Origin of the sequence: Streptomyces sp. NPDC085937 (assembly GCF_044540535.1) — a bacterium.
Lineage (GTDB): Bacteria > Actinomycetota > Actinomycetes > Streptomycetales > Streptomycetaceae > Streptomyces.
This window is the reverse complement of the sequence record NZ_JBITSH010000008.1, coordinates 182,333-239,432: the sequence shown is the minus strand read 5'-3', so window position 1 is coordinate 239,432 and position 57,100 is coordinate 182,333. Positions and strand designations below refer to the sequence as shown.

The window sequence follows — 57,100 nt, the reverse complement described above, 5'->3', positions numbered from 1 at the left end:
CGAGCTGATGAAGGAGACCATGGAGCGGCTCCACCCCGAGGCCGCCTACTTCGGTCCGCTCGGCGGCCGCCGGACCTGCCTGCTCGTCCTCGACCTCGAGGACAGCTCTCAGATCCCGCCCACCGGCGAGCCGTTCTTCTCACTGTTCGACGCCGAGGTCGAGATGACCCCGGTGATGAACGCCGAGGACCTGCGGAAGGGGCTCTCCGAACTGCGGTGACGCTCAGCTGAAGACGATCATCGAGCCCTGGGCGAGGCTCCGCGTCGCCGCCGCGTGCAGACCCAGCCACACGTGCCGCTCGCGGGCGAAGGGGCTGGGGTCGTACGGCGCGGGCACGGCCGGCTCCTCCAGTTCGGTCGGGGCTCCCGGCGGCTCGGGCGCGGCCGGCGGGTTGGCCGGGTCGATGCCGATGGACGGGGCGACCAGCTCCAGTTCCCGCAGCAGCGTGTGCGAGGACCCCAAGGGGCCGCCGCCCGCGAGAAGTTCGTCGCTGGACAGAGGGCTCGGGAAGTCGACGGGCACATAGGCGCCGGCGTGGTCGTAGTGCCAGACCAGGTGCGACTGCTGGGCCGTGGACTCGAACATCTCCAGCAACTGCTCGTAGTCGCCGCCCAGTTCGTCCACCGGGGTGACCGGGAGGCCGCAGACCTGGAGCAGGTACACGCGCCGCAGGAAGTGCAGGGCGTCGTAGTCGAATCCGGCGACGGGGGCCACCTCGCCGGTCAGCCCCGGCATGTACTGGTACACCGGCACCGGCGGGAGCCCCGCGTCGGCGAGCACCGTGTTGTACTGCGCGAGTTCGTCGGCGAAGGGGTTGTCGGGCGTGTGGCACAACACGTCGACGAGCGGTACCAGCCACAGGTCACAGGCCAAAAGAGGACTCCTCGCATCGCGCGGTCGTCGGGTGGGACGTCCGGGTCGGGACGGGGGCGGGACGGGGTCGGGACGTGGTCAGGGAAGCGTATCGGCGTCCCGTGCGGGCGGATCCTCCTGTGCGGGCCGTCGTACGGGTCCCTTACCCGCCGCGTCGGCCGTCAGCCCCTCGACGAGGGAGAGGGAGTACGCGGTGTACGCCTCCAGGATCACCCGGGCGGCGTCGACGTCGCGGCGGGACAGGGCGTCGACCAGTTCGGTGTGCTCGGCCCACAGCCGCCCCCGCGGGTCGGGCAGCTTCCGCAGGTGCTGCACCACGTACACCCACATCTGCACGCGCAGCCGGTGCAGGAAGTCGGTGAGGTACGGATTGCCGAAGGCGGACGCCAGTTCGCGCCAGAACCGCAGGTCGTAGCCGATCAGCACGGTGACCTCGCCGGCCTGGGCCGCGCGCCGGGCCTCCTCGCCGCGCCTGCGCACCCCGGCGAGCAGCGCGGCCAGCCGGGGCTCCCCCGGCCTGAGATGCGGCAGGTCGTCGTGGACCAGGGCGTGGAACATCCCCTCGGTCACCAGGCTGCGCGCCTCGATCATGCCGCGGAAGTCGTCGGCGGAGTACTCGTGCACCCGGAAACCCCGGTGCTGGTCGGCGTCGAGCAGGCCCTGCGCCGACAGGTCGACCAGTGCCTCCCGCACGGGCGTCGCGGACACGCCGTACTGGTCGGCGATCTCCTTGACGGTGAACTCCTGCCCCGGCTGGAGCCGCCCGGCCAGCACCTCGTCACGGAGCGCGTCGGCGATCTGCTGCCGCAGGGTGCTGCGGGTCACGGCGACGTTGCCGCTGAGGCGGGGCATGGTCGGGGCGTCTCCCTCATCGCGTTCGAGTGGCGTGCTCGCAAAAGTCCACGGGCAGGCCACCTTACGCGGTTCAGGCGCGGCGCCGGATGTTCGAACGGGCGCGAGGGGAGACCCCCTCGCGCCCGCCGGAGGACCGGTGACTCAGCCGGTCACCTCACGTGTTCGTCGGCCACCGCGAGAGCCGTGTCCAGGGCCGCCAGCCCCTCCTTCAGCTCCGCCTCGCTCGTGTTGAGCGGCGGCACCACATGGGTGCGGTTCATGTTCACGAACGGCCAGAGGCCGGCCTTCTTCGCGGCGGCGGCGAAGGCCGCCATCGGGGCGTTGGCCTCGCCGGACGCGTTGTACGGCACCAGCGGCTCCCGGGTCTCCCGGTCGCGCACCAACTCCACCGCCCAGAACATGCCGGTGCCGCGCACCTCGCCCACGCTCGGGTGGCGTTCGGCCAGCTCCCGCAGGGCGGGGCCGACGACGGACGCGCCGAGGGAGGCGGCGTTCTCGACGACGCCCTCCTCCTCCATCACGTTGATCGTCGCGACGGCGGCGGCGCAGGCCAGCGGGTGCCCGGAGTAGGTCAGGCCGCCCGGGTAGGGGCGGGTGGCGAAGGTGGCGGCGATCTCCGCGGAGATGGCGACACCGCCCAGCGGGACGTAGCCGGAGTTCACGCCCTTGGCGAAGGTCATCAGGTCGGGCACGACGTCGTACAGGTCCGCCGCGAACCACGTGCCGGTGCGGCCGAACCCGGCCATCACCTCGTCCAGCACCATGACGATGCCGTACTTGTCGCACAGTTCGCGGACCCCGGCGAGGTAGCCGGGCGGGGGCGGCATGATGCCGGCGGTGCCCGGGACGGTCTCCAGGATGATCGCCGCGATCGTCGAGGGCCCCTCGAAGGCGATCGTCGTCTCCAGGTGCTCCAGCGCCCGCGCGCACTCCTGCTCCTCGGTCTCGGCGTAGAAGCGCGAGCGGTAAAGGAACGGCGCCCAGAAGTGCACGACCCCGGCGGTGCCGCTGTCGGAGGGCCACCGGCGCGGGTCGCCGGTGACGTTCACGGCCTGCTGGGTGCCGCCGTGGTACGAGCGGTACGCGGAGAGGACCTTGGGCCGGCCGGTGTGCAGCCGGGCCATGCGCAGGGCGTGCTCCACGGCGTCGGCGCCGCCGTTGGTGAAGAAAATCTTGTCCAGGTCGCCCGGGGTGCGCTCCGCGATCAGCCGGGCCGCCTCCGAACGCGCCTCGATCGCGAACGCGGGCGCGAACGTCGTCATCCTCGCCGCCTGCTCCTGGATCGCGGCGACGACCTTGGGGTGCTGGTAGCCGATGTTCGTGTAGACGAGGCCGCTGGTGAAGTCGAGGTAGCGGCGGCCGTCGTAGTCCCAGAAGTACGACCCCTCCGCCCCGGCGACGGCGAGCGGGTCGATGAGCTCCTGCGCGGACCAGGAGTGGAACACGTGCGCACGGTCGGCGGCCTTGACGGCCGCACCGGTCTCGGGGTTGGGCTGAGGGGTCATGCGCCCGAGGGTAGGGGGGACCGGCGGGGGAGCGACATCGGCGGCCTGTCTGCGGTCGGCGGCTTTCCGCGACAGGTTGTCGACACGGGGGCGGGTGACCCCGAGGGCATGTGTTGACAGCCTCCTGTCATCATGACAGGCTGTTGTCATAGATCGGCAGAGGTCAACAAGAGACGTCGACTCCAGGGAGCGGTCATGACCCGCAAGCCCGTGCATCTCGCCCTCTACGACACCTGGGCCGACTGGGAGACCGGTCACGCCACCGCGCACCTCGCCCTCGCGGGCCACGAGGTCCGCACCGCCACCCCCGGCGGACGGCCCGTCACCAGCATGGGCGGCCTCCGCGCCCTGCCCGACATCCCGCTGGAGGAGCTGCGTCCCGAGGACAGCTCCCTGCTGATCCTCCCCGGTGCCGCCGCCTGGGACGAGGGCGACGACCTCGCCCCCGTCGCCCGCACCGCCCGCGCCTTCCTCGACGCGGGCGTCCCGGTCGCCGCGATCTGCGGAGCCACCGCCGGACTCGCCCGCGCGGGCCTGCTCGACGACCGCGCCCACACCAGCGCCGCCGCCCCCTACCTCGCGGCGACCGGCTACGCGGGCGCCGACCGGTACGTCGAGGCGGACGCCGTCACCGACGGCGGCCTCGTCACCGCGGGACCGACCGAACCGGTCGCCTTCGCCCGCGAGATCCTCACGCTGCTCGGCGCCTACGACGACAAGGCCGTCGACGCCTGGTACCGGCTGTTCCACGACTCCGACCCGGCCGCGTTCGCCGAGTGGACGCAGGCGGCGGGGCGGTGAGCCGGGAGGAACAGGACCTGCTCAGCCGGGGCGCGCTCGGCGCCTTCCGGCTGAACGGCCAGTTCCTCGCGGTCGCCGAGGAACTGGCCCGCCCCGCCGGGCTCACCGCCGCCTGGTGGCAGGTGCTGGGCGCGGTCCTCGGCGAACCGCTGCCGGTGTCTGGGATCGCCCGGGCCATGGGTATCACCCGGCAGAGCGTGCAGCGCGTCGCCGACCTGCTGGTGGAGCGCGGCCTTGCCGAGTACCGGCCCAACCCCGCCCACCGCCGCGCCAAACTCCTCGCCCCGACCGGGGAGGGCCGCGCGGCCGTCCGCCGGATCGACCCCGGGCACGCGGCCTACGCGGGGCGGCTCGCGCGCGCCTTCGGAGAGGCGTACGGACCGGAGGGGCTCGCGGAGGCGGTGCGCGCGCTGGAACGCCTGTCCGAGGTGCTCGACACCCTCGGCCCGCCTGTTACGGAACCGTAGAGGTCGCCCAGCTCACCGGGCACCGCGCCGCCACTATCCTCGATCCGTTGCTCACTGCGGGGGGAAGGCGGCGCAGCGATGGACAAGCTCGGGATCGGGGACCCGCAGAGGATCGGGGCCTACCGGCTGCTCGCACGGCTGGGCGCCGGCGGCATGGGCCAGGTCTATCTCGCCCGGTCCGACCGGGGACGCACGGTCGCCGTGAAACTGGTCCGCGAGGAGCTGGCCCGGCAGGAGGAGTTCCGCGCCCGCTTCCGCCAGGAGGTGCGGGCCGCCCGGCAGGTCGGCGGCTACTGGACGGCACCGGTGCTGGACGCCGACACCGAGGCGGCCGTGCCGTGGGTCGCCACCGGGTACGTCGCCGGGCCGAGCCTCCAGCAGGTGGTGGGCCACGACCACGGGGCGCTGCCCGAGCGGTCGGTGCGCATCCTCGCCGCCGGACTCGCGTACGCCCTGAAGGACATCCACGCGGCGGGGATCGTCCACCGCGACCTCAAGCCGTCCAACGTGCTGGTCACCATCGACGGGCCGCGGGTCATCGACTTCGGCATCGCCCGGGCGCTGGAGACCGTGACGGACGGCGGGCTCACCCGCACCGGGGCGCTCGTCGGCTCGCCCGGCTTCATGGCGCCCGAGCAGGTGCGCGGCGACCGCGTCACCTCCGCCTGCGACGTCTTCTGCCTCGGCTCGGTCCTCGCCTACGCGGCGACCGGCGTGCTTCCCTTCGGCACCGCCAACAGCGGGGTGCACGCCCTGATGTTCCGCATCGCGCAGGAGGAACCGGACCTGGAGCAGGTGCCCGGGGGGCTCGCCGAACTGGTACGGGCGTGCCTGCGCAAGGACCCGGCCGCGCGGCCCACGCTCGACGAGGTGCTGGCCCGCACGGGCGCGGAGGACACCGTCGCCGACGGCCGCTCCCGCGACCCGTGGCTGCCCAGCGCCCTCGTCGCCCAGCTCGGCCGCCACGCGGTACGGCTGCTCGACGCGGAGGACCCGGAGGCGCCGGCCGGTGCGGGGCCGGGGGAGCCGGGGGGTGTGGGGGCGCCCGCTCCTTCCGGGACGCCCGGTGCCACGCCCGAGCACGCCCGCGCCGCCGACGACTCCGCCGTGCCGCCGCCCGACGCCTCCGCCCCGCCCCCGCCGGGACAGCCCGGCGTGAACCACCTGCCCACGGTCGTGGTCGGCCCGGGCCACCCCGCCCCGCCCCCGGGACCGGCGCCGGGCGGCGCGTACGGCCACCCGCAGCCGCACCCCCAGCCGCCCCCGTACGGCCATCCGTACGGCGGCCACGGCCCGGGCGGGACCCCGCCGTACGGGCCGCCGCCCTTCACCGGGCACCCGCAGCCGTACGGTCCGCCGCACGATCCCCGCCGGGACGGCCGGTCCACCGCGCTCCTGGTGGTGATCGCGCTGGTCGTGGCGCTCGCCGCGGGCGGCACCGTGTACGCGCTGATGAGCGGTACCGAGGGCGGCCACCGCGCGGGCGGCGACCCGACGACGCCGTCCGCACCGGACAGCGAGCGACGGAACACCGGGGGCCCGGCGACCACCGACGACGGCCGGCCGTCCGAGGGCGGGGAGCCGAGCGGTGACGACCCGGCGGACGGGACGGTCCCCACGGAGTTCCTGGGCAGCTGGTCCACCGCCATCGACAACGACAGCGGGCACCACAGCCGCCGGCTCACCGTCCAGCAGGGCGAGGTCGGCGACACGGTGATGTCCCTGGTGGCCGACGGGCCCACCGGCAGCGGCTCCTACCACTGCGTCTTCGAGGCGCCTCTCACCGGCGCCTCCGACGGCCGGCTGCGGATCGGCCCGTCCACCGTCACCGTCGGCGAGCCGGGCGCCTGCACGCCCGGCTCCTCCAGCGAGATCACCCTGCTGCCCGACGGCTCCCTGCGCCGCGTGAGCAGCGGCACGGGCGAGCAGCTGACGTACACCCGCGACTGACCGTCGCGAGCGCCCGGGCCGCGGCGCACCGCACGGTCAGCCGATGTCGAAGGCCATGTCGGTCACGTACCACCCGTCGTCGAGCTTCGACGACTGGATACCGACCTTGAGCTGCCCCTTCTCCAAGCCCGTGGAGTTGGACAGGATGACGTCCTCCAGGGTCCGGCCGTCGATCGTGATCTCGTCGGCGGCGTAGCGCGCCTTGTCACCGTCGGCCGGTGCCCCGGTGACCTCCACGCTCGGGTTCTCCGTCCCGGAGGCGGGGGTGAACGATTCCTGGAACGCGCCGATGCTCTTCTGGATGCGCTTGCCCTGCGCCGAGTCGTCGGCGCAGGTCTCCTCGGAACCGGTGGTGGGCGGCGGGCCCTCCTCGCCCATCAGCAGGCACGCCTGCTTCACCTCGCCCTTGACGACAGCGGTGACCCACGCGGCGACCGTCGCCTCCGGCGAGGAGCGGTCCGGGTCGGACGAGGACGCCGGGGCGGACGCGGAGGGGGACTGCGGGGACGCCGAACTGCTCGTCGTCGCCTTGGCGTCGGCCGCGGGGCCGTCCTCGCCCGAACAGCCCGTGAGACCCGCGGCCGCCGCCAGCAGTCCCGCGGCCACCCAGCCCACATGCTTCGTTCTGTCGCTCACGCACACCGTCCCGGTCGTCACGTCGTCGTGTACGGCACCCCCTGTCACGGACGCACAGGGGGCACCGGTCAGATCTCGAAGACGCGTTCGAGGACGGGGTGGTTCCCCCGGGCTCAGGCCTGCTTGCGGCGGCGTATCAGCAGGAGGGCACCGGCCCCCACCACGAGCATCCCCGCTCCGCCCACGGCCAGCGGGAGGGTGCCGGAGTCACCGCCGGTCGCGGCGAGGTCCCCGGCGTCCTCGGTCCCGGCCGCGTCCTTCCCCCGGCCGCCGCCCTGGACCTCGGTGCCGTCGGGGAGCCCGTCACCCGCGTCGGTGTCCGTCCCCGTGTGCTCCGGAGCGGGGGCGGAGGTCTTCTCCGGGGTCTCCCCGGCCGTGGACAGCTCCTCGCCGTCGAGAGCGACCTCGACCTCGGCCCGGCCGTCACCGGACGAGACGACGGCCACCGACACCTCGCTCGCCCTGTCGGTGAGGGAGGTGAGGGCGTCCGCGTCGGCCGGGGCGTCGTTGCCGGCCGTCTTGTTCGCCTCGGTCGTGTCGATCAGCGTCGAGGCCCCGTAGTTGCCCTCGGGGACCCGGTAGGCGTGCACTCCCTCGATGTCCTGGTCGAAGGAGCCGGCCGTGTGGCGGTACTCGACGACGAGTCGGTCCTCGCCCATCGGGATGTCCAGGGCGCGGACGCCGTCGCCCTCGCCGTGCAGTGAACGCAGCGTGTACGTACCCGACTTGGTGACCTTCACCGTCTCGCCGTCGGAGAGCCAGCCGGCCCGGATCATCTCGGGCGCCGAGATGCCGGCCGCCGGACCGCCGCCGCCCATCATGGACTTGGCGCTCGTCCCGTCGGTCTCACAGGCGACCAGGTCCCCGTCGGTGCACCGGGAGCGGGTCTGGTGGCCGAGGCCCAGGTTGTGGCCGAACTCGTGCCCGACGACGCCGAGTCCGCTCGCGGTGCCGTAGAGATTGATCCAGGTGTAGGGGCCGGGCACGGAGCCGAGGCCCGCCCAGTCGCAGCCGGTCTTCTGCGCGGGGAAGACCATCGAGAGACTGTCGTAGTCCTCGCCGCGCACGAGCCCCTGCCCGGCCAGGGCCTCCTGCGTCAGGGTGTTGATCCTCAAGGCGTCGCAGCTCGCGGCCATCGGCAGCGTGACCGGCCCCGCGTACCGGCCGTCGACGGCCGGCACCACGCGGTACCGCCCGCGGGACAGCTCGGTGAAGAACGAGGCGAGCGAGTCCTTCTTCGCGCCGAAGTAGGTGTCCGGCGTGCTCTCCTCCACCGCGTCGGGGTGCTGGAAGGAACTGTCGGTGAACTCCACCAGGACCGGCAGCGTCCTGCGTTCCACCACGGCGTCGTCCGCGTGCGCCGGGGCGGGGAAGAGACCGGCGGTCAGCGCGGTGATGCCGGTGGCCAGGGCGATACGGCCCAGGGCGGTTGTCCTCATGGTCCTTGTCCTCTTCGGAAGTGGTTCGGGAAGTGCTTCCGGGAGGGAGGAGCCGGCCGTCCGACGGGCATCCCGCGACTTTGCGTGGTCTTTACCCGCCGAGCATGCGGGGTTCGAAGAGGAACCTCATGGAGGCGGAGCCGTAGTAGTAGCGCGTGGTCCCGATCGTCGGGGCGTGCCGCTGGTCCTTGTCCGCGCGAGCCCATTCGACGAGACCCAGGTAGCGGGTTCCGTCGGCGTCCCGCAGAGCGGCCTCGCCCTTCGTGGTGTCCGTCCACAGGTTCCACAACTGGCCGGCCTGTCCGGCGTCGCAGGGCCGCTGGTCCACCGGCGCGTGGTCCTGCGTACCGCCCGACCGCGTCAGGCACATCCCGGTCGCCTCGTTGAGGACCTGTGCGCGGGCGAGGTCTCCCGCGAACGGCTCCGCGAGCCGCCATTGCTGAGCCGCGGAACCGTCGCAGGCCGCCTCCACGGGCCGGACGCCGGAACGCGCCGCGCCCCCGGGGATCTCCATGCAGCCGCCGGTCGACACGAAACGCAGGGTGCTCGGCCCGCCCAGGACGGCCGGCCGGGGACCGGCGGACCCCACGGGCGACGACGACGCCGACGCGGGAGCGGACGGTGAGGGGGACGCGGTCGCCGACGGCGTCGGCGGCACCGGGAGAGCCTCGGACGACCGAGGAGCCGGGGCGGAGGACGGGGCGGTGCTCACCGTCGGCGCGGCCCCGCCTGGTTCCTCACCACCGCCGGGCCACAACGCCCAGCCGCCCAGCAGCACGGCCACCGCGCCGGCGGCCAGCACGCCGGCCTTCGCCCCGGTCGCCCCGCCGCCCGGGGCGGGCCCGGATGCCGTCGCCGCGGTCGCGCGTGCCTCCAGATAGGCGGGCCCGCCGAACAGCAGCACCGCCGCCGGCAGCACCGACCGCAACCGCCGGTCGATGTCGGTCAGTTCACGGACGGCCACGCGGCACCGACCGCACTGCTCCAGATGCCGCTCCAGGCGGACGTCCCGGCGCGGTCGGCGGGAGCGGCGCACCGCCGCGGCGAGACGCGCGCTGCACCTGCGGCACTCCTCGCTCGCCGCGCCCTGCTCGGCGTGCGCGGCGAGATAGGCCTCCCGCAGTCCCTCACGGGCCCGCGCCGTCAGGGAGGCCACGCCGCTGGGAGTCAGTCCCAGCAACGCCGCCACCTTCGCCGCGGGTTCGTCCTCCACGACGGCGTGCCAGAGCACCGCCTGCCACCGCTCGGGCAACGCCCGGAACGCCGCCGCGACCAGCCCGCCCTCCTCGGCGCGCACCGCCTGGCTCTCCCCGCTCCGCTCCTCACCGGCCGGGTCCCGGCTCAGCTGCCGCGCCGTGTCCTGCAGCCAGTCACCGAACTCGGGGGTGAGCTCGACCTGCCGCGCCCGGTCCGCCCACCGAGCCGCGGTGTGCCGGACCACGGCCAGCAGATACGGGCGCCACGCGTGGACGGGGCCTTTGCCGGCGCGTACCGCCTGCACCGTGCGCGTGAACGCCTCCGACGCGAGGTCCTCCGCGGTGTGCGGGTCACGGCAGCAGGTACGGGCGTAGGCGAGCACGGCATCGGCGTGACGGCGGTAGAGCTCCTCGATCGCATCCGCGTCGCCGCCGTCGCGCACGGCCGCCGTCAACAGCGCGTCCGTCCGCCCGCTCTGCTCCCGGTCGGTCATGGCCCCGCACCCGCTTCACATCCACACGAAGATCAAGCCGCAGTCTGACAGACCACCTTCCCTACCCCACCCGCCGGCGGGGCGCTGCCCTGCCCCCCGCCGCCTGCGGGCAGTCGTGCCGCTGGGGGCTGGTCGCGCAGTTCCCCGCGCCCCCGCCGCCTGCGGGCAGTCGTGCCGCTGGGGCGGCACGGGTGGGCGCGGGCGGCATCCCGGAAGCGCCGGGCCGCGCGAACACCCCCCGCCCCGCACCCGCACCGGCGCTAATCCACGCACCGTACGAACACCCCCGGCCGGCGCCGATCAACGCACCGTGTGCCCCGCCCCCCCGGCGGAGCCCTCAGCGGGTCTCCGGCGGCCGCTGCCGCGGCATGTTCGGCCGGGCGCCGTTCGGCGGCGACGGGAAACGCCCGGCCGGAACGGCACCCTCCGGCCGCCCCGCCCCGGCCAGCGCCGTCCGCACCCCCAGCGGCGCGCCCCCGCTGCGGAACTCCATCATCCAGTCGGCGGTCTCGACCCGGACCAGCTCCGTCACGTCCTCCGTGAAGCGCCGCAGCACCGTCAGACAGCGCTCCGCCGCCTCACCGGCCGTGCCCTCCGCGGGGCCCAGCACCTCGCGGACGCACTCCGACGCCCAGTCGAACTGGAACGCCTGCAGCCGTCGATGCACGGCCTGCACGGTCGCCACGTCCCGCATCCAGCCGGACGTCATCCCGAAGAACCGGTCGCCCGCCACACACGCCACGGCGAGCAGCAGCGCCAGGTACCCCCAGGGTGTGACACCGTCCGCCGCCCCGGTCAGATCCAGCAGCGGCAGCGCGGCCCCGGTCAGCGCGCCCACCGCGGTGCCGGCCCGCAGTGCCCACGCACAGCGCCGCTTCCACGCCCGGTCCGCCAGGTACCAGGCGGCCGTGTCCAGCGCCCCGCGCTCCACCCACCGGTACAGCTCGTCCAGCCGCACGGCCGGCTCACCCCAGTCCCCGAGCGGGAACGCCCGCCCGCCGGGGTCGCCGGACCACGGTCCGGCCGCGCCGTCGCCCCGCCCGTCGTGTGGCCGACCCTCGGGCTGCATCTCCGGCTGAACCACCCGGTATCTCCCCTCCTGAACCGACCTGGCCGGCCCCGCGCCCACGCACCGTGCGCGCTCGGCCGGTCACGCGTGGTGCTCGCGCGCCGGGCCTTTCCTACCGCCCAACGGGTGGGCGCGTCGGGGGTTCGCGTCCTTTTACGCCCGGAAGGGGGCCGTGATCAGGTATAGGGCCCCCGAAGGGACTCACCCGAAAGAGTGCCGGGGCGACGGCTGTCCCGACCACGTAGGCTCGTGCCGAGCGGTGCGTCCCCTCGCACCCGGACCGACGGACCGACCTAGGAGCTGAATCGTGATCCCCGGTGGTGGCCAGCCCAACATGCAGCAGCTGCTCCAGCAGGCCCAGAAGATGCAGCAGGACCTGGCCAAGGCCCAGGAGGAACTGGCCAGGACGGAGGTCGAGGGCCAGGCCGGCGGCGGTCTGGTCAAGGCGACCGTCACCGGATCCGGCGAACTGCGGTCGCTTCGGATCGACCCGAAGGCGGTGGACCCGGAGGACACCGAGACCCTCGCGGACCTGGTCGTCGCGGCGGTCCAGGCGGCCAACGAGAACGCCCAGACGCTGCAGCAGCAGAAGCTCGGCCCGCTCGCCCAGGGGCTCGGCGGGGGCGGCATCCCCGGCCTCCCCTTCTGAGCGAGGTCACCGGCCGGGGCCCCGCGGGCCTTCGGGGCTTCTAAGCGGGGCCGCAGGCCTCTACCGTACGTAGTGAAGGAACACCAGGAAGGACGGCAGTCCGTTGTACGAAGGCGTGGTCCAGGACCTCATCGACGAGCTGGGGCGGCTGCCCGGCGTCGGTCCCAAGAGCGCGCAGCGGATCGCCTTCCACATCCTGCAGGCGGAGCCCACGGACGTACGGCGTCTGGCGCACGCGCTGATGGAGGTCAAGGCGAAGGTCCGCTTCTGCGCGACCTGCGGGAACGTCGCGCAGGAGGAGCAGTGCAACATCTGCCGCGACACCCGCCGCGACCCCGCGGTCATCTGCGTCGTGGAGGAGCCCAAGGACGTCGTGGCGATCGAGCGCACCCGTGAGTTCCGGGGCCGCTACCACGTGCTGGGCGGCGCGATCAGCCCGATCGACGGGGTCGGCCCCGACGATCTGCGTATACGAGAACTGCTGGCCCGGCTGGCGGACGGCACCGTGACCGAGCTGATCCTCGCCACGGACCCCAATCTCGAAGGCGAGGCCACGGCCACGTACCTCGCCCGCATGATCAAGCCCATGGGCCTGAAGGTCACCCGCCTGGCCAGCGGCCTCCCGGTGGGCGGCGACCTGGAATACGCGGACGAGGTGACCCTCGGCCGCGCCTTCGAGGGGAGACGACTCCTAGATGTCTGACGCCACGCTGCACGCGACGCACCAGAACCCGGACGACTTCGCGGTACAGATCGCCGATCAGATCGAGAGTTTCCTGGTCGCCGTCGCCGAGGTCGCGAAGGGCGACGAGCCGGACTCGGCCGTGCCGTTCCTCCTCCTGGAGGTCTCCCAGCTGCTCCTGGCCGGCGGCCGCCTGGGCGCCCACGAGGACATCGTCCCCGACGAGCGCTACGAGCCCGACATGGGCCCCGAGGCCGACGTCGACGAACTCCGCGAGAACCTCGCCCGGCTCCTGGAGCCGATCGACGTCTACTCCGAGGTCTTCGACCCCTACGAGCCCCGCAAGGCCCCGGTCCCGGCCCGCATCTCCGACGACCTCACCGACGTCATCACCGACCTGCGCCACGGCATGGCCCACTACCGCGCCGGCCGTACGTCGGAGGCGCTGTGGTGGTGGCAGTTCTCCTACTTCTCCAACTGGGGCTCCACGGCGTCGGCGACGCTGCGCGCCCTGCAGTCGGTCGTCGCGCACGTCCGCCTGAACCAGCCCCTTGCCGAGCTCGACGGCCTCGACACCGACCAGGGCATCGGCGACGACACCCTCGAGTTCGAGGCGGGCAAGGTCATGGCCGAGGAGATCGGCACCCCCCTGGGCGTGCGTCCGGTCACCTGAGGGGCCTTCGAGTCACCTGCGAGGCCTTCGAGCCGGCGGTGCTCGACGTCCCGCCGCGCCCGTCAGCCCCAGGGCGGCCCCTCGTTGATCCCGAACAGCACGGACATCAGCACCAGCAGCCCCAGCGGGACGACGACGAACGCCGTCTCCGGCCGTTCCCTGCGTAGCGCCTGCCACCCGAGCGCGACGAGCGGTCCCGACAGCCCCCCGGCCATCAGCGCCCACCCCGCCCCACGGCTGCCGGCCACGTTGAACGCGACGAACGCCGCCAGGACGAACAGCGCGGGAGAGGCCCACAGGTGCCGCAGCGCCTGCGGAGCTTCGACGTTGCTCATCGATGTGTCTCCTTCCGCCCCGCGGGGCGGTGCGCCGTCCCCCCGGCACGGCGCACCACCCCCACGCGACGAGTCCCGGTGTCTCAGACGAGGCCGCGGATGTACGTGTACAGCTGGTACTGGGCCTCGGCGCCGGCCGCGACCCAGGCGATGCGCACCGGGTGGTACCAGGGCAGGCCGTCCATGTAGGAGCGGAACTTGCCCCAGTTCGACTTGGCGGCCTTGACCGCGCCGCTGTACACCTTGCCGCCGTGCTTCTTCAGCAGGTTGAACAGGGCCTTGGCGGCACCGCCGACGGCCCCGCGGGCCTGGACCTCGGTGGCAGTTCCGTCGGCCACGGCACGCAGGGACGTGGTGTCCCGGGCGTTCAGTCCGGCGGAGACGGCCGGGTCGGCGAGGAGCGCCCGGGCCTGGGCCGCGGTGAGGGCCGGCGCGGACGAGACCGCCGCGGGGGCCGAGGCGGTGGCTTCCGCGGCCTGCGCCAGGCTCGCGCCCGCCCCGACCGCCAGGACGGCAACGGCCGAAACAGCGGCCAGACGCGGAGTAGTGCGGGTCATGTACGATCTCCCTTGTGTTCAATCACAAGGGGAGGAAGCCCAAAAGGGCGACCTGGACTGGCGTGGAAACCGAAATGGTCCCCCCGCGGACTTCTTCCCCCGATTAATGTCCCCTCCGACCGCCACGTCACTTCGTGACGGCGGTTCCGGCGTCCAACCCGGCTGGTCAGGCCAGGTGTTCGACGCGGCAGGAATGTAACACGGGGGGTGATCATTTCGCCAATGGCTGTTTTCTGTCCGCCTGTTCGCGGAATCATGTATTTCAGTTTTGAATTCAACGTCCGGGGTTTGTCGGCAGCCCCCTCGATTTCCCCGCGCTTCCGCAGGTCGCCCTCCCTGAGCCCGTGGGTGTCGGCCTCGACACCGTCCCCGGAGGATCTTGCCGACCGAAAACGGTCGCACCGCAGTGTGACGCGGGGCACTTTTCGAGTGGCTGGGCTGCGGCTGGGCATGAGCCCCTGGCGAGCGTCCGATGTCTCACCATGCGATATCGCGAAGGGGGGATTTTCGGACGTCGATAGACTGAGCGGACCGCAGCGCACACATATGTGGGCGGACTGCGGACAACGACGGACTGAGCGAGGAGCGCACGTGGGCCTTGTCGTGCAGAAGTACGGAGGCTCCTCCGTAGCCGATGCCGAAGGCATCAAGCGCGTCGCCAAGCGGATCGTGGAAGCCAAGAAGAACGGCCACCAGGTGGTCGCCGTGGTTTCCGCGATGGGCGACACGACGGACGAGCTGATCGATCTCGCCGAGCAGGTATCCCCGATCCCTGCCGGCCGCGAGCTCGACATGCTGCTGACCGCCGGAGAGCGGATCTCCATGGCCCTGCTGGCCATGGCGATCAAGAACCTGGGCCACAACGCCCAGAGCTTCACCGGCAGCCAGGCAGGTGTCATCACCGACTCGGTCCACAACAAGGCCCGCATCATCGATGTCACACCGGGCCGGATCAAGGCCTCGGTGGACGAGGGCAACATCGCCATCGTCGCCGGGTTCCAGGGCGTCAGCCAGGACACCAAGGACATCACCACGCTCGGCCGCGGCGGCTCCGACACCACCGCCGTCGCCCTCGCCGCCGCGCTCGAGGCCGAGGTGTGCGAGATCTACACGGACGTCGACGGTGTGTTCACCGCCGACCCGCGCGTGGTGAAGAAGGCCAAGAAGATCGACTGGATCTCGTTCGAGGACATGCTCGAACTGGCCGCCTCCGGCTCCAAGGTGCTGCTCCACCGCTGCGTGGAGTACGCCCGCCGGTACAACATCCCGATCCACGTCCGCTCGTCCTTCAGCGGACTGCAGGGCACGTGGGTCAGCAGCGAGCCGATCGAGCAAGGGGACAAGCAGGTGGAGCAGGCTCTCATCTCCGGTGTCGCGCACGACACCTCCGAGGCCAAGGTCACGGTCGTCGGCGTGCCCGACAAGCCCGGCGAGGCCGCGTCGATCTTCCGCACGATCGCGGACGCCGAGATCAACATCGACATGGTCGTGCAGAACGTGTCCGCCGCGTCCACGGGCCTGACGGACATCTCCTTCACCCTGCCGAAGACCGAGGGCCGCAAGGCCATCGACGCCCTGGAGAAGAACAAGGGCACCATCGGCTTCGACTCCCTGCGCTACGACGACCAGATCGGCAAGATCTCCCTCGTCGGCGCGGGCATGAAGACCAACCCCGGTGTCACCGCCGACTTCTTCACGGCGCTCAGCGACGCCGGCGTGAACATCGAGCTGATCTCGACCTCCGAGATCCGCATCTCGGTCGTCACCCGCAAGGACGACGTGCCGGAGGCCGTGCGCGCCGTGCACAGCGCCTTCGGCCTGGACTCCGACAGTGACGAGGCCGTGGTCTACGGAGGCACCGGCCGCTGATGACCGGCACCGCAGGACCCGGACGTTCCGGGCGGCCGACGCTCGCGGTCGTGGGAGCGACCGGGGCCGTCGGCACGGTCATGCTCCAGATCCTGTCCCAGCGCGCGGACGTCTGGGGCGAGATCAGGCTCATCGCCTCCCCGCGCTCGGCCGGCCGCAAGCTGGCCGTGCGCGGCGAGGAGGTCGAGGTGGTGGCGCTCACCGAGGACGCCTTCGACGGGGTCGACGTCGCGATGTTCGACGTGCCCGACGAGGTCTCCGCCGAGCGGGCGCCCGTCGCCGCCGCCCGCGGCGCCGTGGTCGTCGACAACTCCGGCGCCTTCCGCATGGACCCGGACGTGCCGCTGGTCGTCCCCGAGGTCAACCCGCACGCGGTGCGGAGCCGCCCGCGCGGCATCGTCGCCAACCCCAACTGCACCACCCTGTCGATGATCGTCGCGATGGGCGCGCTGCACGCCGAGTTCGGCCTGCGCGAGCTGGTCGTCTCCTCGTACCAGGCGGTCAGCGGGGCCGGTCAGGCCGGCGTGCGGACCCTGCGCGAACAGCTGTCCCTGGTGGCCGGCACCGACCTGGGCACCCACCCGGGTGACGTACGGCGGGCCGTGGGGGACAACACCGGGCCGTTCCCGGAGCCCGTCGCGCTGAACGTCGTGCCGTGGGCCGGTTCGCTGCGGGAGGACGGCTGGTCGTCCGAGGAGATGAAGGTGCGGGACGAGTCCCGCAAGATCCTCGGTCTGCCTTCCCTCCCCGTCGCGGTCACCTGCGTGCGCGTCCCCGTGGTCACCGTGCACTCCCTCACCGTGCACGCCCGCTTCGAGAGCGAGGTCACCGTCGACAAGGCCCGCGAGATCCTCGCGACCGCCCCCGGCGTGGTCCTCTTCGACAACCCGGCCGCCGGCGAGTTCCCCACCCCCGCCGACGTCGTCGGCACCGACCCGACCTGGGTCGGCCGGGTCCGCCGGACCCTGGACGACCCGACGGCGCTGGAGCTGTTCGTGTGCGGGGACAACCTGCGCAAGGGCGCCGCGCTCAACACCGCGCAGATCGCCGAACTCGTGGCCGCCGAGCGGTCGGCGCCCTAGCCCCTAGCCCCTGGTGTATACCCCCCGCCGGTAAAAGTTCTGGATCACAGAGGATTCATTTGTAGGATCTGTGAGGAACTTGTGGACCGGTTCCTCGGTCCGGACCACTTGAACATGCAACTTCCTGGGCCGAGGATTGCAGACGAGGATTCACCTCCCCGCCACCCGCAACCGAGCGGAGGGCGGGGAGCGTCTTTGCGGTCACCCTTATCCGGGGCGTGGGGACGCTGCTTCCCAGGCGTGGGGACGTCTGGAACCGGGCGTGGGGACGTCCGTTCATATGAAACACAGGGGAAGAGCGGGTCGCATGAGGGCATTCGATGTGCTGTCGGTGGTGCTGCCTGACGCGGGTGGGCGGTGGACGGCACCGGTCGGCGCACACGTGACGCCCGGCACGTACAACCCTTACGGGGGGAAGCGTGTCCAACTGGCGTGGCAGAGGTACTCGACTTCACAGCGCCGCGCGGCACGGCCCTCCGGCCGCCCCGCGCCACGCTCCGGCCCCGCGCGGCCGGCGCGTCCGGTGGCATGCCGGTGATCGCGCCCATGCCCGCAGCGCGCCCCGCCCGCATCCCCGGTCAGCGCGACGGCGCCGACGACACCGTGGCGGCCGGTACCACGGTCGACCACCTCACCGAGACCTATCGCACCCACTACCGCTCCCTGCTGGGACTCGCGGCGCTCCTCCTCGACGACACCGCCTCCTGCGAGGACGTCGTGCAGGAGGCGTTCATCCGCGTCCACTCCGCCCGCAAACGGGTCAGGGATCCCGAGAAGACGCTGGCCTACCTGCGGCAGACGGTCGTCAACCTCTCCCGTTCCGCGCTGCGCCGCCGCATCCTCGGCCTGAAGCTGCTGTCCAAGCCGATGCCGGACATGGCGAGCGCGGAGGAAGGGGCGTACGACCAGCTCGAACGCGACTCCCTGATCAAGGCGATGAAGAATCTGCAGCGCCGCCAGCGCGAGGTGCTGGTGCTGCGCTACTTCGCCGACATGACGGAGGCCCAGGTCGCCGAGACCCTCGGCATATCGCTGGGCTCGGTGAAGGCGTACGGCTCACGGGGCATCGCGGCGCTGCGGGTGGCCATGGAGGCACCGGCATGAGCGAGGGCCAGGACATGCGGGACCCACGGCACGAGGAGCGTGAGCCGGAGGGTTCGCGCGGCACGTCCGCCGGCGCGGGGGGACCCGCGGCCGGTCAGGAGCCAGCAGACGGCCGGGACTCCGCCGGGTCCGGGGACGGCCGGGAGCCCGCTGACGGTCCGGACTCCGCCGGGTCCGGGGACGGCCGGGAGCCCGCTGACGGTCCGGACTCCGCCGAGTCCCGGGATTGCCGGGAGCCCGCTGACCGGCAGGAGCCTGAGGACGGGCAGGAGCCCGCTGACCGGCAGGAGCCCGCTGAGTCGGAGGCCGGTCGGGAGTCCGCTGACCGGTGGGAGCCTGTTCAGGCCGGGGACAGCCGGGACTCCGCTGGCCGGCGGGACTCCGCCGAGTCCCGGGACGGTCGGGAGTCCGTTGACGGTCCGGAGTCCGCAAGCGGCCGGGTGTCGGATGTCGTCGAGGACTCCGGCGACGCCGCCGGCGACGGTGCCGGGCGTGCAGAGGCCGGCGAGGTCCCGCCCGTGTCGGGGCCCGCGCCCGGACACGGACCCGCGCGCGGCCCGGAACACGAGGGCGTGCCCCTGGCGGACGGGCTCGCGCGGCTGCGCGCGCTCGTGACACCGCCCGGGCAGCACCCGACACACACGCACGCTGGGAACGGAACTGTGAACGACGGCCGGGACGAACGGAGCCCCGAAGGGCTCGACTCGGACGAGCTGCAACTGCGCGCCCTGCTGCACCAGGCCGTCCAGGACGTGGAGCCCAGCGACGGCACCCTGGACTACCTGCGCCGGGCCGTCCCCGCCCGCCGCGCGCGCAAACGCCAGGCCCTCGTCGGCGCGGCCGCCGCCGCGCTGTTCCTCGGCACCGCCGTCCCCGCGCTGGTCCACGTCTCAGGCGCCGTCGGCTCGGACGCCAGCCCGTCCGCCGTCGGCCACGCCTCGCAGGCCCAGGGCGGCACCGGCCAGGGCAAGGACCCGGGCCAGGGCGAGACCACCGCCGGCGGCGCCTCCGACGAGGTCGAGGGCGACGACGAGGGCGGCAAGAAGGAGGGGGACAAGGCCGGCACCGACGCCGGTACCGGCACGGGCGCGACCGAGGGCACCGACCCGTCGGCCGGCACCACGGCGGCCGCCCCCGCCTGCACCGGCGCCCAGCTCGGCCCGGCGACCGCGACCAGCGCCGCCCCCGACTCCGCGGGCGCGGTCTACGGCTCGTTCCGGGTCGCCAACGTCTCCGAGGCGAGCTGCACCGTGGAGGGCGCGGGCTCCGTGGGCGCGGCCCCGCAGGGCGCGGCCGACGCGGCGAAGATCGGGACGGCCCGGCATGTCGCGGGTGACGCGGCGGCCGGACTGCCCGACCCGTCCCTGGAGGCGGCGACCCTGGTGCTCAAGCCGGGCGACGCGTACGAGGTGCGGTTCGCCTGGGTGCCCTCCGAGACCTGTCCGGCGCCCGGTGACACCACGGGAGGCGGCACCGGCGGTCCGACGGCGGATCCGACGCCGTCCGAGAACCCGACGAACACGGCCGGCGCGACGACCGGCACCGGCAGCGGCACGGCGACGCAGCTGCTCCGGGAGGACGGCGGCACCGAAGGCAGCGTGACGGTGACCTACACGGCGGTGACGGGCTCCGGCCCGGCCGCCGCGACCGTCGCCAACGCCTGCGCCGGCACGGTCTACTGGACGGGGCTGCTCACGCCGGTCGGCTGACGGGGGGCCTCGTCGCCGTCGGTCCCGCCGGCGGCCTGCGGCTTCCCGCCGTCGCCGCCGTCCCCGTCGGTGTCCCGCCGCTCACCGCCGTCGCCGTCCGTGTCCGGGCCGAGGCCCAGCTCCGCGTCGCGGGCGAGCTCCACCTCGCGGCGCAGCAGCCGGAACCACATGAAGATCACGAAGCCGACGAAGGCGAACCACTCGGCGGTGTAGCCGAGGTTCTGGAACGCCTTCAGGTCCAGCCCCGTGCCGCCGGGCGCGGCCGCGGGCACCGCGCTCATCCCCGAGTCCCCGCGGTTGAGCGTGACCCAGGCGTCGTACACGTCGTACGGCACGAGGTTGACTAGGGTGGCCGCGCTGATCGCGGCGGTCTGGCCCTCGGGCAGGCCGCTGCGGCTGCTGACGCCGTTGCTGCCGGGGGTCTCGGACGCCTGGAGCGCGCCCGTGACGGTGACCTGGCCGGCGGGCGGCGCGGGCACCTTCGCCGGGTCCGGCTCGCCGGGCAGCCAGCCGCGGACGACGGGCAGCGCGCGGCCGGTGTCGGTGCGCAGCAGAGTCAGGACGTAGTAGCCGTGCTTGTCGTCCAGCGTGCGGTCGGGCACGAGGAGCTGGGTGTCGTACCGGCCGGTCACGGTGGCCTGCTTGCCGGAGGTGGCCTTGGTGACGGGCAGCAGGTCGTCCAGGGGCCGGGCCGCCTCCTGCTGGGCCGAGGTGACGCGCTCCTCCGCCTCGCGGTGGTTGTCCACCCGGTCCTCGAACCGGCCCAGCTGCCAGGACCCCATGAAGATGCAGAAGGGGATGGAGAGCAGCAGGAAGACGTTGATCGCCCACCAGCGGGGGGTCAGCAGAAACCGGTACACGCCCTCAACGGTACGGGCCCGCGGACGGTTCCCGTCCCGCGGGGTCGGCTGCGGCGTGGCCTCCGGGCGGCCTCGGGTGAGAGGTCCGGTGGAAGTTCCGGAGGAAGTTGTCCACAGGCTGGGGACCTCGGACGCACGAGGGGCGTCCGGACGGGCAGTATGGGGTCATGACTGAGAGCAACGGGTCCGACGCGCCGGACCGGGCGGACCACCAGACCGAGCGAGTGCAGCAGACCGGGGAGATGCCCGACTGGGAGAAGCGCTTCAGGGCGCCCCGGGTGTCCCTTCCCGACTGGGCGGAGGACGCCCCCGACCGCTCCCTGTTCGTGTCGAACGCGACGGGGACGTACGAGCTGTACGCCTGGGACCGGGCGACCGGCGAGCAGCGCCAGGTGACCGACCGGCCCAACGGCACGACGGACGGCGTGCTCTCGCCCGACGGCGAGTGGATCTGGTGGTTCGACGACAAGGACGGCGACGAGTTCGGCGTCTGGCGCCGTCAGCGGTTCACGGGCGGCGAGGACGAGCTCGCCGCCCCGGGCCTGGACCCCTCGTACCCGGCGGGCCTGGCGCTCGGCCGCGACGGGCGTACGGCGGTCGTCGGCCGTTCCACCGACGAGGACGGTACGACGATCCACCTGGTGCGCGGCGGCGAGGCGCCGGTCGAGCTGTACCGCCACCGTGAGTCGGCGGGCGTGGGCGACCTCTCCTACGACGGTTCGCTGATCTCCGTGGAGCACACCGAACACGGGGACGCGATGCACTCCGCGCTGCGCGTGATGCGCCCCGACGGCACGACGGTCGCCGAGCTGGACGACACCCGGGGCGGCACCGAGGAGCTGGGTCTGGAGGTGCTCGGCTTCGCCCCGGTCGAGGGCGACACCCGGCTGCTCATCGGCCATCAGCGGCGGGGCCGCTGGGAGCCCCTGGTGTGGGACGTGGCGACGGGCGAGGAGACGGACCTGGCGCTGGACCTGCCCGGTGACGTGAGCGCCGAGTGGTTCCCGGACGGCTCGGCCCTGCTCATCGCGCACGGCTTCGAGGCGCGCGGCGAGCTCTTCCGCTACGACCTGGCGGAGCGCCGGCTGGAGAAGATCTCCACCCCGCGCGGCGCGGTCTCGGGCGCGACGGCCCGTCCCGACGGCAGCGTCGAGTACCTGTGGTCCTCGGCGGCCCAGCCCCCGGCGGTGCGCTCCACGTCCGGTGGCGTGGTCCTCGACCCGCCCGGCATGAAGTCGCCCGGCTCGGTGCCGGTGGAGGACGTGTGGGTGGAGGGGCCGGGCGGCCGTATCCACGCGCTGGTGCAGAAGCCGGCCGGTGCGACCGGCCCGCTGCCGACGGTCTTCGACATCCACGGCGGCCCCACCTGGCACGACAGCGACTCCTTCGCGGCCGGCCCGGCGGCCTGGGTCGACCACGGCTACGCGGTGGTCCGCGTCAACTACCGGGGCTCCACGGGGTACGGCCGGGCGTGGACGGACGCCCTGAAGCACCGGGTGGGCCTGATCGAGCTGGAGGACATCGAGGCGGTCCGCGCGTGGGCGGTCTCCTCAGGGCTGGCTGACCCCGCCCGGCTGATCCTCACCGGCGGCTCCTGGGGCGGCTACCTCACCCTGCTCGGTCTCGGCACGCAGCCGGACGCGTGGGCGCTGGGCATCGCGGCGGTCCCGGTCGCCGACTACGTCACGGCGTACCACGACGAGATGGAGGCGCTGAAGGCGATGGACCGCACGCTGCTCGGCGGCACCCCGGAGGAGGTCCCCGAGCGCTTCGAGGCGTCGTCCCCGATCACCTACGTCGACCGGGTGAAGGCCCCCGTCTACATCTCGGCCGGGGTGAACGACCCGCGCTGCCCCATCCAGCAGATCGAGAACTACGTCAAGCGCCTGGAGTCCCGCAACGCGGTCCACGAGGTGTACCGCTACGACGCCGGTCACGGCTCGCTGGTGGTCGACGAGCGCATCAAGCAGATCCGCCTGGAGCTCGATTTCGCGGCCCGCCACCTACCGTCCTGACCCACGGCTCCGCACGCCGGAAGCGGCCCCGCCCCGGCCCTGGGCCGGGAGGGGCCGTCCCATCAGCGGACCCGCCCCATCGTGGCTCCAGGCCGGGCGCGGACCGCCCGATCGCGGCTCTGGGCCGGCAGCGCGCCGCCCATCCCGGCTTCCCTATGCCGGGGCGGGTTCGGTCCGCCCCCGGCACACGGTCCGCCGTGTCACGTCGTGCTGCGGGTCCGGCGCCCCAGCAGCTCCGCGAGTCCCCTGCGGGTCGCGGCCAGCACGATCCGGTCGCCGGCCCGCAGGACGTAGGTGGCCGGCAGGTCCCACACCAGCCCGGACCCCGGCGCGTCGGCCGCGGCAGCGCCGCCCCGGGCCGCCGTGTCCAGCGCCAGCACCCGCCAGGCCCCGGGCCGGAACGCCTCGGCGACCGTGCGCCCCTCCAGCTGCGGATGCCCGTTGACGACGAGCGCCGCGAACAGCAGCACCCGCCGTTCCACGGGGATCGCGCCGAGGATCTGCCGCCCCATCATGGCCCCGGCGAAGGCGGGCGCCGCCAGGTGCGACACGCTCCGGCTGCGGGTCAGCGCGGCGGGGTGCGCCATACGCAGCGTCCGGTAGACGGCCTTGGCGAAGTCGTCGTCGTACAGCCGCAGCACCGCGCGCAGGTCGGGGCGCACCGAGCGGGCGTACAGCACGGACTCCAGGTTCGTGGTGTCGATGCTGGTCAGGGCGAGCAGCGCGTCCGCGCGGTGGATCTTCGCCGACTCCAGGACGCCCTCCTGCGTGACGTCCCCGACGACCACCGGCACCCGCAACCGCCGTGCGACGGCCACGCCGCGTGCCTCCGGGTCGGCCTCCACGCACACCACGGGGATGTCCAGCTCACGCAGCCGGGTCAGCACCCGGGTGCCGATCTTGCCCAGCCCGAGCAGCACCACGTGTCCGCCGAGCCCGCGCGGCGGCTTGCGCAGCGCCGACGCCGTACGGAACGTGCCGAGCGCCTCCAGGACCGCGGCCAGCAGCACCGGCAGCAGCAGCAACCCGACCAGCCCCGACAGCAGTTGGAGCACCTGCTGTCCGGTCGGTGCGTCGAGCGCGGGCTCGTTGATGGCGAACAGGTCCAGCAGCGTGACGTAGATGGCGTGCAGCGGGTGGTCGTCGGTCACCAGGATCAACGCCACCGCGAGCGCGACGACCGCGGCGACCAGTCCCGCCAGCGACCAGCGCAGCCGCGCCGAGAACAGCGAGGCGAACGGCGGGACGACGCCGCGTCGGGAGGGCAGCGGGGGACCGGAGTACGACAGCTGCTCCAGCACCACCGTGCCGCGTCCGGTCGCCGCCGCCACCGCCTCGGCGTCGGGCAGCAGTTGGGGCCCCTGGTCGCCGCTGTCCTCCGAACCCTCGGCGCCGGCCGGGTCGTTGCTCGTCGCGGACAGCAGTGCCAGTGTGCACAGCCCGGGGTCGGCCACCTCGCCGGGGCCGGGCGGGCGTCGTTCCACCGCGCGCAGCAGCAGTCCCTCGGCGTCGACGACCTTGCTGGTGCCGACGAGGGCGGTGGCGACCAGCGCGGGCGCGGCCGTGTCGGCGTCGGACAGCACGGTCGTCGCGTTGTCGTGTCCGTGGCCGGCGCGTCCGGGGGAGGTGCCGCCCGCCAGTTCGGCGGCCTGGTCGAGGAGTGCCTCGATGTGCTGGCCGAGGCGCCGGTTGTAGAGCCGGAGCACCAGGCGGAGCCGGGGGTTGAGCCGGCGGGCGGTGAGCGCGGCGCGGATGTTGGTCTCGTCGTCGTCGTACACCAGCGCCAGCGCGGCGGCCCGGTCCACGCCCGCGTCGGCGAGCGCGGCCTCGGTGGGTTCGGCGGCTTCCAGCACCCGCTCGCCGGGGACCAGGGTGTCGTCGGAGCCGCCGTTGCCCCGGTTGACGGCGGTCACGACCCGGTCGAGCAGCGCGGCGGAGGCCGCACGGGCCCGTCCGGCCATCGGCTGGGGCGCGCGCCCGGCGGAGGGCACCACGAGGACGACCTGTTCGCGGTACACACCGCGCAGTTCGGCGGCGAGGCGGTGCGCCAGCCCGTCGTCGCCGCACACCACCATGTGTGCCGAAGGGTCGCTGGGCGGGGCGGGGTTGGGAAGGAGGCTCACCACAGGGCAGAAGACTGCCTGATGACGGCGCGTGGTTCCAGGGAGCATGGCGTGCGCACACCGGTCGAGCGGGGCCACGCCCGCGGCAGGGCGCTGCTCACCGTGGGGTGAGCGGGGTGCCGGGGGAGGCGTCGGCGACGCCGTGACCGTTGGCGTGAGGGGTGCCCGCGCGGCCGGAGGGTTTACGCAGGTCGTACGCATAAGCGACAAAGATGTAATTTGTCGTACGGTAAACTTTACTCGGTCTTGGCGCTCCGTTGAGCCGTCGGACGCTCAGTCCGCAGGCAATCGACCTGGATGCGAGGGGGGACGTGACATGAACCGACGCGCAGTACGGCGCGACCCGAACCGGCCCGTACGCATCGACATCACCCCCCGCGACAGCGTTCCCGAACCGGACGCCACTCACTTCGGCGCCTGACCGCCCGGCCGCCGCCCCTCCGTCAAGGGTGCGGCAGCCGCCCGTACGCACGCCACCCGCCCGCTCACGCCGGGCCGCCCCGGCGTCGCGTCGTACACGGACCAGGACACCCCGCCGTCACCCGTCACCGCACCCCGCGGATCCAGCGCGCGACCCACGGCCTCCCGCCGTCCGCCCGCTCGCACCACCCCAGCCCTTTTCAGGCACTGACGCCGCCGTCACCGACCCGGAGGACCGACGCCCGTGCACAACACCGCCACCATGCTCATCGAACTGGGCGCGATCATCCTCGCCCTCGGCCTGCTGGGCCGCCTCGCCGGACGGGTGGGCTTCTCGCCCATCCCGCTCTACCTGCTGGCCGGACTCGCCTTCGGCCACGGCGGCATCCTGCCGTTGCAGGCCAGCGAGGAGTTCACCGCCGTCGGCGCCGAAATCGGCGTCATCCTGCTGCTGCTCATGCTGGGCCTGGAGTACAGCGCGTCCGAACTGGTCACCAACCTCAAGACGCAGTACCCGTCCGGGGTGGTCGACTTCGTCCTCAACGCGGTGCCCGGCGCCGTGGCGGCGCTGATCCTGGGATGGGGTCCGGTCGCGGCCGTCGCGCTGGCCGGCGTCACCTGGATCTCCTCCTCGGGCGTGATCGCGAAGGTGCTCGGCGACCTGCGCCGGCTCGGCAACCGGGAGACACCGGTGGTGCTCGGCGTCCTCGTCATCGAGGACCTGGCGATGGCGGTCTACCTGCCGATCCTCACCGCGGTGCTGGCGGGCGCCGGCCTGGCGGGCGGCTCGGTCACCCTGCTGATCTCCCTCGGCACCGTGGGCGCCGTGCTCTACGTGGCGCTGCGTCACGGCCGTCTGATCAGCCGCGCGGTCTCCTCGGACAACGCGGAGATGCTGCTCCTGGTCGTGCTCGGCCTGACGCTGCTCGTCGCCGGTCTCGCCCAGGAACTGCAGGTCTCGGCGGCCGTCGGCGCGTTCCTCGTGGGCATCGCCCTGTCCGGTGAGGTCGCCGAGGGCGCGAGCAACCTGCTCACCCCGCTGCGGGACCTGTTCGCCGCCGTCTTCTTCGTCTTCTTCGGCCTGTCCACCGACCCGGCCGACATCCCGCCGGTGCTGGTCCCGGCCCTGCTCCTGGCCCTCGTCACCACGCTGACCAAGATCGCCACCGGCTGGTACGCGGCACGCCGCGCCGACATCAAGGGCGCGGGACGCTGGCGTGCGGGCGGCACGCTGGTGGCGCGCGGCGAGTTCTCGATCGTCATCGCGGGCCTCGCGGTCGGCGTCGAGCCCCGCATCGGCCCGCTGGCCACGGCGTACGTCCTGATCCTGGTGGTCGTCGGCCCGCTCACCGCCCGCTGGACCGAGCCGCTGGCCCGCCGCCTCACCGGCGGCCGGACGGAGACGCCGGTGGAAGCGGAGCGGTCGACGCCGGAGCCGGCGAAGGTCTGACGGTTGGGGGCCACCGGTCACTCCTGACCGGGCCCGCCCGGCGGGTCACGCCCGACCGGCCGGGAACGCGCGCCGGGCCCGCCCGGCGGGTCACTTCGACCGGCGTTCTCAGCGGGTCACCCCCGGTCGGTCACTTGTGACCGGGCCCCCACGGATCACTCCCGGTCGGTCACTCCTGACCGGGCCGCCCACGGATCACTCCCGGCCGAGGATCTCCGCGGCGACACCGACACCCTCACGCGTGCCGATCACGATGAGGGTGTCGCCGCCGGCCAGCCGGAAGTCCGGGCCCGGCGACGGGATCGCCTCGGCACGGCGCAGCACGGCCACGATGGAGACGCCGGTCTCCGTGCGCATGCGGGTGTCGCCCAGCAGGCGCCCGTTCCAGTGCGAGGTGGCCGCCACTTCGATCCGCTCGGCGACCAGGCCCAGTTCGGCCGTCGCCAGCAGGTTCGGGCTGTGGTGCGAGGGGAGCAGGGCGTCGACGACGGCCGCCGCCTCCTCGGTGTTCAGACGCAGGCACAGCGCGGTGTCGTCCGGATCGTCCCTGCGGTAGACGTTCAGCGTCCGGGAACCGTCGAGATGGGCGATCACCGACAACCGCCGCCGCTCCCGCGTGACGAGGTCGTACCGCACACCGATCCCCGGCAGCGGAGTGTGCCCCACGCGCCCAGCGCCGCCCATGACCGTCCCCCTACACCTGAGTTGACCTACGGGCCATGACCGACGGCACCCTACGGCACGCGCGGGCCGACGTGTCATCCGGGCCGACCTCGCTCCTTGATACGTGATGGCACGTGTATTGACATACGTCTCGTTGTACATGGAGGTGGGCTCGTGGGCAGAACCGTCATCGACCTCGACGACGACGCCTTGGAGGCGGCGGCGAAGGAGCTGGGCACGACCACGAAGCGGGACACGATCAACACCGCCCTCAGCGAGATCGTGGCCTGCGATAGCCGCCTGCGCGCCCTGCACGAACTGCAGGACCTCGCGGACGAAGGCGCCTTCGACGCCGAACTCCTCCTCGACAAGCGCATCTACCGGGGCGGCTCCGCGCGGTGACGGTCGCCGACTACCTCATCGACACCTCGGCTCTTGCACGCATGCTGCTGCGTCGGACGACGGAGGAGCTGTATGTCGCCGGCCCCGAAACCGCCGGCGGCCGAGCACACCGCCACAGGACCGGTGCCGCTGGAGTCGCTGGCGTCCGTGCTTTTGCTCAGCGACGGCGCGACACGTCTCGTCGACCGTTTCGACCTCGCCGACTGGGCGGACGTGCCGCACGTGCTCGGTCCCGTCGGCCGGACGGCTTCGACCGCCGTGTGCGTCGGGAGGTAGGGAGGGCGATCCCGGCGGGCAGCGGTGGCCGCGCGGTGCTGCAAGGAACGGGAGGCGACGGGTTTCCACTGGGTGCCCTCTCAGGAGCCGTAGGGCCGACCGTAGAATCGAACGTGTGAGCGATCAACTGTCCCGACTGGAGCTGCTGCGCTTCGCGCGCCGTGTGGTCGTGCAGCAGGCGACGGCAGCCGTACGGCAGCTCGACGGGTGGATCGCGGACGAGGAGCGGCGCGAGGCCGAGCGGCGCCGAGGTGAGGAGATGCGGCCGTCACCTCCGGAGTGGCTGCTCCAATACGGGCTCAACCGAAGGAACGTGGACGCCGTCCATGTCGGGGACTGCTGGGCTGCCGCGAAGTCGGGCCGGTGTCGTCCGGCATCCCGCGGACAGGTGGTTGAGGCTTTGCGGCACGGCGTAGTGGCGTGCGTGCACTGCCGTCCGGACACGGCACTCGGTCTGCTGGACAACCCGTGATGCAGGAGCGGGCGGACGGGGTGACCGTCCAGAGCTACAGCGGTGCTGGACTCCGCTGCTGCACACATACGTCAGAGGCCACGTACCAAATACAGTACGTGGCCTCTGACCAGCGTCGGGGTGGCGGGATTTGAACCCACGACCTCTTCGTCCCGAATGAGGTTCGGTTGGGGTGCCTGCCAGCTTCGAAGGCGTTTTCGCAGGTCAGGTGGGTGGGATCGGTTGGTGTCGCGGGGCCTGGAAGGGGTTCGGGGAGCGGGTCGGCTCCCAGATGGCTCCCAGGGCGTGATGCCCGCCGGCGGCATGTAGGTCCATGCCAACGCACCCACGCGTCGACCACAACGAGGGCCAGGGATTCCGTGCTCGGAGGGCCCTCCGCTGATGGGCGCGCACGCTGTTCGAGCGCCGGGCCGCTCAGTCCTTCACAATCTCACCGTTTGCTGTTGGCGTGGGAGCCTGCGGCGGCAAGCGCTTGGTCTTCGGCTTCTCGAGTTCCAACCGGACCTTCACGTCGTCGAAGCTGAGGTCCGGGGTTCCGATACGTCCCACCGAGCGGCTGTACGCGATGAGCATCGCCTCCGAGAACGGGCTGTCGAGGGTTGCGACACGTCGCCAGGTTCGTGCCTCGGCGAGCGGGACGGATACCACGTTCTCGAAGTCGACCAAGAGGTCGGGGATGTCGAGGTAGCCAGGAAGAGCGCGGTACCGGTTCTGCTTGTCCCCGAAGACCTGTTTGGCCTGGTCCTTGTGGCTGTTGCTCTTCGAGCTGGCCAGCCATGTGGCGATCACTGGAGACTCCGACTCCTCGCCGTCCTCGATGAAGATGCGATCAGCCTTGGCCAGGCGAACGTACTGTGCCTTAGCCTTACGAGGTCTCGCCACGTTGGCGTCCGGGTGGTCCTCATACAGGTCGCAAGCGGGTGTGAGGACGATCCACCAATCGCCCTCGGGACTGACCACGAGGTCCGTGGCGGTGAGGTGGTGGGTCACGCACGGCTTCAGATAGACCCGAGCGGCAGAGGGTTGGCCGGCAGTTGCGACAGCCTCGCTGTCCCCGGCGTAGCCCAGTTCGCTGGGGCCGTTCTCCCTGAGCTCGGCCGCGAGGCGGTTGACGATGATCGGGGTGATCTCGTGGGGATCAGCACCCGCCATCTCGTGCCAGTGCGGGGCCACGACGTCACGGAGGAAAATGCGGACCTTGCGCTCGACTAGACCCGAGATACGGCGCCTCAACTCCGACACCCCCGAGAGCAGCCCGTCCCTGACCGCGGGCGCGACCTCGTCCCAGGCGTTCTTGGTCACCACACGGATGAGTGGAGGCTTCTCCAGGTCACGCACCTGCTGGGGGACAGCTGTGAAGAAAACCACGGGCAGCCACCGCGCGCCGGCGATGGCGTCGTACAGTTCGTGTCCGCGTCCTTCGACGGCAGCGGAGGGTATGCCATCGGCGGCGTCGCGGACGTCGAGGATGACCAGGTCGAAGTCCTCGTCGATCAACCGCTGCTCGGCTGCGGCGAAGTCCTGCTCGGACTCGAAGTGGATCTCCCCGAGGTCTGTGAGCTCCTCGGACAGCACCTCGCGAAGGTCCGCGATCATCTGGGCGTCGTCATCGACTATGAGCACCCGATACGCAACGTCCGTCGACGTCACCCAACTCTCCTTCGCAGTCGTGCCCGGAAACTCGCACCCGAGAGGGTGCCGGGGCTCACCAGCCCCAGTTGGCCGTCGTAGAAGTCCTTCACGACGCTGCCTGCGATGCTGAGACCAAGGCCGACGCCATCCGGCTTTTCACTGAAGTAGGTATCGAAGATCAGGTCCTTGATCTTCTCGCGCACCCCAGGGCCGTTGTCGCTGACCGTGATGTCGACCACGTCCAGTTCGCCCTCGTGATTGCGCTCCGTCTCGATCAGGATCTCGCGGGGCGTGCCCTTGGGCATGGTGGAGAGCCAGTACACGGCGTTGCTCACGAGGTTGACCACAAGAGTCCTGATGTCACCCGGCTCGGCGGTGACGATCACGTCCTCCCCGCTGATCTGCACATCTACACCATGCTTGGTGATCTCCGACTCCAGCACGTCAACGGCTTCGGAGATGCTCTGATGCAGAGAGAGCCGGCGGGGCCGTCCACGCTTCCGTCCACTGAGGGGCTCGATGCGAGTGAAGAGCCGGTCGAGAGCCCTCTCCTGTGCGGTGAAGTCCGTCCGCAGCTTGCCCAGCGCAGCTGACAACTCCACATCGTGTGCCTCGACCTTCGTGGTGATCTTGCCGAGGCGGCGAAGGCCCACGCCGATGCGGGAAAGGGCCGTACGTCCGTCGTGGAGGACAACATCGACCAGGGTTCCCAGGGTCGCGAGGCGGGAGAACTGGGCGATGACCTCCTGTACCTTGCGTACGCCTTCGTTGATCGTCTCCGTGGCATCCTCGATGGCCCGACTGAGGATGATGTCATCTGGGTGCCGCTCTGCAGCGACCTGTCGCAGCGGGTCCAGGTTGAAGTTCTGAAAGAGCCCGTGGCCCCTGCCTTCGGACGGCCCGGCAAGGAGCGGAGGGTCCGCCGGAGCAGTGGGTTCCCGACGCAGCCGGTAGCGTTGCGTTTCCAGCCGGGCAACCGCCTGGAGTATGACTGCCTTCAGTTCCTCGTACTCCGGAGTGTCGATCAGCCCTTCACGGTGCGAGCGGTCCAGGAGACCGGGGTTGTCATCAGCCGAGATGTAGACGAATCCCGCCACTTGCCGGTTGGAGAGACGCAGCGTCGGGTTGTTGATGCGTCGCTGGTCGAAACCAAGCCAGTCGAACCCAGGTTCCCCGAACGGCTGCACGCGGAAACCGTCCCGGTACAGGGCCACACCGCTGTTGTTCCGGATGAGTTGCCGTACGTCGTTGGCGTTCCTCGCGCTGGTGTCGAGTGCCAGCAGCGGCTTGATGGCCGACGACTCAAGGTCCCAGACTCGGAAGTCCAGTTTCAGTGGGCCACACGAGGGCCTCTTCGAGTCCTTCCGGAGGTTGTCCTGGACGACCTCTACCGGTTCTTCGTCGCCGGCGTAAATGGCCAGGCGCGCGTCCCCGTCAGCATCCACGGCGCCGACGAGGCGATAGCGGGGATGGGCCAGCGTCTCACTCGCAGCAACGAACCCGCTGAGGTGCCGGAGCGGCCCCTCCGGAGTGTCGATGTAGATCGAGAACTCCGGCTGGTCCGGCACAGAGAGCTCGGCGGGAGGCGGCGGAGGGAGGAGCCTGGACAGGGAACGCTTGAGCACCTCGATCTCGTTCGTTCCCCAAGCCGTGCGAAGCCTCTCGAGTCGGACCACGGTGCCGTGCGCCGCGTCGACGGCTGTAGCGGGAGCTGACTGAAATTCCCCGAGGACCTCGGAAAAGGTCTGCGCTGCTATGCCTCCGTCTACAAAGACGGTCGGAGTGGTCGTGGACAGAGAAACCGGAACCTCATCCAGGTACGCGTCACCCTCCGTGAAGTCCCCCCAGTCGATACGAAGGGTGACTTCCTGCTCATCGACCCGCCGAGTCGTGATCGTGGCGATATGGCCAAGCCGAGCTGAGGCGAACCGGCCGATGCCCTTGGCGCCCAACACGCGACGCCCACCTGACTCACTGCGTGGGTTCCGGTGCCTGTGCGGGGTGGCGATCTCCATCCACGTGCCACGCACCGTGGCCGGCGACATGCCGTGCCCGTTGTCCCAGACCTCGATCGAGCCCTCACCTTCTTCAAGGGGAGGGTTGAAGCGGATCAGGACGAGGCTGGCGTCCGCGTCGTAGGCGTTCTTCACCAGCTCGGTGAGGGCGACGCGTTCGTTGCTGATCAGCTCTTCGCCGAGCGTGCTCATGAGCCGGGCTCGCGGCCGGAGATACGCCTTCGCGCTCTCGGAGTCCACCCACGCCCCCGCTCGTCAACTGTCCGCCATGCCCTGCAGTGTGCAGTGGGGCAAGATTCTACTAACTACCCATCAATGAAGCGGGTCTCCGGCCGTCGCGGGTGGCCAAAACCGTGCATAAGTTCACGCCGACTCGAACGTGCCTTCAGCCCTGTCGGATCGTTGACCAGCTTGTCCGATCAAACGGGATCCCGAAGGCGACGCTGTCACTGCTGTCCTCTAAGATTGCCTCCAGTAACGCACCAGAACGTCGGTTCGAAGCCGAAGTCTGGGGGACCGTGCGGACTCGCACGGGTACCCGGCAGAGCGCAGCATCGACCTTACGGGATTTCCGGAGGTCAGCGTGGTGGAATCCTTGCCTCCACCAGCGCGTCTGTGATCTCCTGGTGCTCGTCGTTCTCGCTGGTGTGGAGGTGCGTGCTGTGCAGGAGTCGCACTATGGCGTACCCCTGGAGCGGAGCGACTGTCTGAAGCTCCCACGGCACCGGCACAGTTGCAGGCCCGAGAAGTTCGCAAAGTGGCTCGAAGGCTACGGCGCGGGGCGCCGCTTGGCCGTGGACCTCTTCTCCGGAGCCGGCGGCCTGAGCCTTGGTCTTCAGCGAGCTGGTTGGACGATCGCGGCTGCTGTCGACTCCGATGAGCGCGCCCTCGAGACGCATGCTGCCAACTTCCCTGGCATGAGCCTGAACATGGACCTGGGGAATCCCGCCGAGCGCGACAAGCTCGAGGAGCTCCTCGAGCCCGCGAGGGGCAAGATCGATCTCGTGGCGGGAGGCCCCCCCTGCCAGCCGTTCAGCAGGGCAGGGCGTAGCAAGATCCGCCACCTGGTCGAGCATCACGGCCGCGACCCGCACGACCTTCGTAAGGAGCTGTGGAGCGCGTACCTCGACGTCGTCAAGAGGATCGAGCCGCGCGCCGTCCTCATGGAGAACGTTCCGGACATGGGGCTCGGCGACGACTTCTTCGTGGTCCGTGTGATCGAACAGCAGCTGGAGGAGCTCGGCTACGCAACCCAGGTGCGCCTCGTGGACGCCTGGCGTTATGGAGTCCCACAGCACCGGAAGCGCCTCATCCTGTTGGCCAGGAAGGATGTCGAGAAGTTTGAGTGGCAGCAGGAGATCACCGAGGAGGGGCGCACCACCCTGCGCGATGCCATTGGAGACCTGCCGCCCCTGATCGTGGTGCCCACGGAGCGCGTCGGCGAACGCGAGATGGAGTACAAAACACCAGCTGAGAAGCAGTCCCAGTTCGCGAAGGACATGCGCAAGCGGGCCCGGGGCGACGTCGTCTTCGACCACATGACCCGCCGGGTCAGGCGGGACGACTACAAGATCTTCAAGCGCATGACGTCCAAGACTCTTTACTCGGAGATCGACCCGGAGCTCCAGCGGTACAAGGCCGACCAGTTCACTGACAAGTACAAGAAGCTGGACTGGGGCGATCTGAGCCGGTCGATCACCGCCCACATCGCCAAGGACGGTTACTGGTACATCCATCCCGACCAGAACCGCACACTGTCCGTCCGTGAGGCGGCGCGGGTGCAGACCTTCCCGGACCGGTTCAGGTTCGCTGGGACGCGCAGTGACGCCTTCCGGCAGATCGGTAATGCGGTGCCGCCGCTCCTCGGTAAGGCGGCAGCGGAAGTGCTGCTGCCCGTCGAGGACTCCCAGGAAGGTGGACTCCAGCCCCGCTGGCGCATGGCCCGCGAGGACCTGACCGCTTGGGCGGAGCGTCAGCGCGACGGCGAGAACTGGTACCAGCTGCCCAAACTGTCGTCAGCGCAGGCAGCGGTCGTGGCGGTGCTGGCTGGGACCCGGGTGCAGCCTGGTCAGATGCACGAGATGCTCAAGACCATCCGGGAGAACACGACTCTGACCAAGTCCTCCCTGCGGACTCTCCTTGATGCAGCCCCCACTGCCGCCGTTCGGGCACGCCTCGACAGGCTTACCGCGGTGGCAGGCAAGTCAAGCGTCTGGGCCGAAGACGAGGAGAAGCAGAAGGAGGTGCCCAAGCGCCTGGAGATGAAGCCAGCCGAGAGTGCGCTCTATCGGCTGCTGATCGATGACGACCTCCTGTGGGTGGGACAGAGCGCACTACGCGTCGCTGCTCGGCTGCACGACAGTGACTCGGACCGCACGAACCGACTCAGCGACGGCCGGGTGCACTTGGTGAAGCTGGTCGGAGCAGGCGAGAAAGCTCCCCTGCGTATGGCTGCCCTGCGCCTCATCGGAAGCACACTGTGCATCGCGAAAGATCCGCTTTGTGACCAGTGCCCCCTGAGCCAGTACTGCGCGGGCAGGGACAGTGCTGCAGGCGACCTGGTCGCGGACGCTCTGAGCGGGACGCACGGTCGCGAGCCCATCCCTACCCAGTCACGCGGCCAAGAGCCGAACACCGCTCGGCAACCTTGATCGCTGCCTCCGCGGGACTGGCCTTGACCTCGCACTCCCAGATGCGGAGTACGGTCCATCCGGCGGCTTCCGCTGCCTCTGTGTTGCGTCTGTCCCGGGCCTTGTTGGTTTCGATCTTGTCGGTCCAACGCTCGGCGTTTGGTCCTCGGCAGACCTTCGGGCCGTGCGTCGGACAGCCGTGCCAGAAGCAGCCGTCGACGAAGACGGCCAAGTGGTATCTGGGAAGCACGAAGTCGGCCGTGCACCTAGGGGCCACCCTCTGTTGAAGGCGGAACCTGAAGCCCAGCCGGTGCACTGCTTTCCTGAGGGCCACCTCCGGCCTGGTGTCCTTCACGCGCCGACCGCGAAGATGCTCACCTTCCGTGGTGGCGACCCATCCACGGTCCGGCGTTCTGCCCCCTCCGGCCATGATCACTTTCCTAGCCTGTCGACGTCCTGTGACAGGGAGGGTGCCACACTCTTCCCATGCTCCGGGAACCAGCCGAACTTCGTGTTGATGATCAGGGTCGGGTCGAGCTGCCGCTCGGCCTGCTAGCGGAGGCCGGCATCGCGCCGGGCTCGGATCTCGTCGCCTTCAGTGAAGGTGACGGACGGATTGTCCTGAGGCGAGCTGAGGACGCGGCCAGGGACCTGATCGAGAAGGGCATGCTCTGACCCGGTCCCCCAGAGCTCCGGCGCTGATCACCGAGCAGGAGTGAATCCCAGGCGCAGAGCCTCGCTACGTGCGTGAAGTGCTTGCAGCGCCTGGGTCTCGGGTATCTCCTGACCGTTCTCCATCCGCCTCCCGACGGACTGGGCCAGCTGCCTCTGCCAGGGTTCGAGGTTGTGCGTCTCCTTGGCCCACTGCTCGATTGCGTACCACTCGTCGGCTGGAACAACCAGGAGTTCCTCGACTGACCCCTCCACGTCCGGGCTGCCGCCAGCCAGTGCTGCTTCGTCGAGAGGGAAGTCCATGAGCTCGGCTGCCAGGGCATCGGGGACCGCCCAGCGCACTCGTGAAACGGCGTCCCAACACGCCGCCTTCTTGGCCCACTCACCCACGTGGTTACCTTCGAGCGGCCTCGTTACCGTCGCCATGACGCGGGGGCACAGATCGTCCACCGCGGTTTCCAGAGCAGCGGAGATCCCCTGCTCACGCCAGATCCGGTCAAGATCGATCCGCTGGTCGGTGGCCAGGGACAGTCGTGCCGTCGTGTAGGTCGTGACCAGGCTCTTGTGGCTGCCCGCTCCATGGCTGGCGGCGATCTGGTCCACGGCCTTGAACAGAATCGCCATGGCGATCATCCGCTGGCAGTACTGGATGTCGACGCGCGGCGGCGCCTCGTCGATGCGCAGCATGAACTCGACGAAGTTCTTCTGTGCGCCCCGGCTCACCAGGTACGGGAGCTGGATCCACGAGTGGACGAACTTCGCCAGGTCGGCCTTCGTGAACTTCTTCTTCGTCGGGTTGATCCTCTTGAACTGGCGCTGCCGGGCAGGCGTACGGGCCTTGGCCAGCTCGTCCGTGTACTGGCCGCGTGCGCGCTCGTAGAACCAGTGGGTCTCCTGACCGCTGCCGTCGACAGCGGGGGCCCAGAGGGAACGGGTGATCCGCTGGATCGCCACGTGATACTCGTGATTGGAGCTGAAGTCGACCTGTGTCACGCGGTTCTGCGTGTTGGAGTACTCAGAGATCCTGGGAACGATCTCGGTGAGACGCTCGGGCGAGACCTCCGTCAGCTTCATCTGGACCCGGACCTGGGACAGGTCGGCCTTGTCCCGTGACCGGGCGTAGTGGAGTGACGCGGTCGTCTGACCGCCGTTGACGATCTGGAGGCCGTGTACTCGGGAGATGTGGGTCGGTTCTCCGTCCGGGCCTGTGACGAAGTCGACCTGGGAGGCCGTTGCCGTGATCCCGTTGTTGTAGGCCAGGAAGCGGCCGGGCGCGTTCAACAGGGTCTCCCGGATGCCTCGGTTCACGGAGCCACGGGCCTGCAGGAACGAACGCACATTCAGTTCGAGAAGCCGTGTCCCGTGCTCCGCGTACAGCTCCGCCAGCATCTCGCCGGGTAGCACAGCGAGCACGACGGAGTGGTCCTGCTCCGAACTCGGAGCGGATACGCAGGGCAGCGGGGGCGTGAAGGGAACCACGATGGGTTCGCTGAGCGTCCCCGACGTCTCGTGACGGTGCAGCCGCGCCAAGTCCCACACCTCGTGGACGACCGGCAGACCGTCGAAGTGGGTGGGCGGGACCTCCACGGACGTGCCGACCCGGTTGCTCAGCAGGAAAAGCCTGATCCTCTGCACCTCGGTCAGCGCCTTCTCGACCGCCTCGCACATGTCGTACACATCGAAGGACTCGTCAATGTGCTGCTGCAGGCCCTCCTGGCAGCGACGTGCGAACGTCAACAGCCGTTTGAACGAGGCTTCGGTCTGAGCCTTGGTGAGCTTGGTCTCCAACGGCGCCAAGTGGAAGTCCGTGAGGAAGAGGTCCAGGGACTCACCCGCATCCCCGATGCCGTAACCATGGACCTCGTGACCGTGGGCCTTGTGGTACGCGGTGAAGGTGTTGGAGACGACACCGGCTTTCTCCAAGTCGAACAGGACCCTGTGTGTGAACGCCTCCGGAGTTGTCGTTCCCTCGGCGTCCGCGGTTGCCTGTACGTCGGCGACGAGGCTCCTGGAGTACTCGGCCAGGTCCTGTTCATTCATGGGATCCCCCGATCAGCTTGCTCACCTCGTCGATCGACGCAAGGTAGGCGTCCAATCCCGAGACAGTCACGTGATAGGTGCAGTCGCTGACGCCCTCGGGAAGGTCCGCCTCGACAAGTCTGGGAAAACCCTCGCCAACATGCCAGAAGTGCAAGTCACGCAGGGTATAACGAGGTTCGTCGTAGAGGTCGTGATGCCCGGGCAGGTAACCCGCCTGGATCAGCAGGCCGTCGAATCGGGCCCTGGCTGCAGCGCTGGCAAGTTGCTCCCGGACGCTCTTCACACGACGGTTCAGGCTCTCGCCGGAGCCGCCGCGTCGTTCGTCGAGCACCATCAGGCACAGCAGCAGGTCTGGGACACCGGTGTCGTCCAGCTGCCGCTCACTTGCTATGCGGACGCTGTGGGGGCGTTTCGCGGCGCTGGCCTTCACCTCGATCGCGGCTCCCGGGAGTTGGAAGTCCTGATTGGCGCCCGTCGGCCCAGCCCAGGACTCCACAGCCTCGATCTCGGGCAGGGTGCCCAAGAGGTGGTTACCGAGCACCAGAAGCTCCCCGTAGAGCCCCCGCCGCGCCTCGGCGCCCAGCCCGTCCCTGCCAACTGTGCGAAGGAGATCCTGCCAGCGCTCGAACCTGTCCACGGCAGCTGTCAGAGCGTCGGCGGCGGCCGGCGCTGTACGCGCGGTGTCGGCCACGTCGGTCACGAGCGGGTTGAACACTTCCCGGAGGTCGTTCGCCGTGAGGATCAACTGGAGCTCGTACTCGAGACGGGACACCGCACTCAGTTGCATCTCGATGCCGGCCGCCCGGGGGAATCGCCCCACCGAACGCACGATGTGGTCCGCCGAGCGGGCGTCAGCCCTGAGTACGAGCATGCGCTGTCGACCTGGATGGGTGACGGAGAGGAACACGTCCAGCGGGGAGTCTGGGTGCAACCGACGGCTGGAGCGCCCTGGTGAGTCGTGAGGGCGCTCCAGCTCGTCCCAGTCCTCCTCGGTGACGGTCACGCCTCGTCCTCCTCGTCGAAGGGCTGGATGTCCTCCTGGAGGTAGATACTGTTCGCCACGTACTCGGTCTTCGACTCGTTACGGGAGTACGGGAAACTCACCTGGAAGCCCACCAAAGGCAGCCCCTGGGAACTGCCTTCGGATGCCTGTACCTCGATGGGGTAGATGAGCAACAGGGCTTGGTCCGGGCGTCGCTGGCGACGGAGGTACGGTCCCGACGGATGCTTCGGAGCCGAGGTCTTTTCCTTCTGCTCCGCGGCTTTCCTCGCGGCCTCGCGCGCCGCGTCGAGTTGCGCCTTGTCGAGGTCGAGGCCCTCGTCACGAGGGCTGAGGACACGGCGGATCGTGTATCGTCCCTCGGCGCTGAACTCCTCGTTGAGCGGAGCACGCGTAACTGGGCCGACAGAGTGCCCAGCGATGTCCACAGGAGTAGCTGCCGACTTGCCCACCAGGCAGACGGTCCAGTTGCCCAGCTCTCCCACCTTGGCGCACTGTTCGATGTACTTGGCGATCAGCCGGGGACGGACTCGCTGTGCCATGCGGTCGGTCTCATACGCGGCCACGAACTCGGAGACAACCTCCGGCGACACCCCTCGCCACATCACCGTGCCGCCAGAGGTCGGCGCCTCGGCTGCCGTGATGCCGTCGAGGCGCCGCACGAGGTCCTCGAGCGACTTGAAGTTGCGCTTCACTGCCCTGTCGGCGAGGTTGAAGATCACCGTCTCCGGTCCCTCACCGGAGTAGCTGAGGAGGATCCTCTCACTCTGCCTCATCTTGTTCGCTGCAGTGACCATCAGACCCAGCGACGAGGAGCGGACCTTCAGACCGAACTGCCTGGGCGTGAGACCGAGCGTCGCCATCTCCTCGACCTCCCTGCGGAGTTCGTCGGTCGCGGCCGTGACCTCCACGTAGGCGTCCTCGACGGCAGGCGTGGTGTACAGCCTGCACAGGTCCTCGTACCCGGGCCGGTACCCGAACCACCTGCCCATCTGGAGCAGCGTGTCGTAGGTGTTGGCCCAGCGCAGGTAGTAACTGACCGTGAGCCCTGAAAGCGTGAGACCCCGAGACAGTTTCTGGCCACCGATGGCGATGACGGAGAGCCCGTCCTTGCGGTTGTCGTAGTAGTCGAGAGCGTCCCGGGAGGTGCCGTTCACCGCCTTGACCTGGATTTTCCTGATCGCATCCAGAAGCTCCGTCGACACCTGCTCCCAGGTCAGAGGCTCAGCCTCGTCGGCCGGGAAATGGCTCGTGGTGGGAACGAAGTCGCGCTCCCAGAGTTCCTGCAGCTCTGCAAGGAGCTTCGGCCCTTTCCCGTACCGGTCACGGAGCGAGTCCACCAGGAAGTGCAGGTGGTCCTCCACCTGCTCGCGGACAAGGCTCTGCACGGCCGTGAACCGCGTCACGTGCACCAGCATGGAGTTGTGTACCTTGGCCTGCCCCCTGGCCCTGCGGGCCGCGCAGGAGAGCACGAACGCGGCAATAGCCTCACGAAGGGACCCAGGGAGATCACCCCGGGGCCTGTCGCCGGCCTTGTGGCGACTCCGCAACCAGCCCTCGGCGTCGTTCACGTGACGCACCAGCGGCAGCGGGTGCACGTCCTCCTCGTCCTCATCGTCCACCTGAAGCCCGAAGACCCGCTCGGGCCCCAGATAGTTCGAGGGCGAGGGGAGGCTTCGGATGAAGCTCTCCGGGAAGAGATCCTCGCCGACCTCGTCGTGTTCTGCGTCGGGGTCAATGTAGATGTTGGCGAACGGGGTGGCCGTGTACCCGACGTACGCCGCCCTGTCGAAACTGTTTATAAGGTCCCGGATCGCCCGGTTCGTCCTGGTGGGGTCGTCGTCCGGATCACGAACCGTGTTGATCGACGCGTTGTCGGCCTCGTCGTCGATGACCAAGAGCGGAACATCACGCACGATCTTGCGGCCGTTGTCGCCCTCGGTCCCCTGCACGTCCGTCACCCACCTGCGCAGGTACTCGAGGATCTTCCAGTGCTTCTTGACGACGAGCACGACGGGGAAGCTGCCGAGGGGGAAGTTGATCGTGGCAGCGGCCTGGCGCCCGAAGTCCCCCTTCTCGGAACTGTTCGTCGGAGACGCGATATCAAGCTTTTTGCCCTGCAGCGGCATGAGCCCGGCACCGATGGTGCGGGAGTTCCCGTTCTCGTTGGAGCGCATCTGATGCTGGGTGTCGAAGCCCAGCAGGCCCTCGTCTATGCGCAGCTGCGTCTGGCTCCGGAGGTCGTTGTGGATGCCGGCGAGAACCACGACGAGCTTGTAGCCTGCGTCAACCGCCTTGGAGGCAAGTCCGATGTACTGTCCGGTCTTACCCGACTGCACCTGGCCGATCACGAGCCCCTTGCGGCGCCAGGGGCCAGGACGCCGCGGATCCTCCAGCTGGCTCAGCACCTCGTCCGAGGTCTGGTCCAGGCGTCGCACGACCGAAAGCGGCAGATCCTCAACATCCTCGAGGTACCACCGGTACCGCTCCCAGAAGTCCCAGGAACGGTTGTTCTTCGCCTCAGGGAGCCACGGCTCGTGTCCCTTGGGATCAACGAGACCCAGGGAACGCTCCTGGAACACCGTGATCATGGCCTCGATCTCCTTGGCCAGCTGGTCCCGGTCCAGATCCTCCCCCTGTGCGGCCAGCATGCCGAAGATCGCGTTGACCGCGACCTGTACCTCGTCCGGGCTGGGCTGCCGGTCCTGCGGCAGGAAGCTGCGTACCAGCCGCTTCGCCTTGGCGATGGGCTCGTCGGGGGTGGAGCTCACGAGGAACCTCCAACTGTTCGGAGACGGTATGGAGCAGGGTAGGGGTGACCACCGACAACGGGCTCAGGTACTCCAGAACCCCTGCAGCTGGTCGAAGGGCGACATCGTGCGCAGCCGCTCGCGCGCCGCGGCAGGTGAACGGCCGCCGGAGACAAGGGACTCGTAGATGCGCTGAGCAACCTCGGTCGCCGTCTCGTCAGCGGGGCCCGCGCCGCCGAACGGGTCGGGGTCGTCGCTGGTGTCGGTCTCGTGCATCACACGGAGAGTGGCGACAGGCACGGTCTCCTCAAGGAGACGGATCAGAGCCCGTACGTCGCCGGGATGTGCGCCTCCTGGTCTCAGTGCGGCTAGGACCAGCGGATGGCTGCGGTTGATCCGGCAGGCGAGCCGGCCGTCCGTACGGCGCACGTTCCAGACGTGCACCAGGGGATCGCCGTGTGCACGCGCCGCGACCTGGCCGCGGTGCCGCAGCACCTCGGCGGCCTTCGTGCGGGCCTGACGCGCGATGCGGTGGAGGTGGGGCCGCAAGCCGACAGGTGGGACGACGCTGGACTTCCGCACGTCGACTCCCCACTCGGCGTCCGACTCGGCCGGGATGTCGATGGAGATGCGGGCGAGGTTGTACTTCTCCTCGCGACGCATTCCGCGCTGCCCCAACCAGTCACCGGCAAGAATCAGACGGTTGCGTCGGTACACGTAGAAGCCCTGCTGGTCGAGCCAACCCTGCGGTCCTGCCGCACGACTGAACTCGTCAGGAGACAGGCGGTGAGCGCTCGGGAGGATGAACGCCTCGACCTTCACGGAGCTGTTGCCCAAGGGAAGTTCTTCTGCAGGAAGCCGCTGAACGGAGGGGTGGGAGCTCATGAAGGGGTCCCAGGGCTGTACGGCGGTTCCGGACACCCTCAGGTCACGTCGCCGGATTCCCGTGAGGAATCGTGCGAAGACCATGCCGAGATGAGCCTCGGTGCGCGTCGCCTCGGCATAGAACTGCTTCTGGGTACGCTCGTCGTCCTCGGTGACGCCGGCGGTGTGATAACCGCTGAGCCGACGCCACAGCACCACCGTGCCATGGTCGCCTGAAGGCCGGATCCTCTGGAGAATCGCTGTGGTGTCGTCGTCGGCCCCGTGGAGCAACCGCCACTGGCCGTACTTCTCGACCACGTCCAGGTCCCAGGTGCGGGTTTGCCACTGACCGTCGTTGGCTGTCGCCACGGTGAGCTGCCTCGACTGCGAAAATGACGCGGACTTCAGACCGACCCCGAACCGCCCCAGATCAGTCGCCGAGCGCGGCGTCGTCGGCCCTCGCGCCGCCACGGTCATGGCCGTGACGAGTTCGTCCCCCCTCATGCCATCGCCGTCGTCCACCACCGCGATCCATGAGTCGCTGCCCGCCCAGGCAAACTCGACGTCGATGTTCTGTGCCTTCGCGGAGACACTGTTGTCGACAAGATCCGCAATGGCTGCGGGCAACGAGTAGCCCAGCGAACTCAGCGAGGCCACCATCCCGGCGGGTTCGGGCGCTGCGATGTCGTACGTCACGAGTGGTTCCAGCCCCGCTTTCCCCCGGGGCCTCTCGGTCGGTGCGCAGCTGTCCCGGAGAGCCAGAGGCACCGGGCGGACAGACCACAACTGGAACACGCCTACCAGGCCGCCGGTCATGCAGGGCTCCCCCACCCGTCGCCAATGGTACTGGAGCGGAGGAACGGGACTTCCGTAAGTCTGAAGCTTGCAGCAAGAAGTTGGGCTGCCGCTTCCGAGTGACCAGTACGGACGCCCCGAGACGCCGGACGGATCTGCTCCTGCTTCCTCGTCTCGGGTCCGTCGCTCGGAAGAGGCGGAGCAGGATTGGGCCGTGCTGTAGCCCCCGCACCTCGGGGGCTGTCTCTGTGTCGATGAGTAGCCCGCCAAGGAACTGGCACCGCCGTGTTGCAGGACCCAGGGCGGGGAACCAGAGCCATGTGAACGGGACGGGAGGCGAGGGTACGGTGGGGGTTCCATGCCGCTGGCAACTACTAGGAGCCGCCTGTGATCCCGGTCGTGGACGTAGAGGTTGATCCTACATTTCCCGCCAATGTGGCGCTCGGTCTGCCCCCCGAGGACGAGATCGATGAAGAGGGGTACGGCTTCTTTCGTGGCGTCTGGGACATTGGCGATGTCAGCCACGAGGAAGCTGTCGCCATGGTCAAGGAGGAACGACACCTCGCCAGCCTGGTCGACCTTGCCGCGTCGACTCACGCTGACTTCGAGGCTATCGCCAGGGCCTTGGAGTCAACCGACCCGGCGTGCCTGCCGACAGGCTTTGCCGCCGAGCATCCCCAGAGTGAGATAGTCGAACTTGTTGGGGACGGCTATGACGCCGAACCACTTCTCGGCTCCCTGGAACTCGGCGTGGCGGGTCTCTCATACGCCCTCACGTCCATTGGCTGCTTCACTGCAGCAAGCTGCCGAAGCCACCTGTCCGATCGCTCATGGTCCCCACGTCCCGTCGTCTACTTCGCAGCGGAGCGCCCGACCGTCCATTGGCTGACATCGTTGGTTCGCGACTCCGGGTGCGGATTCGGAGACGGTAGCGCCCACGGACGGTTGTTGATCGTGGAAGCGCCGTCGATCACGAACTTCATGGACCTGGCTGACCGCGTAGTCAGGCAGGTGGAGCGGCAGTCGCCCCGCAGGTGAGTAGCCGTTCGGGCGGATCACGAAGCCCAACCGTGGCTCAGGGGGAGTTGGCCGGCTTGGTGTGCGTCGCGCTGCTCGTTGATCCACTGTTCGACCTGATCCACAGATTCTGTGACTGGCCGGTCCGTCGTATCGAGCAGCGGGACGCGCCATCGGGGATCACCAGCACTCCAACCGGTCCAGCGCCAGACCATCTCGGGCCAGCCGTTGTCGATGATGACATCGGGCCGGTGAGACGGGTCGAGGGCGTGCTTGCGGTGCCATGCAGCCCAGCCGATGTAAGCATCGATCGCCTTGGGGTCCCATCGTCCGGGGTCACGCTCAGCGAGGCGAGCGCGTCGAACCGGGTCAGCGACATCGACCAGGCACACGGCGATGCCATCCAGGAGCGGGGCGGAGGGCGCGGCCAGCAATTCGCCCAAGGGGGACTGCCCGCTGAGCAGAAGGTCGATGCCGCGGTCCTGGTAGTCCAACGCGCGGCGCACCCACATCTCGGTCATGCGATGGCGCCAGTGCCGGTCGGCGCCCTCCGGTACACCGACCTCATCGACATCGTGCATGGCGATCCCCGCGAGCAGACCGGCCGCCGCGAAGGCGAGGGTCGTCTTACCCGAGCAGCTCGATCCGGTGAGCTTGAACAGCATGGCGCCAGGGTGCCAGCAGCAAGGCACCTTCCACGAGCAGTTTCCTCCGGCCACCCGCCTCCATCTGATGCCGGTACTGAGTGTGGGCGGGCGCTAACCTTCGTGCTTCATCCGTTAGAGACGATCAGCGAGGTCCTGGACGCATCGTTCGTTCTGCCAGCGGGCACACGTGCGCTGGGCTTCGTGGATACGGTCCATGGTGGGCGCGGGTCATACTCGTTCTGCCCGTGGCACAGGGAGGTCAGACGGCGTGACGACGAACGAACGAACCGCCTTCGACTCCGCAACGGCAGAGAGCATCTTGCGCAGAGCCTGAGCTGGCCGGGTTGGCCCCCGACGGGATCGTTATGCTGCGACTCGTTGATCACGCGGCGTTCCGCATCGACGGCGGGCGGGTCGTGTCGCGGGTCGGTCGCCACGCTGACCGCCTGCCGTCCGTGCGCCGAGAGGTCGCTGTGGCGCGATGGCTCGAAGCCGAGGACTACCCGTCGGCGCGACTCGTCACCGAGGCTGAACAGCCTGTCGTCGTTGAGGGGCATCCGGTGACCTTCTGGGAAGGGCTGGCCGACGGCGAGAACTACGCCAGCACTCGTGAGGTGGGCGAACTCCTGAGGCGGCTCCATGGACTGGAACCGCCGCATTTTCCCCTGCCCGAACTCCGCCCCTTCGACAAGGTCAAGCAGCGTCTGGGACGTGCTGAGATCCGTGCCGAGACTCGCGCGTATCTAGCTGGGCTGGCCGAGGAGTTGGCGGCCGAGTACGAAGGGCTGGAGTTCGTCCTTCTGCGAGGGCATCTGCACGGTGACCGCAACGTCGGCAATGTCCTGCGCGACGCGGAAGGCCACCCGCAGGTCATCGACCTGGACGGTTTCGTAACCGGTCCTCGTGAGTGGGACTTCATACAGGCGGCCATGTACTACGACAGCTTCGGCTGGCACACGGAGGCCGAGTACGCCGAATTCGCGGGCGGCTACGGCTTCGACGTCCGGCAGTGGTCTGGGTACACCGTGCTCCGGAGGTCCGCGAACTGCTGATGGTCACCTGGCTCTCGCAGAACGCCGGCGCCGATCCGCGCGCCGCCGAGGAAGTCGAGAAGCGCGTCGAGACGCTGCGGTCCGGTGGCTCACGGCGAGCTTGGGCGCCGTTCTAGGCGACTCCGGCGTGCAGCCAGAGACGGAGGCCGTGGGCTCGTTCCGCGAAATCGCTGGATTTGGTCAGGGTTTCGGTCTCTCGCTCGATTGGGCTGCCTCAGGCGTCTACTGCGGGGAGGGCATCACCGCACCCGTAGCGTCAGCAATATGACCGATCATCACGATAGCCCCGCGCGCCACTGGCTGAGTATCGACTCACACGAGCTGATCACCGACGCCAGGAGGAGACAGAACGGATCACCCAGTGGGTTCGCCGCGTGGTGGACAGCGCGCCACCACTGTCCGCTGAGGTCGCCAGTAAGATCCGGGAGCTTTTGGGGCCCTTTCCGCGTCGGTCTCCGTCGGACTACATGCGTTGGCGCGTACGCCTCTACTGCGGTCATATCCAGGAGGTCGCGTGTCTCCTGAGCGAGACCCGACCGTCAAGCGAGGCTCGCTGCAAGGAGTGCGGGAAGGATCCCTCGGTGATCGTGGCGTTCGAGCCCGTTGGCCCGTTCGAGGAGTGACGGCGGTTCGTAGGCGGACGGTGTTGGCGCTTGCCGGACGCAATTGCGGTCGCCAACCTAGACTCGCGAAGGCTAGGGCTCTGCATCTCGGTCGCCGTCGGTCGTCTGCCGCCCTTCGCGTCACGGCTTGGAGTCCGCCTGCCGGCGTCGCGATGCTGCTGTCGGATCCCTTGGGTAGTCGCGGAGGCGGCGCGTCTGGCCGTTCACGTGATCAAGCACGGAACCATTTGGTTGTAACCGATATCCCTTCCTGCAGCGATGTGGGCGTGATCGTCGGGAAGAGCGCTCGCAGGCGGGTGCCGTCAGCCTGCGAGTGGGGGACGTCACCCACTCGGGTGGCTGTGTGTTCCCGGAGAGTGTGAAGCCCGGTTGCGGCCTCGATCTCGGGGATCAGGTCGAGAAGGGATGTCCGCGTGCCGAAGGCGAGGTTTGTTGGCCAAGGGTCGACGACTCGGCGTAGGAGGGCATCGGTCAGAACCTGGCAGACCGTGCCCACGTACGTGAAGTCGCGTGTCTGGGTGCCGTCACCGTGCACGGTCAGGGGGCGTCCGTTGAGCGTGGCGCTGATCCACTTCGGGATGACCGCGGCGTAGGGGTGGTCGGCGTGCTGGCCGGGCCCGTAGACGTTGAAGAAGCGGAAGGGCAGTACCGGCAGGCCGAAGCTGTAGTGGTACGCGCCCAGGTACGCCTCCGTGGCGAGTTTGGTGACCGCGTACGGGCTCATCGGGGCAGTGGTGAGGTGTTCGTGCTTCGGGAGGCGCGGGTTCGCACCGTAGACCGAGGACGAGGAAGCGGCGATCACGTGCAGGTTGCCAGCCCGGCGGGCTGCTTCGAGGACCTGGAGGGTTCCGGTTGCGTTGGCGTGGTGGCTCGCCAGGGGGTCTTTCACTGAGCGAGGCACGGACGGCAGGGCGGCCAGGTGGACGATGGCGTCCGTGCCGTGGAATGCCTGTTTCAGGAGAGCGGCGTCCTGGATGTCGCCCTCGAAGAAGTGGACGTCGAGACCCGCGATGTTCTCCTTATTGCCGGTGGAGAAGTTGTCGATCACCCGGATCTGGCTGATCTCGCGGCGCTCCATCAATGCCCGGGCCAGGTTGCTGCCTATGAATCCGGCGCCGCCGGTAATCACGATCTTCACGTGGCTTCCCTTCAGAGAGAGTCGACGTGGGCGCCAGCGAGTCGGCGGCGGCAGTCGAGGATGTACGGGGCGTGGGCGGTGATCAGGGAGTAGTCGAAGGCATCGTGGTCGGCGAGCAGGACGACGGCGTCGGCTGCCCCGAGACACTCGGGGGTTACCTCAACTCGCTGGAGGTTTTCCAAGTCGGCCGCGCGGGGGTGAGCGTCGTCGCTGACGTGAGGGTCAGCCACCTGGACCTCGGCGCCCATGCGTATGAGCAGCTCGGCGATGCGGGCTGCCGGGGTCTCGCGGGCGTCGCCGGTGTTGGCCTTGTACGCGAGGCCGAGCAGCAGAATCCGGGAGCCGTTGAGGGACTTCCTGCGCTTGTTGAGGCCGTCGACGAGGCGCCGGACCACGTAGTCGGGCATGTGGTTGTTGACGTCGTTCGCCAGCTCGACGAAGCGGAAGTTGCGGCCCAGGGTCCGCTGGACGCGCCAGGACAGGTACGACGGGTCTATGGGCAGGCAGTGGCCTCCGACGCCTGGTCCCGGGGTGAAGCGCATGAACCCGAACGGCTTGGTGGAGGCCGCGTCGATCGCCGACCAGACGTCGATGTCCAGTTCGTGGGCGAAGATCGCCAGCTCGTTGGCGAGGGCGATGTTCACGTGCCGGAAGGTGTTCTCCAGCAGTTTGGCCAGCTCGGCCTCCTTGCAGCTGGCGACCGGGACGACCGTCTCGACGAGGGACGCGTAGAAGGAGTGGACGGCTTCCTTGGAGGCGGGGTCGATGCCGGAGATGACCTTGGGCGTGTTCTCCAGCGTCCACGTGGCGTTTCCTGGGTCTATGCGCTCGGGGCTGTAGCCGAGGCGGAAGTCATGGCCGGCGGCCAGGCCGGAGGTGCGTTCGAGGAGCGGGCCGAAGACTTCCTCGGTCGTGCCGGGGTACGTGGTGGACTCCAGGACGACGGTCGCCCCATGTGTGAGGTGGCGGCCGAGCATCCGCGCCGCGTCCTCGACGTGGGAGAGGTCAGGCGCCCCGTCTCGGAGGGGCGTGGGGACCGTGACGATCGCTACGTCGAAGTCCGCGCAGTCGGACGCGTCGATGGTCGGGCGATAGGCGCCGGCGGCGAGGAGCGGGGCAAGACGTGAGTCCGGGATGTCCTCGACGTAGGACTCACCGCGTACGAGCCGCTTGACGCGCTGGGCGTCCACGTCGAAGCCAATGACCTGGTGCCCGACCTCGGCGGCCCTGACGGCGAGTGGGAGTCCGACGTATCCCTGCCCGACCACGACGACGCGGAGCTGTTGGAGCGCGCGATTCTTGATCATGCTGGCCACCTCTTCGGCTTCGGGCGGGGGTATGGGCGGTGCATGCGGATCGGCGGCGCGGCGGGCGCTCTAAGATGGGAGGTGCCTCGGCCGTACGGGACTCGCTTGGCCGCCTGTCTCGGACGGCCGAGCGCCTTCTTGGCCCGGCTCGGGCAGGTCACAAAACCTGCGAGAAGGGCAAACCGCTGGTTCGATACGATGGCGGTGGCCTGCAGACCCGTACCGTCACAGTGCGTGACGCAAAGCCGCAAGCTGAGTGATCGCAAGGGCTGCAGCTTCCCGACTTGGGCCCGCCGTGGCACCGCCGCCGGCGCCGTACGTACGAAATGGAGCATCCGAGGATGGCTCGACACCTGGTCACCAGCGCGCTTCCCTACATCAACGGGATCAAGCACCTGGGCAACATGGTCGGGTCGATGCTTCCGGCGGATGTGTACTCCCGGTACCTCCGCCAGCGCGGCCACGACGTCCTCTACATCTGCGCCACCGACGAGCACGGCACGCCGGCCGAGCTGGCCGCCAAGGAGGCCGGGCTCTCGGTCGAGGAGTTCTGCGCCCAGGCCCACGACGCGCAGAAGGCCGTCTACAACGGGTTCGAGCTGGCCTTCGACTACTTCGGGCGCAGCTCGTCGCAGCAGAACGTCGAGATCACCCAGCACTTCGCGCGGAAGCTGAACGAGAACGGGTTCATCGAGGAGCGGGCGATTCATCAGGTGTACTCGCCCGTCGACGGCCGCTTCCTGCCGGACCGGTACGTCGAGGGCACCTGCCCGCACTGCGGCTACGACAAGGCCCGCGGCGACCAGTGCGAGAACTGCACCCGCGTCCTCGACCCGACCGACCTGCTCAACCCGCGCTCGGCGATCAGCGGCTCCACGGACCTGGAGGTCCGCGAGACCAAGCACCTCTTCCTGCTGCAGTCCAAGCTCCAGCACGAGGTCGAGGCGTGGATCGACGCGGTCAGTGAAGAGTGGCCGCACCTGTCCTCGGCCATCGCACGCAAGTGGCTGACCGAGGGCCTGCACGACCGCGCGATCACCCGCGACCTGGACTGGGGTGTCCCAGTGCCGGCCGACACCTGGCCCGACCTCGCGGCCGAGGGCAAGGTCTTCTACGTCTGGTTCGACGCTCCGATCGAGTACATCGGCGCGACGAAGGAGTGGGCGGACGCCGCCCCGGACGGCGAGATCCGCGACTGGAAGTCGTGGTGGTACGAGGCCGACGACACCGTCCGCTACACCCAATTCATGGCCAAGGACAACGTCCCCTTCCACACGGTGATGTTCCCGGCCACCGAGCTGGGTGTGCGCGAGCCGTGGAAGAAGGTCGACTTCGTCAAAGGCTTCAACTGGCTGACGTACTACGGCGGCAAGTTCTCCACGTCCCAGAAGCGTGGCGTCTTCACGGACGCCGCCCTGGAGATCCTTCCCGGCGACTACTGGCGCTACTTCCTGATCGCCAATGCCCCGGAGTCCGACGACTCGTCGTTCACCTGGGAGCACTTCACCGCCACGGTCAACAAGGACCTGGCCGACACCCTGGGGAACTTCGTCAACCGCGTGCTGTCCTTCTCCCGCAAGCGGTTCGGCGACGAGGTCCCGGCCGGCCACCCGGCCGGTGAAGCGGAGGCGAAGCTGGGCGAGGAGATCGCTCGGCTCCTCGCCGAGTACGAGGAGCAGATGGAGGCTCTCCAGTTCCGCAAGGCCGCCGCTGCGCTGCGCGCCCTGTGGTCTGCGGGCAACTCCTACCTGGAGGAGAAGGCGCCCTGGCTGGAGATCAAGACCGACCCGGACTGTGCCGCGCTGACCCTGCGCACCGCGATGAACCTGATCCACCTGTACGCGGTGGTCTCCGAGCCGTTCATTCCGTCCACTGCGGCTGCCATGCGGGGAGCCTTTGCGCTGGAGGGTGACACCGCGACCTGGGTGACCGCCGAGCAGGCCAAGGCCCTGAACGCCGTGCCGGCCGGGACCGCGTTCACCGTTCCGCCGGTGCTCTTTACGAAGATCACCGAGGAGGACCTGGAGTCCTACAAGGCTCGCTTCGGTGGCGCCGAGGACGCCTGACCGTATCTCTCGCCCCCGTACCGCCTGCGCTCTCATCGGTCGGTACGGGGGCAGAGACGGCTGGGCAGGTCTGCGGCCGGGACATTCATCAGCCGGATTCGAGGCGTGATGCCGTCGACCTCGACCCAGGTGACGCCAGCGGATCCAGGAACGTGATCCAGGTATCGGTCGAAGCCGTTCCCCGTCAGCCGCAGCAGCAGGCAGGCGATTCCTCCGCCGTGCCCGATCAGGATGGTCGTACGGTGTGGCCCTGAACAGACTTCGTCCCAGAGCTGCACGTAGCGGGCTTGGACGTCCTCGGACGACTCACCGCCTGGTGTGCGGAGTTGGTGGATCGGGACGCCTCGGCGGCTGGCTTCGGCTGCTGCGAGCTCCCTGGGGCGGCCTCCGAGGTAGCCGCTGTTCTTGGCGGCCAGGCGCTCGTCCACTCGCACGTCGGCGGGAGTGAGCGCGGCGGTCAGCAAAGCGGCGGACTGACGGCAGCGGGACATCGGGCTGACGAGCATCTGGTCCACCGTGACGCCGGCTGCGGCGAGGCTGTCGCCGACCTTGCGGATGTCGTCGCTCCCGCGCTTGCTGAGGCTGCCGCCGACAGCCTGGCCCTGGTGGATGCCCTGCCGGTTTTCCTCTGTCTCACCGTGCTTGATCAGGTAGATGTGCTTCGAGTGCATGGCGTGGTGTCCCCTTCTTCGAGTCAGTCCCAGTCGCGGACGTCGACGCAGGTGGATACGGCGTTGGCGACCTGGTCGTGGTCGGCTCGGCTCATGGCGGGGAAGCGGTCGTGGTGCCACTCGATGTAGAGGATGGAAATCAGGTTGATCGTCCCGTCGGTGAGCAGCTTGCTGAGCACGGGATACTCGGCGCCCTCGATGTCCATCTTCACGACGACGTGATCGTCTGCGGCGACAGTCCGGCGCAGCCAGGAACTGAAGTCGGTCGCGGCGACGGGGACCGGTGAGCTGTAGTCGATCTGCTGGTCGTACATCGGCGGCACGCGCTTGCCGGGCATCACGGTCGAGCTCTCGTGGTGGCCGAGGAAGAGGTCGATCGTCCCGTCGTGGGTCCATACCGCGCTGTTGGAGATCTCGACGCGCGGGGAGACAGGGGCCTGCTCGACCTGCTGGTGGATGGAAGGGATCAGGTCCTCGTTGGGCTCGAACGCGTAGAAGTCGTGGTCGGGAAGCTCGTGGATGAAGCGGTTCAGCACGATTCCGAGGTTCGTGCCGCAGTCGACGAAGACTTTGCGCATGAGGTACTCCCTTGGTCGGCGCTGGGTAGCAGGAGGTCGATCTCCTGCACGGTGCGGTTGGTGAGCAGGAGGAAGTCGCCGGTAGCGGGGCGGTAGCAGCGCTCCTCGTAGCGGATCGTGATGCGGCGGACCGGTTCCTCACCGCGGTAGGGAGGAAGGTCGCCCCACCTGTAGAGCTGGCCGCCCGGGGCCTTGAGGCGGCGCAGTGATCGGGGCAGGGGGCTCTTCGGCGCGCCGGCGTTGAGCTGGGTGAACATCCTGGTGAGGAAGGCGATGTGCTCGCGTGCCTGTTGCTTGTCCGCCTGTACGTGGCCGTAGGTCTGCTTGAGCGCGCGCAGTTGATCCCGGTCGCCGTCCGCCCGGACGAGAAGGTCACGTAGTTCCCGGTCCCAGACGATGCCGAGGTGGCCGTGGAGGACGGGCTCGTCGGTGAGGAAGTAGCCCAGGACGCGGCCGTACTCGCGCTCGTACGGGCACATGAAGTCGTTGTAGAGCCCGAGCCTCGCCCCTGAAGCGGTCTCCACCTGCCAATGGACGCGTGCCGTGAAGGGGGAATCCCACCAGCCCAGGTGCCAGGGTTGCCACAGCAGGTCGGCGGTGCTGAGCAGGAGTACGGCGAGTGCGATCAGTGCGGCGGGCCAGCCGAACGCCGCGTCGTACTCCGCACCGGGAAGCAGCGTGACGGCGAGGGCGATGTTGGTGCCGATGTTCTCCCAGAAGAGGATGCCGGAGGCGAGGGCCACGACGACGTTGAAGAGGGCGGTCGCCAACAGCGCCGCGATCAGCAGTCGGCGATCGAGGAACGCGACGAGGCCGGCAGTCTCGATGGCCATCGTGAGGAAGTTGAGCGGACGATCGAAGACGCGCGCACGGCGCAGCACGCGGGATGCGGTCTCGGCACGGAGGAAGCGCGCCCAACCCCAGGAGTATGCGGCGGCCATGAGGTAGTGGGTGCGGTTGTGCCAAGCCCATGACCAGGGGTAGGGCCCGAGGCGCGCCTTGCTCCAAGCCGGTTTGACATAGTGGGAGAGCGAGACGCAGCCGAGGACCAGCAGCAGTGCCGCTGCGGAACATGCGGCGCCGAAGAGCATCGCCACGAGGAACCAGGCCAGGTACGCCTTGAGTAGACGTGTGGGCATCATCGCGTGGTGCTTCCAGCCGTGCAGCTTGCCGCAGTACACGGCCATCCACGGCAGCAGGGCCGCCGGCCACAGGCACGTGGCGGCTGCGAAGACGAGTAGCAGCCGTTTGTCGCCGCGCTGGGGCCCGATGGGCTCTGTGACGTCGTAGTCGCTTGTCGCCCCCTGCCAGGTAAGCAAAACGATCACGGTGATGACGAACCAGCGCAGCGGGCCTGGCTCGGGTGCTGGCCGGAAAGCGGCCAGCACCGCGAGCGCGAGCGCGATGACCACGGCCAGCAAGACCCGGCGACGTCGAGCGATGGCTCGCACTGCTGGCGAGACCGCGAAGCGATAGCAGGCCACGACTGCGGCCACTGACACCCCGATGTCGAGGTGGGCCGAAAGCGAGGAAGACGCCATGGCCGCCTACCGCGCGGATGGTGTGAGGGGCTGCTGACTGGCTGCGGGGAGGCTCTCCAGATAGGAGGCGATCCGTTCCCGCGGATCGGCCAGGAGGTGCTCGTCCCGGTGCTGCTCGACGTTGTTGCGCAGTTCCCGGCTTCGGTTGAGGAAGTCGAGCACCGCTTCGCGGGTGATGTGCGGTGCTGAAGTGCCCAGTTCCGCTTCGTGAGCGACCTTGGCGCACCAGTGCTGGTCGTAGGTGGGCAGGGGGATCAGGTGGACCGGTTTGCCGAGGACGAAGGCTTCACTGATGAGGTTGAAGCCGGCGTTGGAGAAGACCGCCTCGGACCGTGCCATGTCCGCGATGAAAGCCTCGCGGTCGAATGTGCAGATCTCGACCCTGTCGCTGGCGTACTGGCGAAGGCTGCTGGTCTCTGCCGCCTGCGCATAGATGCGCAGGGCGCGGTCCGGCACGTGCTGACGGAAGACCTCGGCGAGGGCCCGCACGGGCTCTTCCGGGCCGTGGTCGAAGTAGCGCGAGAAGTAGGCCGTGGCGAGGGGCTCGATTGTGACCGGGGCGGAGCGGATCACGTCGGGGACGACAGGGGCGACTAACTCCAGCTTTTGGTCGTCGGCATCCAGAGGGACGAAGGAGCAGATGAACGACCGGTCGACGTGGGGCGCGAAGTAGCGCAGCCGCTGCTCATCAGCGGTCCGGGCGTATTGGCCGACAGTGGGCAGGTCGAGGTGCCGGTACTTGCTCTGCTGGTCGACAGAGATCAGCGGCTTGCCGAAGTGGTAGGCCAGGCGAGGGGTGTTGGGCTCGTAGTCGGTGATGAACACATCCGGGACGCCGGTCTCCCGAATGATCCGACGCAGATGCAGGTGTTTGGTGACGCCGGTGGGCACCTGCCAGATGTTGGCGCGTACGGCGTCGCTTGCGTGTATGCGGTCACCCCGGGCCAGGAGCGTCGGCATCCACCCGTCCCACGCGGGGAAACCGAGGTCGCGGAAGTACTCCACGCGGGCCGAGCCGTTGGTGACGATCCGCACCTGGTGTCCGCGGTCGCGGAGGTACTGGGCGATCACGCTCTGCCTGACGGAGTGCCCCATGCCGATGCCGTTGACGCCGATGACCACGCTGAGCGGACGTGTGTATCCAGACACGTTGATCCCTTCGTCAGGAGAGTCGAGTGATGACGTTGCGGGTGATGGAAGCCACCTGGGGGTCGGTGGCCAGCAGGCGAGCCCAGTCGGTGGTCGCGGCGGTGAAGACCGTGCCGGCCACGGTGTAGAGGCCGAGGGTGGCCGCGCGGGGGCTGGTCGTCGGTTCCCGGGCGGCGAAGTTCCAGTCCGAGGGCAGCGGCGCGATGCCGAGGATTTCGAAGTCCTTCGGCGTACCGTCCTGGCCCGTCGGACGCGGGCGACCGGCCGCGTCGAGCTCGTACGCCGCCCCGTCGCATTCGTAGCCGATGAGAGCACCCTCGCGTCCGAGGACGTCGCCGGTCTTCAATCCGGTGCCTGAGAAGATCCAGTGGTTCCCATCCGTCACGGTGAACCCGAGTGGTGCACGCAGGCCGTCCCAGTGGCCACCGCCGTTGCGGTAACTCACGCCGAGCAGGACGTTCTCGGGCTCCGTCTCCCACCAGTGGGCGGGGCAGCCGTAGGAGCTGTCCGGGTCGGTCCCTGCCGGTGCTCCGGGAGGAAACTTGGCGCAGCTCAGCCCGGCACCGTTCGGGGAGACAGCCACCCGCCACCAGCAGGTGTTGGCACCGAAGTTGGCGATGTTGCCGCCGGCGTCCCGGAAGGCAGTGACGTTCCGGCGGGTGTCGCTGCTCCAGTACTCGTCATGTCCGGCGGAGACCAGGAGGCGGTATCCGTCGTTGAGGTGCCGGCCTTCGTGAAGATCCAGGTCGGTGCAGAAGTCGCTCTCCACCCCGTTCTCCTCCATCCACGCGATGAAGGGGGCGTCCCAGTGCGCGAACGTCTGCCGGGGAGAGGTGGAGTCGTACGGGTCGGGCAGCCCTTTGACTGGGCCTCCGATACCGCATCCGGGGCGGCGCATGGTCACCTGAGAGGCGCTGTACAGGCTGCCGCCGCCGGCCGTGTTATACGCGTGGTAGGTGAAGGTCGGGATCTTGTAGAGGATCTTGCGGCCCGAAGGAGCGGAGGGTGTGACGACCAGCAGGATCCGCGCCTCGCGAGAATCCATCGGCGGCGTGCAGGAGCTCGGCTCCGTGCTCAGGAGCGCGATGTAGACCCCGGACCTCCAGTCGGACGGTACGGGAAACTCATACGCAGGCCACTGCCAGTCTCTGTCGAATGTGCCAGGGGTGGCAGTGCGGCCCGGCCACTCGGCGTGCCCTGCGTGCTGAGGAGTCGCCCCCCAGCGATAGAAGTCGACGCGGAACCGAGGGGCCGATGTGGCGATGTGCAGTCGGAGTACTTCGCCGGCGCGGACGCTCGGGCGAACGGGGTAGCCGTTGATGCTGGTCATTCGCTCTCCCGAGGACGTGCGATGCCAGCGAGGTGATAGGCGTCGATCGGTTCGATGTGGGCTTCCCACCCCAGGTCGTTCAGCTGCGAGGTGAGACTGGGGGCGTCGTGCAGCACCTTCACGGTGAGGTGCTGGGATCCGTCAGCGAGACGACGGCGCACTGTCGGCACCTGTGCCTCGGCGACCGGTTCTTCGAACTCGGCTTTCGCGAGCGAGTCGTCGAGGAAGACCACGCAGCCACCGGGAGCCAGCGCCCACCTCGACAGGGCCCAGAAGGCTTCCATCTCCACGGGCGGAACGTGGCTGAGCCAGAAGGCGAAGAAGACGGTGTCGTACGGGCGGTCCGGCTCCCAGCTGAAGATGTCCGCTTCGATGAAGCGCGTCGCCGTACCCCGCATCCGGGCCCGGGCGATACGGAGCATTTCCGGGGCGGAGTCCAGCGCGGTCAGGGTGCGCGCGCGGCCGACGAGCAGCTGGGTCCACTGACCCGTTCCGCACGCGAACTCAAGGACGTCGCCGCTGATGGGGAGCTCATCAAGGGCTTTCGCGAGCTGGGGCATGGGCAGGCGTTCGTCGTATGCGCTGTCGTACTCGGCGGCCCTTGCTCGGTAGTAAGCGATCTGGCGATGGGACCAGTCGGGTTGGTCCGAGACCTGCTCTGTCGCGTCGTGCACGGTGGCCTCTCATTCCATTGGCGCGGTGCTGTCACGTGGTCAGCCGCTTCGGGCGCACGCATGGCGTGATCGAGATGCGAAGAACGCGGTCCGATCTCGTGGGGGCAATGAGGGTCCGAGGTGGCCGGACAATCACCGCTTCGGGGTGCGTCCATGACACCGGCAGAGCAGGGTGGGGAGTATCACAAGCAGTTGTCGTTGCTGCTCATCGGCTGGCGAGCTGACTTTTCAACATCCGCTTACACATGGGCTCATGAGGGGCAGACTTAGCCTCCGGATCAT

The 57,100-nt window shown here is 69.6% G+C and carries 50 protein-coding genes (2 of these 50 cut by a window edge); 22 read left to right on the top strand and 28 right to left on the bottom strand.

The features are described 5' to 3' along the window. On the top strand, positions 1-220 hold the 3' portion of the coding sequence (locus ACIF8S_RS19275) for a hypothetical protein (RefSeq protein ID WP_349795248.1). 71 nt of this gene lie to the left of the window's left edge; only the last 220 of its 291 coding nucleotides appear in the window; the start codon falls outside the window, past its left edge; it ends in the stop codon at positions 218-220. Between the two features lie 3 nt (positions 221-223). Here ACIF8S_RS19275 and ACIF8S_RS19270 read toward each other — a convergent pair whose 3' ends face one another. The 3 genes from ACIF8S_RS19270 to ACIF8S_RS19260 all read right to left on the bottom strand — a co-directional run bounded on the left by ACIF8S_RS19270 (position 224) and on the right by ACIF8S_RS19260 (position 3,234). Then, positions 224-874: a hypothetical protein gene (locus ACIF8S_RS19270; RefSeq protein WP_400000252.1), complete on the bottom strand. Its 651-nt coding sequence runs from the start codon at positions 872-874 to the stop codon at positions 224-226. Between the two features lie 78 nt (positions 875-952). Then, positions 953-1,726 (bottom strand): GntR family transcriptional regulator, encoded by a 774-nt coding sequence (locus ACIF8S_RS19265; RefSeq protein WP_400000251.1) that lies wholly within the window; start codon positions 1,724-1,726, stop codon positions 953-955. A 152-nt stretch (positions 1,727-1,878) separates the two neighbouring features. Further along, the gene (locus ACIF8S_RS19260) at positions 1,879-3,234 is read right to left on the bottom strand and encodes an aspartate aminotransferase family protein (RefSeq protein ID WP_400000249.1); all 1,356 of its coding nucleotides are present in this window, start codon (positions 3,232-3,234) and stop codon (positions 1,879-1,881) included. A gap of 195 nt (positions 3,235-3,429) precedes the next feature. Here ACIF8S_RS19260 and ACIF8S_RS19255 point away from each other — a divergent pair, with 195 nt between their 5' ends. From ACIF8S_RS19255 to ACIF8S_RS19245, 3 genes are all read left to right on the top strand, one after another. Next, positions 3,430-4,035 (top strand): type 1 glutamine amidotransferase family protein, encoded by a 606-nt coding sequence (locus tag ACIF8S_RS19255; protein WP_400000247.1) that lies wholly within the window; start codon positions 3,430-3,432, stop codon positions 4,033-4,035. Further along, positions 4,032-4,502 (top strand): MarR family winged helix-turn-helix transcriptional regulator, encoded by a 471-nt coding sequence (locus ACIF8S_RS19250; protein WP_400000245.1) that lies wholly within the window; start codon positions 4,032-4,034, stop codon positions 4,500-4,502. The genes ACIF8S_RS19255 and ACIF8S_RS19250 overlap by 4 nt, the downstream gene beginning before the upstream one ends. 78 nt (positions 4,503-4,580) lie before the next feature. Beyond that, positions 4,581-6,452, top strand: coding sequence for a serine/threonine-protein kinase (locus ACIF8S_RS19245; RefSeq protein ID WP_400000243.1), 1,872 nt, complete (start codon positions 4,581-4,583; stop codon positions 6,450-6,452). A gap of 36 nt (positions 6,453-6,488) precedes the next feature. Here the strand turns inward: ACIF8S_RS19245 and ACIF8S_RS19240 are convergent, their stop codons facing one another. From ACIF8S_RS19240 to ACIF8S_RS19225, 4 genes are all read right to left on the bottom strand, one after another. Beyond that, a complete protein-coding gene (locus ACIF8S_RS19240; protein WP_400000241.1) occupies positions 6,489-7,088 on the bottom strand; it encodes a hypothetical protein in 600 nt (199 codons plus the stop codon). 113 nt (positions 7,089-7,201) lie between these two features. Next, entirely contained in the window at positions 7,202-8,527 is a 1,326-nt protein-coding gene (locus ACIF8S_RS19235) for an LPXTG cell wall anchor domain-containing protein (RefSeq protein ID WP_400000240.1), read from the bottom strand. A gap of 91 nt (positions 8,528-8,618) precedes the next feature. Next, positions 8,619-10,217 carry a sigma-70 family RNA polymerase sigma factor gene (locus ACIF8S_RS19230; protein ID WP_400000238.1) on the bottom strand — a complete coding sequence of 533 codons (1,599 nt, stop codon included), beginning with the start codon at positions 10,215-10,217 and terminating at the stop codon, positions 8,619-8,621. 337 nt (positions 10,218-10,554) lie between these two features. Beyond that, the gene (locus ACIF8S_RS19225; RefSeq protein ID WP_400000236.1) at positions 10,555-11,301 is read right to left on the bottom strand and encodes an SLATT domain-containing protein; all 747 of its coding nucleotides are present in this window, start codon (positions 11,299-11,301) and stop codon (positions 10,555-10,557) included. A 292-nt stretch (positions 11,302-11,593) separates the two neighbouring features. Between ACIF8S_RS19225 and ACIF8S_RS19220 the strand changes: the two genes are divergently transcribed. From ACIF8S_RS19220 to ACIF8S_RS19210, 3 genes are all read left to right on the top strand, one after another. Further along, on the top strand, positions 11,594-11,935 hold the full coding sequence (locus tag ACIF8S_RS19220; protein WP_400000234.1) for a YbaB/EbfC family nucleoid-associated protein: 342 nt from the start codon (positions 11,594-11,596) through the stop codon (positions 11,933-11,935). A 103-nt stretch (positions 11,936-12,038) separates the two neighbouring features. Continuing rightward, complete coding sequence (gene recR / locus ACIF8S_RS19215; RefSeq protein WP_030863096.1) at positions 12,039-12,638, top strand: recombination mediator RecR; 600 nt, start codon at positions 12,039-12,041, stop codon at positions 12,636-12,638. After that, complete coding sequence (locus ACIF8S_RS19210) at positions 12,631-13,290, top strand: DUF5063 domain-containing protein (RefSeq protein WP_230228983.1); 660 nt, start codon at positions 12,631-12,633, stop codon at positions 13,288-13,290. Before recR ends, ACIF8S_RS19210 begins: the two co-directional genes overlap by 8 nt. A 62-nt stretch (positions 13,291-13,352) precedes the next feature. Here ACIF8S_RS19210 and ACIF8S_RS19205 read toward each other — a convergent pair whose 3' ends face one another. After that, positions 13,353-13,625 (bottom strand): hypothetical protein, encoded by a 273-nt coding sequence (locus ACIF8S_RS19205; RefSeq protein ID WP_037640815.1) that lies wholly within the window; start codon positions 13,623-13,625, stop codon positions 13,353-13,355. Between the two features lie 83 nt (positions 13,626-13,708). Then, complete coding sequence (locus ACIF8S_RS19200) at positions 13,709-14,182, bottom strand: hypothetical protein (RefSeq protein WP_400000232.1); 474 nt, start codon at positions 14,180-14,182, stop codon at positions 13,709-13,711. Positions 14,183-14,773: 591 nt separating this feature from the next. Between ACIF8S_RS19200 and ACIF8S_RS19195 the strand changes: the two genes are divergently transcribed. The 4 genes from ACIF8S_RS19195 (at position 14,774) to ACIF8S_RS19180 (ending at position 19,946) form a co-directional block, all read left to right on the top strand. Then, positions 14,774-16,051: an aspartate kinase gene (locus tag ACIF8S_RS19195; RefSeq protein WP_024885759.1), complete on the top strand. Its 1,278-nt coding sequence runs from the start codon at positions 14,774-14,776 to the stop codon at positions 16,049-16,051. Next, positions 16,051-17,133, top strand: a complete 1,083-nt coding sequence (locus tag ACIF8S_RS19190) for an aspartate-semialdehyde dehydrogenase (protein ID WP_400000230.1) — start codon at positions 16,051-16,053, stop codon at positions 17,131-17,133. The genes ACIF8S_RS19195 and ACIF8S_RS19190 overlap by 1 nt, the downstream gene beginning before the upstream one ends. 432 nt (positions 17,134-17,565) lie before the next feature. After that, positions 17,566-18,237, top strand: a complete 672-nt coding sequence (locus tag ACIF8S_RS19185) for a SigE family RNA polymerase sigma factor (protein ID WP_400000229.1) — start codon at positions 17,566-17,568, stop codon at positions 18,235-18,237. 662 nt (positions 18,238-18,899) lie between these two features. Continuing rightward, positions 18,900-19,946, top strand: a complete 1,047-nt coding sequence (locus ACIF8S_RS19180) for a hypothetical protein (RefSeq protein ID WP_400000227.1) — start codon at positions 18,900-18,902, stop codon at positions 19,944-19,946. On the opposite strand, the gene ACIF8S_RS19175 is transcribed toward ACIF8S_RS19180, so the two are convergent. Then, a complete protein-coding gene (locus tag ACIF8S_RS19175) occupies positions 19,913-20,806 on the bottom strand; it encodes an SURF1 family protein (RefSeq protein ID WP_400000225.1) in 894 nt (297 codons plus the stop codon). The two genes, ACIF8S_RS19180 and ACIF8S_RS19175, sit on opposite strands and share 34 nt — an antisense overlap. A 167-nt stretch (positions 20,807-20,973) precedes the next feature. Here ACIF8S_RS19175 and ACIF8S_RS19170 point away from each other — a divergent pair, with 167 nt between their 5' ends. Further along, a complete protein-coding gene (locus ACIF8S_RS19170; RefSeq protein WP_400000224.1) occupies positions 20,974-22,821 on the top strand; it encodes a prolyl oligopeptidase family serine peptidase in 1,848 nt (615 codons plus the stop codon). A gap of 200 nt (positions 22,822-23,021) precedes the next feature. Here ACIF8S_RS19170 and ACIF8S_RS19165 read toward each other — a convergent pair whose 3' ends face one another. After that, positions 23,022-24,896, bottom strand: coding sequence for an NAD-binding protein (locus tag ACIF8S_RS19165; RefSeq protein ID WP_400000378.1), 1,875 nt, complete (start codon positions 24,894-24,896; stop codon positions 23,022-23,024). A 712-nt stretch (positions 24,897-25,608) separates the two neighbouring features. Here ACIF8S_RS19165 and ACIF8S_RS19160 point away from each other — a divergent pair. Continuing rightward, entirely contained in the window at positions 25,609-26,814 is a 1,206-nt protein-coding gene (locus ACIF8S_RS19160; protein ID WP_400000222.1) for a cation:proton antiporter, read from the top strand. 195 nt (positions 26,815-27,009) lie between these two features. On the opposite strand, the gene ACIF8S_RS19155 is transcribed toward ACIF8S_RS19160, so the two are convergent. Then, positions 27,010-27,498: a cation:proton antiporter regulatory subunit gene (locus tag ACIF8S_RS19155; protein ID WP_400000220.1), complete on the bottom strand. Its 489-nt coding sequence runs from the start codon at positions 27,496-27,498 to the stop codon at positions 27,010-27,012. Between the two features lie 153 nt (positions 27,499-27,651). On the opposite strand from ACIF8S_RS19155, the gene ACIF8S_RS19150 reads away from it, so the two are divergent. From ACIF8S_RS19150 to ACIF8S_RS19140, 3 genes are all read left to right on the top strand, one after another. Continuing rightward, on the top strand, positions 27,652-27,879 hold the full coding sequence (locus ACIF8S_RS19150; protein WP_400000218.1) for a type II toxin-antitoxin system VapB family antitoxin: 228 nt from the start codon (positions 27,652-27,654) through the stop codon (positions 27,877-27,879). Between the two features lie 72 nt (positions 27,880-27,951). Beyond that, entirely contained in the window at positions 27,952-28,155 is a 204-nt protein-coding gene (locus ACIF8S_RS19145; protein ID WP_400000216.1) for a hypothetical protein, read from the top strand. Positions 28,156-28,270: 115 nt separating this feature from the next. Beyond that, on the top strand, positions 28,271-28,627 hold the full coding sequence (locus ACIF8S_RS19140; protein ID WP_400000214.1) for a DUF6233 domain-containing protein: 357 nt from the start codon (positions 28,271-28,273) through the stop codon (positions 28,625-28,627). A 414-nt stretch (positions 28,628-29,041) separates the two neighbouring features. On the opposite strand, the gene ACIF8S_RS19135 is transcribed toward ACIF8S_RS19140, so the two are convergent. Both ACIF8S_RS19135 and ACIF8S_RS19130 read right to left on the bottom strand, forming a co-directional pair. Next, positions 29,042-30,277 carry a hypothetical protein gene (locus ACIF8S_RS19135; protein ID WP_400000212.1) on the bottom strand — a complete coding sequence of 412 codons (1,236 nt, stop codon included), beginning with the start codon at positions 30,275-30,277 and terminating at the stop codon, positions 29,042-29,044. Then, entirely contained in the window at positions 30,274-32,514 is a 2,241-nt protein-coding gene (locus tag ACIF8S_RS19130) for an ATP-binding protein (RefSeq protein WP_400000211.1), read from the bottom strand. The genes ACIF8S_RS19135 and ACIF8S_RS19130 overlap by 4 nt, the downstream gene beginning before the upstream one ends. Before the next feature lie 422 nt (positions 32,515-32,936). On the opposite strand from ACIF8S_RS19130, the gene dcm reads away from it, so the two are divergent. Continuing rightward, positions 32,937-34,925 (top strand): DNA (cytosine-5-)-methyltransferase, encoded by a 1,989-nt coding sequence (dcm, locus tag ACIF8S_RS19125; RefSeq protein ID WP_400000376.1) that lies wholly within the window; start codon positions 32,937-32,939, stop codon positions 34,923-34,925. Here dcm and ACIF8S_RS19120 read toward each other — a convergent pair. Beyond that, positions 34,879-35,334, bottom strand: a complete 456-nt coding sequence (locus ACIF8S_RS19120) for a very short patch repair endonuclease (protein WP_400000375.1) — start codon at positions 35,332-35,334, stop codon at positions 34,879-34,881. The genes dcm and ACIF8S_RS19120 overlap by 47 nt on opposite strands. 56 nt (positions 35,335-35,390) lie before the next feature. On the opposite strand from ACIF8S_RS19120, the gene ACIF8S_RS19115 reads away from it, so the two are divergent. Continuing rightward, positions 35,391-35,579, top strand: coding sequence for a hypothetical protein (locus ACIF8S_RS19115; RefSeq protein WP_400000209.1), 189 nt, complete (start codon positions 35,391-35,393; stop codon positions 35,577-35,579). 27 nt (positions 35,580-35,606) lie between these two features. Here ACIF8S_RS19115 and ACIF8S_RS19110 read toward each other — a convergent pair whose 3' ends face one another. The 4 genes from ACIF8S_RS19110 to ACIF8S_RS19095 all read right to left on the bottom strand — a co-directional run bounded on the left by ACIF8S_RS19110 (position 35,607) and on the right by ACIF8S_RS19095 (position 42,926). Then, positions 35,607-37,616 (bottom strand): AIPR family protein, encoded by a 2,010-nt coding sequence (locus ACIF8S_RS19110; RefSeq protein ID WP_400000207.1) that lies wholly within the window; start codon positions 37,614-37,616, stop codon positions 35,607-35,609. After that, positions 37,609-38,619: a PD-(D/E)XK motif protein gene (locus ACIF8S_RS19105; protein WP_400000205.1), complete on the bottom strand. Its 1,011-nt coding sequence runs from the start codon at positions 38,617-38,619 to the stop codon at positions 37,609-37,611. The genes ACIF8S_RS19110 and ACIF8S_RS19105 overlap by 8 nt, the downstream gene beginning before the upstream one ends. Then, the gene (locus tag ACIF8S_RS19100; protein WP_400000203.1) at positions 38,616-41,387 is read right to left on the bottom strand and encodes a Z1 domain-containing protein; all 2,772 of its coding nucleotides are present in this window, start codon (positions 41,385-41,387) and stop codon (positions 38,616-38,618) included. The genes ACIF8S_RS19105 and ACIF8S_RS19100 overlap by 4 nt, the downstream gene beginning before the upstream one ends. Before the next feature lie 63 nt (positions 41,388-41,450). Further along, a complete protein-coding gene (locus tag ACIF8S_RS19095; RefSeq protein ID WP_400000202.1) occupies positions 41,451-42,926 on the bottom strand; it encodes an ATP-binding protein in 1,476 nt (491 codons plus the stop codon). Positions 42,927-43,412: 486 nt separating this feature from the next. Here ACIF8S_RS19095 and ACIF8S_RS19090 point away from each other — a divergent pair, with 486 nt between their 5' ends. Further along, positions 43,413-44,063 (top strand): hypothetical protein, encoded by a 651-nt coding sequence (locus tag ACIF8S_RS19090; protein ID WP_400000201.1) that lies wholly within the window; start codon positions 43,413-43,415, stop codon positions 44,061-44,063. A gap of 17 nt (positions 44,064-44,080) precedes the next feature. On the opposite strand, the gene ACIF8S_RS19085 is transcribed toward ACIF8S_RS19090, so the two are convergent. Beyond that, positions 44,081-44,707, bottom strand: coding sequence for a hypothetical protein (locus tag ACIF8S_RS19085; RefSeq protein WP_400000200.1), 627 nt, complete (start codon positions 44,705-44,707; stop codon positions 44,081-44,083). A gap of 347 nt (positions 44,708-45,054) precedes the next feature. Between ACIF8S_RS19085 and ACIF8S_RS19080 the strand changes: the two genes are divergently transcribed. Next, positions 45,055-45,741 (top strand): aminoglycoside phosphotransferase family protein, encoded by a 687-nt coding sequence (locus ACIF8S_RS19080; protein ID WP_400000199.1) that lies wholly within the window; start codon positions 45,055-45,057, stop codon positions 45,739-45,741. 834 nt (positions 45,742-46,575) lie between these two features. On the opposite strand, the gene ACIF8S_RS19075 is transcribed toward ACIF8S_RS19080, so the two are convergent. Then, positions 46,576-47,502 (bottom strand): NAD-dependent epimerase/dehydratase family protein, encoded by a 927-nt coding sequence (locus ACIF8S_RS19075; protein ID WP_400000198.1) that lies wholly within the window; start codon positions 47,500-47,502, stop codon positions 46,576-46,578. A gap of 11 nt (positions 47,503-47,513) precedes the next feature. After that, entirely contained in the window at positions 47,514-48,809 is a 1,296-nt protein-coding gene (locus ACIF8S_RS19070; protein ID WP_400000197.1) for a nucleotide sugar dehydrogenase, read from the bottom strand. 341 nt (positions 48,810-49,150) lie between these two features. On the opposite strand from ACIF8S_RS19070, the gene metG reads away from it, so the two are divergent. Further along, complete coding sequence (gene metG, locus ACIF8S_RS19065) at positions 49,151-50,875, top strand: methionine--tRNA ligase (RefSeq protein ID WP_400000196.1); 1,725 nt, start codon at positions 49,151-49,153, stop codon at positions 50,873-50,875. Positions 50,876-50,907: 32 nt separating this feature from the next. Here metG and ACIF8S_RS19060 read toward each other — a convergent pair whose 3' ends face one another. The 6 genes from ACIF8S_RS19060 to ACIF8S_RS19035 are packed head-to-tail and all read right to left on the bottom strand — an operon-like array spanning position 50,908 to position 56,818. Beyond that, positions 50,908-51,546: a histidine phosphatase family protein gene (locus ACIF8S_RS19060; protein WP_244792844.1), complete on the bottom strand. Its 639-nt coding sequence runs from the start codon at positions 51,544-51,546 to the stop codon at positions 50,908-50,910. A gap of 23 nt (positions 51,547-51,569) precedes the next feature. Continuing rightward, on the bottom strand, positions 51,570-52,124 hold the full coding sequence (locus tag ACIF8S_RS19055) for an FkbM family methyltransferase (RefSeq protein WP_244792846.1): 555 nt from the start codon (positions 52,122-52,124) through the stop codon (positions 51,570-51,572). Continuing rightward, a complete protein-coding gene (locus tag ACIF8S_RS19050; protein WP_400000195.1) occupies positions 52,076-53,620 on the bottom strand; it encodes a hypothetical protein in 1,545 nt (514 codons plus the stop codon). Before ACIF8S_RS19050 ends, ACIF8S_RS19055 begins: the two co-directional genes overlap by 49 nt. A 51-nt stretch (positions 53,621-53,671) precedes the next feature. Further along, the gene (locus ACIF8S_RS19045; protein WP_244792851.1) at positions 53,672-54,814 is read right to left on the bottom strand and encodes a glycosyltransferase family protein; all 1,143 of its coding nucleotides are present in this window, start codon (positions 54,812-54,814) and stop codon (positions 53,672-53,674) included. A 13-nt stretch (positions 54,815-54,827) separates the two neighbouring features. Then, complete coding sequence (locus tag ACIF8S_RS19040) at positions 54,828-56,144, bottom strand: N,N-dimethylformamidase beta subunit family domain-containing protein (protein WP_400000194.1); 1,317 nt, start codon at positions 56,142-56,144, stop codon at positions 54,828-54,830. After that, positions 56,141-56,818, bottom strand: a complete 678-nt coding sequence (locus ACIF8S_RS19035) for a trans-aconitate 2-methyltransferase (protein ID WP_244792854.1) — start codon at positions 56,816-56,818, stop codon at positions 56,141-56,143. The genes ACIF8S_RS19040 and ACIF8S_RS19035 overlap by 4 nt, the downstream gene beginning before the upstream one ends. A 280-nt stretch (positions 56,819-57,098) precedes the next feature. On the opposite strand from ACIF8S_RS19035, the gene ACIF8S_RS19030 reads away from it, so the two are divergent. Continuing rightward, a protein-coding gene (locus tag ACIF8S_RS19030; protein ID WP_244793355.1) for an AAA family ATPase crosses the window boundary here: on the top strand, positions 57,099-57,100 show a 2-nt sliver of it. The gene runs 1,039 nt beyond the window's last position; just 2 of its 1,041 coding nucleotides fall inside the window; its start codon straddles the right edge of the window (only 2 of its three bases are visible, at positions 57,099-57,100); its stop codon lies beyond the right edge, outside the window.

Coding starts and splice junctions, on each gene's coding strand:
- ACIF8S_RS19080 (WP_400000199.1), top strand. CDS start 45,055: ATGCTGCGACTCGTTGATCACGCGGCGTTCCGCATCGACGGCGGGCGG.
- ACIF8S_RS19055 (WP_244792846.1), bottom strand. CDS start 52,124: ATGCGCAAAGTCTTCGTCGACTGCGGCACGAACCTCGGAATCGTGCTG.
- ACIF8S_RS19265 (WP_400000251.1), bottom strand. CDS start 1,726: ATGCCCCGCCTCAGCGGCAACGTCGCCGTGACCCGCAGCACCCTGCGG.
- ACIF8S_RS19145 (WP_400000216.1), top strand. CDS start 27,952: ATGTCGCCGGCCCCGAAACCGCCGGCGGCCGAGCACACCGCCACAGGA.
- ACIF8S_RS19255 (WP_400000247.1), top strand. CDS start 3,430: ATGACCCGCAAGCCCGTGCATCTCGCCCTCTACGACACCTGGGCCGAC.
- ACIF8S_RS19040 (WP_400000194.1), bottom strand. CDS start 56,144: ATGACCAGCATCAACGGCTACCCCGTTCGCCCGAGCGTCCGCGCCGGC.
- ACIF8S_RS19210 (WP_230228983.1), top strand. CDS start 12,631: ATGTCTGACGCCACGCTGCACGCGACGCACCAGAACCCGGACGACTTC.
- ACIF8S_RS19170 (WP_400000224.1), top strand. CDS start 20,974: ATGACTGAGAGCAACGGGTCCGACGCGCCGGACCGGGCGGACCACCAG.
- ACIF8S_RS19110 (WP_400000207.1), bottom strand. CDS start 37,616: ATGAATGAACAGGACCTGGCCGAGTACTCCAGGAGCCTCGTCGCCGAC.
- ACIF8S_RS19085 (WP_400000200.1), bottom strand. CDS start 44,707: ATGCTGTTCAAGCTCACCGGATCGAGCTGCTCGGGTAAGACGACCCTC.
- ACIF8S_RS19235 (WP_400000240.1), bottom strand. CDS start 8,527: ATGAGGACAACCGCCCTGGGCCGTATCGCCCTGGCCACCGGCATCACC.
- ACIF8S_RS19245 (WP_400000243.1), top strand. CDS start 4,581: ATGGACAAGCTCGGGATCGGGGACCCGCAGAGGATCGGGGCCTACCGG.
- ACIF8S_RS19155 (WP_400000220.1), bottom strand. CDS start 27,498: ATGGGCGGCGCTGGGCGCGTGGGGCACACTCCGCTGCCGGGGATCGGT.
- ACIF8S_RS19190 (WP_400000230.1), top strand. CDS start 16,051: ATGACCGGCACCGCAGGACCCGGACGTTCCGGGCGGCCGACGCTCGCG.
- ACIF8S_RS19200 (WP_400000232.1), bottom strand. CDS start 14,182: ATGACCCGCACTACTCCGCGTCTGGCCGCTGTTTCGGCCGTTGCCGTC.
- ACIF8S_RS19165 (WP_400000378.1), bottom strand. CDS start 24,896: ATGGTGGTGTGCGGCGACGACGGGCTGGCGCACCGCCTCGCCGCCGAA.
- metG (WP_400000196.1), top strand. CDS start 49,151: ATGGCTCGACACCTGGTCACCAGCGCGCTTCCCTACATCAACGGGATC.
- ACIF8S_RS19120 (WP_400000375.1), bottom strand. CDS start 35,334: ATGGCCGGAGGGGGCAGAACGCCGGACCGTGGATGGGTCGCCACCACG.
- ACIF8S_RS19260 (WP_400000249.1), bottom strand. CDS start 3,234: ATGACCCCTCAGCCCAACCCCGAGACCGGTGCGGCCGTCAAGGCCGCC.
- ACIF8S_RS19060 (WP_244792844.1), bottom strand. CDS start 51,546: ATGCACTCGAAGCACATCTACCTGATCAAGCACGGTGAGACAGAGGAA.
- ACIF8S_RS19205 (WP_037640815.1), bottom strand. CDS start 13,625: ATGAGCAACGTCGAAGCTCCGCAGGCGCTGCGGCACCTGTGGGCCTCT.
- ACIF8S_RS19115 (WP_400000209.1), top strand. CDS start 35,391: ATGCTCCGGGAACCAGCCGAACTTCGTGTTGATGATCAGGGTCGGGTC.
- ACIF8S_RS19070 (WP_400000197.1), bottom strand. CDS start 48,809: ATGATCAAGAATCGCGCGCTCCAACAGCTCCGCGTCGTCGTGGTCGGG.
- ACIF8S_RS19230 (WP_400000238.1), bottom strand. CDS start 10,217: ATGACCGACCGGGAGCAGAGCGGGCGGACGGACGCGCTGTTGACGGCG.